Origin of the sequence: Pseudomonas sp. BF-R-24 (assembly GCF_019947335.1) — a bacterium.
Taxonomy (GTDB): domain Bacteria; phylum Pseudomonadota; class Gammaproteobacteria; order Pseudomonadales; family Pseudomonadaceae; genus Aquipseudomonas; species Aquipseudomonas jessenii.
The window spans coordinates 1-56,051 of the sequence record NZ_JAGYGG010000026.1 but is presented as its reverse complement, the minus strand read 5'-3'; the positions used below and the strand labels follow the sequence as shown (position 1 = coordinate 56,051).

At 60.8% G+C, this 56,051-nt stretch carries 56 protein-coding genes (1 of these 56 running past the window's edge); 27 read left to right on the top strand and 29 right to left on the bottom strand.

Features of this window, described 5'->3' with window-relative positions; all coding sequences use genetic code 11:
- The 3 genes from KGA98_RS19955 to KGA98_RS19945 form a co-directional block, all read right to left on the bottom strand.
- Positions 1-200 carry the 5' portion of a Ppx/GppA family phosphatase gene (locus tag KGA98_RS19955; protein ID WP_223503327.1) on the bottom strand. The gene continues 730 nt to the left of window position 1, outside the view, so 200 of the gene's 930 nt are visible here — the first part of the coding sequence; it begins with the start codon at positions 198-200; its stop codon lies beyond the left edge, outside the window.
- 276 nt (positions 201-476) lie between these two features.
- Positions 477-815, bottom strand: a complete 339-nt coding sequence (locus KGA98_RS19950; RefSeq protein WP_057714212.1) for a hypothetical protein — start codon at positions 813-815, stop codon at positions 477-479.
- Positions 816-882: 67 nt separating this feature from the next.
- Positions 883-1,545 (bottom strand): ATPase, encoded by a 663-nt coding sequence (locus tag KGA98_RS19945; RefSeq protein WP_223503324.1) that lies wholly within the window; start codon positions 1,543-1,545, stop codon positions 883-885.
- A 230-nt stretch (positions 1,546-1,775) separates the two neighbouring features.
- On the opposite strand from KGA98_RS19945, the gene KGA98_RS19940 reads away from it, so the two are divergent.
- Positions 1,776-2,093: an NIPSNAP family protein gene (locus KGA98_RS19940; RefSeq protein WP_057714210.1), complete on the top strand. Its 318-nt coding sequence runs from the start codon at positions 1,776-1,778 to the stop codon at positions 2,091-2,093.
- A gap of 1 nt (position 2,094) precedes the next feature.
- Here KGA98_RS19940 and KGA98_RS19935 read toward each other — a convergent pair whose 3' ends face one another.
- From KGA98_RS19935 to speB, 5 genes are all read right to left on the bottom strand, one after another.
- Positions 2,095-2,553, bottom strand: coding sequence for a GNAT family N-acetyltransferase (locus KGA98_RS19935; protein ID WP_223503322.1), 459 nt, complete (start codon positions 2,551-2,553; stop codon positions 2,095-2,097).
- Positions 2,554-2,764: 211 nt separating this feature from the next.
- Entirely contained in the window at positions 2,765-4,453 is a 1,689-nt protein-coding gene (gene betA, locus KGA98_RS19930; protein WP_090457955.1) for a choline dehydrogenase, read from the bottom strand.
- 17 nt (positions 4,454-4,470) lie between these two features.
- The gene (locus tag KGA98_RS19925; protein WP_223503320.1) at positions 4,471-6,045 is read right to left on the bottom strand and encodes a purine-cytosine permease family protein; all 1,575 of its coding nucleotides are present in this window, start codon (positions 6,043-6,045) and stop codon (positions 4,471-4,473) included.
- Between the two features lie 238 nt (positions 6,046-6,283).
- The gene (locus KGA98_RS19920; RefSeq protein ID WP_223503317.1) at positions 6,284-7,795 is read right to left on the bottom strand and encodes an aldehyde dehydrogenase family protein; all 1,512 of its coding nucleotides are present in this window, start codon (positions 7,793-7,795) and stop codon (positions 6,284-6,286) included.
- Between the two features lie 53 nt (positions 7,796-7,848).
- Positions 7,849-8,850: an agmatinase gene (gene speB / locus KGA98_RS19915; RefSeq protein WP_057714206.1), complete on the bottom strand. Its 1,002-nt coding sequence runs from the start codon at positions 8,848-8,850 to the stop codon at positions 7,849-7,851.
- A gap of 151 nt (positions 8,851-9,001) precedes the next feature.
- Here speB and KGA98_RS19910 point away from each other — a divergent pair, with 151 nt between their 5' ends.
- The 7 genes from KGA98_RS19910 (at position 9,002) to KGA98_RS19880 (ending at position 16,195) form a co-directional block, all read left to right on the top strand.
- Positions 9,002-9,916, top strand: a complete 915-nt coding sequence (locus KGA98_RS19910; RefSeq protein WP_090456558.1) for a LysR family transcriptional regulator — start codon at positions 9,002-9,004, stop codon at positions 9,914-9,916.
- Between the two features lie 68 nt (positions 9,917-9,984).
- Positions 9,985-11,493 (top strand): sigma-54-dependent transcriptional regulator, encoded by a 1,509-nt coding sequence (locus KGA98_RS19905; protein WP_150814724.1) that lies wholly within the window; start codon positions 9,985-9,987, stop codon positions 11,491-11,493.
- A 381-nt stretch (positions 11,494-11,874) separates the two neighbouring features.
- Positions 11,875-12,258 carry a glycine cleavage system protein GcvH gene (gcvH, locus tag KGA98_RS19900; RefSeq protein ID WP_057714203.1) on the top strand — a complete coding sequence of 128 codons (384 nt, stop codon included), beginning with the start codon at positions 11,875-11,877 and terminating at the stop codon, positions 12,256-12,258.
- A 41-nt stretch (positions 12,259-12,299) separates the two neighbouring features.
- Positions 12,300-13,556, top strand: a complete 1,257-nt coding sequence (gene glyA / locus KGA98_RS19895; protein ID WP_223503315.1) for a serine hydroxymethyltransferase — start codon at positions 12,300-12,302, stop codon at positions 13,554-13,556.
- Positions 13,557-13,697: 141 nt separating this feature from the next.
- Positions 13,698-14,687 (top strand): lipoyl synthase, encoded by a 990-nt coding sequence (gene lipA / locus KGA98_RS19890; RefSeq protein WP_223503313.1) that lies wholly within the window; start codon positions 13,698-13,700, stop codon positions 14,685-14,687.
- A 33-nt stretch (positions 14,688-14,720) separates the two neighbouring features.
- Positions 14,721-15,479 (top strand): M15 family metallopeptidase, encoded by a 759-nt coding sequence (locus tag KGA98_RS19885; protein WP_223503310.1) that lies wholly within the window; start codon positions 14,721-14,723, stop codon positions 15,477-15,479.
- Complete coding sequence (locus KGA98_RS19880; RefSeq protein WP_223503308.1) at positions 15,476-16,195, top strand: L,D-transpeptidase; 720 nt, start codon at positions 15,476-15,478, stop codon at positions 16,193-16,195. Before KGA98_RS19885 ends, KGA98_RS19880 begins: the two co-directional genes overlap by 4 nt.
- A 145-nt stretch (positions 16,196-16,340) precedes the next feature.
- Here the strand turns inward: KGA98_RS19880 and KGA98_RS19875 are convergent, their stop codons facing one another.
- From KGA98_RS19875 to KGA98_RS19845, 7 genes are all read right to left on the bottom strand, one after another.
- On the bottom strand, positions 16,341-17,729 hold the full coding sequence (locus KGA98_RS19875; protein WP_223503306.1) for a purine-cytosine permease family protein: 1,389 nt from the start codon (positions 17,727-17,729) through the stop codon (positions 16,341-16,343).
- Positions 17,730-17,774: 45 nt separating this feature from the next.
- Positions 17,775-18,515, bottom strand: a complete 741-nt coding sequence (locus KGA98_RS19870; protein WP_223503304.1) for a TorF family putative porin — start codon at positions 18,513-18,515, stop codon at positions 17,775-17,777.
- A gap of 107 nt (positions 18,516-18,622) precedes the next feature.
- Complete coding sequence (locus tag KGA98_RS19865) at positions 18,623-20,362, bottom strand: amidohydrolase (RefSeq protein ID WP_223503302.1); 1,740 nt, start codon at positions 20,360-20,362, stop codon at positions 18,623-18,625.
- Between the two features lie 18 nt (positions 20,363-20,380).
- Positions 20,381-22,231: an amidohydrolase gene (locus KGA98_RS19860; protein WP_263287899.1), complete on the bottom strand. Its 1,851-nt coding sequence runs from the start codon at positions 22,229-22,231 to the stop codon at positions 20,381-20,383.
- A gap of 148 nt (positions 22,232-22,379) precedes the next feature.
- Positions 22,380-23,402 (bottom strand): helix-turn-helix transcriptional regulator, encoded by a 1,023-nt coding sequence (locus KGA98_RS19855; RefSeq protein WP_223503363.1) that lies wholly within the window; start codon positions 23,400-23,402, stop codon positions 22,380-22,382.
- A gap of 100 nt (positions 23,403-23,502) precedes the next feature.
- Positions 23,503-24,330 (bottom strand): nitrilase family protein, encoded by an 828-nt coding sequence (locus tag KGA98_RS19850; protein WP_223503299.1) that lies wholly within the window; start codon positions 24,328-24,330, stop codon positions 23,503-23,505.
- A complete protein-coding gene (locus KGA98_RS19845) occupies positions 24,327-25,826 on the bottom strand; it encodes a purine-cytosine permease family protein (RefSeq protein WP_223503297.1) in 1,500 nt (499 codons plus the stop codon). Before KGA98_RS19845 ends, KGA98_RS19850 begins: the two co-directional genes overlap by 4 nt.
- Positions 25,827-26,025: 199 nt before the next feature.
- Here KGA98_RS19845 and KGA98_RS19840 point away from each other — a divergent pair, with 199 nt between their 5' ends.
- Positions 26,026-26,931 carry a LysR family transcriptional regulator gene (locus KGA98_RS19840; RefSeq protein ID WP_150814734.1) on the top strand — a complete coding sequence of 302 codons (906 nt, stop codon included), beginning with the start codon at positions 26,026-26,028 and terminating at the stop codon, positions 26,929-26,931.
- Between the two features lie 115 nt (positions 26,932-27,046).
- On the opposite strand, the gene KGA98_RS19835 is transcribed toward KGA98_RS19840, so the two are convergent.
- Entirely contained in the window at positions 27,047-27,580 is a 534-nt protein-coding gene (locus tag KGA98_RS19835; protein WP_223503296.1) for a cysteine hydrolase family protein, read from the bottom strand.
- A 69-nt stretch (positions 27,581-27,649) separates the two neighbouring features.
- On the bottom strand, positions 27,650-29,377 hold the full coding sequence (gene ggt, locus KGA98_RS19830) for a gamma-glutamyltransferase (protein ID WP_154947854.1): 1,728 nt from the start codon (positions 29,375-29,377) through the stop codon (positions 27,650-27,652).
- A gap of 136 nt (positions 29,378-29,513) precedes the next feature.
- Between ggt and KGA98_RS19825 the strand changes: the two genes are divergently transcribed.
- Positions 29,514-30,029 carry a methylated-DNA--[protein]-cysteine S-methyltransferase gene (locus tag KGA98_RS19825; RefSeq protein ID WP_223503295.1) on the top strand — a complete coding sequence of 172 codons (516 nt, stop codon included), beginning with the start codon at positions 29,514-29,516 and terminating at the stop codon, positions 30,027-30,029.
- 168 nt (positions 30,030-30,197) lie between these two features.
- On the opposite strand, the gene KGA98_RS19820 is transcribed toward KGA98_RS19825, so the two are convergent.
- Complete coding sequence (locus KGA98_RS19820; protein ID WP_223503293.1) at positions 30,198-30,791, bottom strand: NUDIX domain-containing protein; 594 nt, start codon at positions 30,789-30,791, stop codon at positions 30,198-30,200.
- A gap of 66 nt (positions 30,792-30,857) precedes the next feature.
- Positions 30,858-31,295 (bottom strand): hemerythrin domain-containing protein, encoded by a 438-nt coding sequence (locus KGA98_RS19815; RefSeq protein WP_223503291.1) that lies wholly within the window; start codon positions 31,293-31,295, stop codon positions 30,858-30,860.
- 147 nt (positions 31,296-31,442) lie between these two features.
- Here KGA98_RS19815 and KGA98_RS19810 point away from each other — a divergent pair, with 147 nt between their 5' ends.
- Positions 31,443-31,868: a GNAT family N-acetyltransferase gene (locus KGA98_RS19810; protein WP_150814740.1), complete on the top strand. Its 426-nt coding sequence runs from the start codon at positions 31,443-31,445 to the stop codon at positions 31,866-31,868.
- A 129-nt stretch (positions 31,869-31,997) separates the two neighbouring features.
- On the opposite strand, the gene KGA98_RS19805 is transcribed toward KGA98_RS19810, so the two are convergent.
- Positions 31,998-32,348 (bottom strand): hypothetical protein, encoded by a 351-nt coding sequence (locus KGA98_RS19805; protein WP_090456593.1) that lies wholly within the window; start codon positions 32,346-32,348, stop codon positions 31,998-32,000.
- Positions 32,349-32,496: 148 nt separating this feature from the next.
- On the opposite strand from KGA98_RS19805, the gene KGA98_RS19800 reads away from it, so the two are divergent.
- The 9 genes from KGA98_RS19800 (at position 32,497) to KGA98_RS19760 (ending at position 37,497) form a co-directional block, all read left to right on the top strand.
- Positions 32,497-32,745: a hypothetical protein gene (locus KGA98_RS19800; protein WP_008015571.1), complete on the top strand. Its 249-nt coding sequence runs from the start codon at positions 32,497-32,499 to the stop codon at positions 32,743-32,745.
- Between the two features lie 19 nt (positions 32,746-32,764).
- Positions 32,765-33,094 (top strand): DUF6388 family protein, encoded by a 330-nt coding sequence (locus KGA98_RS19795; RefSeq protein WP_102670523.1) that lies wholly within the window; start codon positions 32,765-32,767, stop codon positions 33,092-33,094.
- A 25-nt stretch (positions 33,095-33,119) separates the two neighbouring features.
- Positions 33,120-33,824, top strand: a complete 705-nt coding sequence (locus KGA98_RS19790; RefSeq protein ID WP_090456597.1) for a YoaK family protein — start codon at positions 33,120-33,122, stop codon at positions 33,822-33,824.
- 200 nt (positions 33,825-34,024) lie between these two features.
- Positions 34,025-34,417 carry a sulfurtransferase complex subunit TusD gene (tusD, locus tag KGA98_RS19785; RefSeq protein ID WP_223503361.1) on the top strand — a complete coding sequence of 131 codons (393 nt, stop codon included), beginning with the start codon at positions 34,025-34,027 and terminating at the stop codon, positions 34,415-34,417.
- A 1-nt stretch (position 34,418) separates the two neighbouring features.
- Positions 34,419-34,781, top strand: a complete 363-nt coding sequence (gene tusC, locus KGA98_RS19780) for a sulfurtransferase complex subunit TusC (RefSeq protein WP_223503289.1) — start codon at positions 34,419-34,421, stop codon at positions 34,779-34,781.
- The gene (gene tusB, locus KGA98_RS19775) at positions 34,781-35,074 is read left to right on the top strand and encodes a sulfurtransferase complex subunit TusB (RefSeq protein ID WP_057714180.1); all 294 of its coding nucleotides are present in this window, start codon (positions 34,781-34,783) and stop codon (positions 35,072-35,074) included. The genes tusC and tusB overlap by 1 nt, the downstream gene beginning before the upstream one ends.
- On the top strand, positions 35,071-35,406 hold the full coding sequence (locus KGA98_RS19770) for a TusE/DsrC/DsvC family sulfur relay protein (protein WP_057714179.1): 336 nt from the start codon (positions 35,071-35,073) through the stop codon (positions 35,404-35,406). Before tusB ends, KGA98_RS19770 begins: the two co-directional genes overlap by 4 nt.
- Positions 35,403-36,404, top strand: a complete 1,002-nt coding sequence (locus KGA98_RS19765) for a glycosyl transferase family protein (protein WP_057714178.1) — start codon at positions 35,403-35,405, stop codon at positions 36,402-36,404. The genes KGA98_RS19770 and KGA98_RS19765 overlap by 4 nt, the downstream gene beginning before the upstream one ends.
- Before the next feature lie 91 nt (positions 36,405-36,495).
- Complete coding sequence (locus KGA98_RS19760; protein ID WP_223503287.1) at positions 36,496-37,497, top strand: glutathione S-transferase family protein; 1,002 nt, start codon at positions 36,496-36,498, stop codon at positions 37,495-37,497.
- Positions 37,498-37,612: 115 nt separating this feature from the next.
- Here KGA98_RS19760 and cysG read toward each other — a convergent pair whose 3' ends face one another.
- From cysG to KGA98_RS19730, 6 genes are all read right to left on the bottom strand, one after another.
- The gene (gene cysG, locus KGA98_RS19755; RefSeq protein ID WP_223503285.1) at positions 37,613-39,007 is read right to left on the bottom strand and encodes a siroheme synthase CysG; all 1,395 of its coding nucleotides are present in this window, start codon (positions 39,005-39,007) and stop codon (positions 37,613-37,615) included.
- Positions 39,008-40,288: a serine--tRNA ligase gene (serS, locus tag KGA98_RS19750; protein ID WP_057714175.1), complete on the bottom strand. Its 1,281-nt coding sequence runs from the start codon at positions 40,286-40,288 to the stop codon at positions 39,008-39,010.
- Positions 40,289-40,304: 16 nt separating this feature from the next.
- Entirely contained in the window at positions 40,305-40,679 is a 375-nt protein-coding gene (crcB, locus tag KGA98_RS19745; protein WP_057714174.1) for a fluoride efflux transporter CrcB, read from the bottom strand.
- On the bottom strand, positions 40,679-42,001 hold the full coding sequence (locus KGA98_RS19740; RefSeq protein WP_090456609.1) for a replication-associated recombination protein A: 1,323 nt from the start codon (positions 41,999-42,001) through the stop codon (positions 40,679-40,681). Before KGA98_RS19740 ends, crcB begins: the two co-directional genes overlap by 1 nt.
- A 149-nt stretch (positions 42,002-42,150) precedes the next feature.
- Complete coding sequence (lolA, locus tag KGA98_RS19735) at positions 42,151-42,774, bottom strand: outer membrane lipoprotein chaperone LolA (protein ID WP_008049385.1); 624 nt, start codon at positions 42,772-42,774, stop codon at positions 42,151-42,153.
- 64 nt (positions 42,775-42,838) lie between these two features.
- The gene (locus KGA98_RS19730; protein ID WP_057714172.1) at positions 42,839-45,250 is read right to left on the bottom strand and encodes a DNA translocase FtsK; all 2,412 of its coding nucleotides are present in this window, start codon (positions 45,248-45,250) and stop codon (positions 42,839-42,841) included.
- 307 nt (positions 45,251-45,557) lie between these two features.
- On the opposite strand from KGA98_RS19730, the gene trxB reads away from it, so the two are divergent.
- From trxB to infA, 4 genes are all read left to right on the top strand, one after another.
- Positions 45,558-46,517, top strand: coding sequence for a thioredoxin-disulfide reductase (gene trxB / locus KGA98_RS19725; protein WP_057714171.1), 960 nt, complete (start codon positions 45,558-45,560; stop codon positions 46,515-46,517).
- A gap of 62 nt (positions 46,518-46,579) precedes the next feature.
- Positions 46,580-47,260: a leucyl/phenylalanyl-tRNA--protein transferase gene (gene aat / locus KGA98_RS19720; RefSeq protein WP_057714170.1), complete on the top strand. Its 681-nt coding sequence runs from the start codon at positions 46,580-46,582 to the stop codon at positions 47,258-47,260.
- A gap of 57 nt (positions 47,261-47,317) precedes the next feature.
- Positions 47,318-48,025: an arginyltransferase gene (locus tag KGA98_RS19715; protein WP_057714169.1), complete on the top strand. Its 708-nt coding sequence runs from the start codon at positions 47,318-47,320 to the stop codon at positions 48,023-48,025.
- Between the two features lie 111 nt (positions 48,026-48,136).
- Positions 48,137-48,355: a translation initiation factor IF-1 gene (gene infA / locus KGA98_RS19710; protein WP_002553999.1), complete on the top strand. Its 219-nt coding sequence runs from the start codon at positions 48,137-48,139 to the stop codon at positions 48,353-48,355.
- Positions 48,356-48,694: 339 nt separating this feature from the next.
- Here infA and clpA read toward each other — a convergent pair whose 3' ends face one another.
- Complete coding sequence (gene clpA / locus KGA98_RS19705) at positions 48,695-50,965, bottom strand: ATP-dependent Clp protease ATP-binding subunit ClpA (protein ID WP_223503284.1); 2,271 nt, start codon at positions 50,963-50,965, stop codon at positions 48,695-48,697.
- 30 nt (positions 50,966-50,995) lie between these two features.
- Positions 50,996-51,379 (bottom strand): ATP-dependent Clp protease adapter ClpS, encoded by a 384-nt coding sequence (clpS, locus tag KGA98_RS19700; RefSeq protein WP_020799529.1) that lies wholly within the window; start codon positions 51,377-51,379, stop codon positions 50,996-50,998.
- 224 nt (positions 51,380-51,603) lie between these two features.
- Between clpS and cspD the strand changes: the two genes are divergently transcribed.
- Positions 51,604-51,870: a cold shock domain-containing protein CspD gene (cspD, locus tag KGA98_RS19695; protein WP_223503282.1), complete on the top strand. Its 267-nt coding sequence runs from the start codon at positions 51,604-51,606 to the stop codon at positions 51,868-51,870.
- 80 nt (positions 51,871-51,950) lie between these two features.
- Here the strand turns inward: cspD and icd are convergent, their stop codons facing one another.
- Positions 51,951-53,207, bottom strand: coding sequence for an NADP-dependent isocitrate dehydrogenase (icd, locus tag KGA98_RS19690; RefSeq protein ID WP_057399856.1), 1,257 nt, complete (start codon positions 53,205-53,207; stop codon positions 51,951-51,953).
- On the opposite strand from icd, the gene KGA98_RS19685 reads away from it, so the two are divergent.
- Complete coding sequence (locus tag KGA98_RS19685) at positions 53,206-53,373, top strand: hypothetical protein (RefSeq protein ID WP_167362871.1); 168 nt, start codon at positions 53,206-53,208, stop codon at positions 53,371-53,373. The genes icd and KGA98_RS19685 overlap by 2 nt on opposite strands.
- A gap of 327 nt (positions 53,374-53,700) precedes the next feature.
- On the top strand, positions 53,701-55,926 hold the full coding sequence (locus KGA98_RS19680) for an NADP-dependent isocitrate dehydrogenase (protein ID WP_223503280.1): 2,226 nt from the start codon (positions 53,701-53,703) through the stop codon (positions 55,924-55,926).
- The last annotated feature ends 125 nt before the right edge of the window (positions 55,927-56,051 follow it).

Genomic DNA, 56,051 nt, shown 5'->3' with positions numbered 1-56,051 from the left:
GCCAGCGCCTGCCAGCCACGGTCCAGCGCCAATTCATCGAGCGCCCCGCCCTGCAGGCCCTCGGCCAGACGCACCGGTTCACGCAGGGTTTTCACTTCCTGGATGACCATCTGCTGGTTCCGTCTCACCGACTGGCCAATCATCAGGCGAAACGCATTGGAGCCCAGGTCGATGGCGGCAAACAGCGGGGCGTCTTTCATACGGGGTTCCTTGCACATTCATCTGCCGGCGGACTGACGGCCGCCGGTCACTCAAGACGGATTGCGAGGATCTTGCCATTGCTTTGATGACACCCGGATGACAGGCCTGGAGTTCTGAGCCACACCACAACAGTGGCAGGATTTTCGGCATCCTGATGGATGGCCATGAAGCTGTCATCGAATCGTCATGGACCGAGCGCCATACTCAGTCCATCCAATGCGTGCTTTAACTTTCCGCTGCCAGTCCCGGCAGCTTTTTTTTGCCTGAAATTGCCCTTACAAACACTCCTGCGCCGCACGCTCGAACGTCGACGGCACGAAGGTCGACGCCAGCAGCTTGCGCTCGTACAGGAATACCTTGCCGCCGTTCGAGGCTTTATAGGTTTCAAGCACGTTGTCCGCCGACACTTTGCTTGATACGACGATCCGGTAGCTGCGCTGGGTCTGCGACACCGTTGGGTTGAGCGCATCGTGCTGCAACTTCGGCACCACGCAATGGGTGTACTCCTCCGGTGACTTGCTGGTCTGCAAGGTCATGGTCGGATCGTTCGGCGTGGCACAACCGGCCAGCAGCAGCGAAGCGAAGGCCAGGGTCGGGGCAAAAACAGTGCGCATGAATCAGGTCCTGAATAGAAATCCACGGTGGATCGGGTTGCCCGCCGCTCAATGGACGTCGGGCTTTTTAGTTTGTTGTTGCGGTCAATCCGGCGGTTACCAGCGCCTTCAACGACGCATCGAACTGTTTCAGCGCGGTCAGTTGCAGGTCGCGTTGCCGTTCGATTTGCGCGGCAATCTCGGGCGCGGTCTTGTCATGCACCCACACCGACGGCAGTTGTTTTTCCACCGCACCTTCGGCCTTGCCGATGTACTGCAGGCTGGCGTCGTAGAACCGCGCGGCGAAACGCGCCTCGACCCGGTCGTTACGCTGGGTCAGCAACTGATTGTGGGTATCGAGCATCACCACCACATCGGGATGGGCCTGCACCAGGGCATCGAGATTTTCGTAGACCGTCACCGACAGAAAAGTGTGGTGCAACGAACCCATCAGCCAGTCGATGGCCAGGGCCGGATCGGAGCTGTTGACGAACGCCTGGCGAATCCGCGTATCCAGTGCGTTTTTCGCACCGTTGACGGCCACCGAGTGGTATTGCTCAAGGTATTGCAGGTTTTCCACAGTGTTGTCGCTGTAGAGCACCCCGACCGTCTGACCGTATTGCAGCCCGCTGTGACCGCCGGTGATCGGCGGCAGATGGCAGGCGCGTGCATCTTCGGCAAAGGCCGATGCGGTGGACGCAACGCTGCCCAGCAACAGGGCAATCACAGCCAGTCGGGTCAAGATTTTCATCGCGCAGGTTCCTTGAGCAGCGTGTTCAATGCAGGCAATTTTCCGCCTTTGCGCAAAAAACAGAACTTGCGATTCTTGATGGTGACTATTGACTGAACCAATAGTGCTGCGGCGCCAGCACCTGCCTTTGGCGCAAAACTACCGGTCAATGTCGAACAAGCGGCTGTGCCGCACGCTCACTGTTCATTACAGTGGCGACTGCCCTCAAAACCTGATCAAGGAACGAAAAAATGGTCACTTGCTACTTGAAATACGTGCTCGATCCCTACCAGCTCGAAGCGTTCGAGCACTACGGCAAGTTGTGGATTCCCCTGGTGGAAAAGTTCGGCGGCCAGCACCACGGTTACTTTTTGCCATCGGAGGGTGCCAACAACATCGCCCTGGCGCTGTTCACCTTCCCCAGCCTGGCGGCGTACGAGCATTACCGGCAGCAGTCGATGAACGATCCAGAGTGCATCGCAGCCTTCAAGTACGCCGAGGAGAAGAAATTCATCCTCAGCTACGAGCGATCGTTCATGCGGCCGGTGTTTGGCGAGCAGGCGCGCTGAGTCAGCCTTTTTGCAGATCCAGGCAATAGGTGTAATAACCGGGATCGCGCACCCAGCCCAGGGATTCATACAGGCGCTGGGCGGTGACGTTGTCGGTGGCGGTTTCCAGGGTCATGCCTTTGCCACCGGCCAGCTTCGCAAAATCCCGGGCGGTGTTCATCAGTAAGGTGCCGACGCCTTTGCCCCGGGCGGCGGTCGTGGTGAACAGGTCACCGAGCAGCCAGGTGCGATGAGCGTCGATCGAGGAAAAGGTCGGGAACAGCTGGACGAAGCCGAGGTTTTCACCATCGCTGTCCCGGGCAAGAAAAATCACCGATTCATCCCGGGCGAGGCGCTCGGCGATAAAGGCGCGCGATTGCGAAAGATTCGACGGCTGCTGGTAGAACATCCGGTAGGCGTCAAACAAAGGGGCGATCTGGTCGATGTGCGATGCGTCGGCGCGCAGGGCCTGAATAGCCATGAGGGTGCTCCATTGCGGTCTCAAGGAATTACAGACTAGCAATGGCGAAGCAACAGCGACGTAAAATCTTCTGAAAGCACCGCCGCCTACTGTGGGAGCGGGCTTGCTCGCGAAGAGGCCGTGTCAGTCGACATGAATGTTGAATGACACTCCGCTTTCGCGAGCAAGCCCGCTCCCACATTAGGCTCCCACATTGGATTGCAGGTTGCGTTCAGACCCGCACATTACGCCCCGGCAGCGAAGTACGCTGGCTGCTTTCCCAGCCCTCGACCAGCCCCACCGGCACATCCGCCGATGGCAACATCTGCACGCCACGCACCAGGTCGGATGCCCGTTCGGCGAGCATGATGGTCGGCGCATTGAGGTTGCCGTTCGGCTCGGTCGGGAACACCGATGAATCGATCACCCGCAGACCGGCGATGCCACGCACGCGCAATTCGGAATCGACCACCGCCATGTCGTCCTCGCCCATGCGGCACGAACCGCACGGATGGTAGGTGCTTTCCAGGTTGTCACGCACGAAGGCGTCGAGGTCTTCATCGCTGGTCACTTGCGCGCCCGGGGCGATTTCGCCGTCGCGGAAGCGGTCCATGGCTTTCTGGCCGATGATCTCGCGGGTCAGGCGAATGCAGCGGCGGAAACCTTCACGGTCCTCTTCCCGCTCCAGATAGTTGAAGCGGATTTCCGGATGCTCGTACGGATCGGCCGAGCGCACGCGCACATAACCACGGCTTTTCGGTTTGTTAGGCCCGGTCAGCACCATGAAGCCATGGCCCTTGATCGGCTTGTTGCCGTCGTAGCGCATCGCCGCCGGCAGGAAGTGGAACTGGATGTCCGGCCAGCGCAGGCCCTTCTCGGAGCGAATGAAACCACCGGCCTCGAAATGGTTGGTGGCGCCCAGGCCGTCCTTGAACAGCAGCCAGCGCAGACCGATCATCAGCTTGCTCAGCGGGTCCATCTTGCTGTTGAGGGTCACCGGCTCCTTGCAACCGAACTGGATGTACACCTCGGCGTGATCCTGCAGGTTCTCCCCTACCCCCGGCAGGTCATGACGTACGCCGATCCCGGCCTTGCGCAGGACGTCCGCCGGGCCGATGCCCGAGCGTTGCAGCAAGTGCGGCGAACCGATCGGCCCGGACGAGATCAGCACTTCGCGGTTGCAATACACCTGGTGGGTCTGGCCGCCGTGGTCATACATGACCCCCACCGCACGCTTGCCTTCGAGGATGACCTGGCGCGTCATCGCATGGGTGATCACCGTCAGGTTCGGACGGCCCATGGCCGGGCGCAGATAGGCGTTGGCCGTGGAGCAGCGCACGCCATTCTTCACAGTCATGTGCATGGCGCCGAAACCTTCCTGCATGTAGCCGTTGCAGTCTTCGGTCTTGATGTAGCCCGCTTCCGCGCCGGCTTCGACCCAGGCACCGTACAGCGGGTTTTTCATATGGTTGCCGTTGGTGGTGTGCAGCGGCCCGGTTTGCCCGCGATAGCTATCACCACCCGACTCGTAGCTCTCGGCGCGCTTGAAGTACGGCAGGCAGTTGCGATAGCCCCAGCCTTCGGCACCCAGGGATTCCCACTCGTCAAAGTCCAGTGCATGGCCACGGATGTACACAAGACCATTGATCGACGAAGAGCCGCCCAGCACCTTGCCCCGTGGGCAGTGAATGCGCCGGCCGTTGAGGTGGGTCTCCGGCTCGGTTTCGTAGCGCCAGTTGTACTTCTTGGTGTTCATCGGGATCGAGAATGCGCTCGGCATCTGGATCACTACGCTCTTGTCACTGCCGCCGAATTCCAGGACCAGCACCGAGGTGGCCGGGTCTTCGCTCAGGCGGTTGGCCAACACACAACCTGCCGAGCCTGCGCCAATGATGATGTAGTCGTATTTTTGCGTAGCCATTTTTTGCGTGGTCATGACTATCTCCCGACCGTCGATTCAGTGAATACCGGCAGTGGCTGCTGTTTGTGGGTCAGCGTGTCGCCGGTGGTGTATTGCGGGGAGTTTTTCTCAATCTGCTGGATCACCGCTTCTTCGCGCTTGAGGTCGATCGAGCGGCTCAGCCAGTAGTACGCCAGGCCCGATACGATCAGCCCGACCAGCCAGGCGATGTCGATGCTGCCCAGCGCCTTGGCGAGCGGACCGACATACACCTCGCGCTGTTCAACGCCGTCGAAGATGTAGAAGAACGGGATCATCGAGATAAAACCGATGGCATAGGCGGCGATGCCGCGCAGCCCCCAGTTGCCGTAAATGTTGCCGTGGGGCATGAAGAAGTGCGGGATGGCGTAGCGGCCCTTGCGCACGAAGAAGTAGTCGGTGAGGTTGACCGAGGTCCAGGGCACCAGGAAGTACAGCATCACCACCAGGTAGATCCCCAGTACCGACAGGCCTTTGCCGGAACTCTGGATGCTCAGGGCCACGCCCAGTTGCAGCAGGATCACGAAGCCAATGGCCAGGATGCGCGCCTTGCGGGTTGGCTCGATGTGCTTGATCGAGTCGACGCAGGTCAGCGTGGTCAGCTTGGCGCTGTAGATGTTCATCGCGATCACCGGCAGGAACGCCAGGATGGTGACGACCACCACCGCCGTGCCCACCAGCGGCGACACGGTGTTGCCGACTTGCCCGAGGGCCACCAGCACGTCAGTGGAGTGCAGGTGATCGGCCAGCCAGCCACCCACGGAAATCATCCACGCACCGGACAGCGACGCCCCAAGGAACACCACGGCGATCAGCTTGCCGCTGGAAGTATTCTTCGGCAGGTAGCGCGAGTAGTCCGACACATAAGGCGCATAGGCGATGTTGTAGCTGGCGGCCGCCGCAAACTGCGCGATGAAACCGGTCCAGTTGAAACCCAGCGGCTCCCGGGCCACTTCGCCCGCCGCCAGCGCCGGCATTACCGCGTCCGGCACCCAACCCATCAACACCGCCACAGTGACAAGGCCATACAGCGGCAGAGACAGGAACAACGCCCATTTGAAGCTGCGGTGCATCCAGTCATGGCCGAGAATCGCCAGCACCGCCGCCGGTATGGTCACCGCCACCGCGATCACCGCGGGGTTGAAGCCGAACAGCGTGTGCAGCCCCTGCATCATCAGCACCAGGTTGACGATGTTGAAACCGGCGAACACGAACAGCGTCGCCAACAGCACCAGGATCACCCCGCGATAACCGAACTGCGCACGGGACTGGATCATCTGCGGCAGGCCAAGGTGCGGGCCTTGCGAACCGTGGAACGCCATGAACAGCGTGCCGAACATGATGCCCAGCGTGCCGGCGAGCGTGGTCCAGAGCGCGGTCAGGCCGACGCTCGGGCCAACGAAGCCGATGGTCATGGTGAAGAAGGTGAAATTGCCGAGGAACCAGAACGGGCCCTGGCTCGACAGTTTGTCGGTGCGCTCGTTCTCGGGGATGAAGTCGATCGAATGCCCCTCGACGACGGATTTTTCGTCGAGGGCGGACACGCTCGTGGCGGACTTGGCGTTAGTGTTCATGACGGACTCTTATTGTTGGAAGATCATGACGAGATAACCGCGTTCTTTCGGGTGAACGACGCCCGGGCGCTTCCTTGCCGTTCCCGTTTTTTTCAAAGGCACCGATGGCGCAGATGGCGCAAACCTGTAGGAGCGAGCTTGCTCGCGATGGTCGTCAACGATAACGCTGGCAACCTGACACCCCGCGGTGTTCCTGGGTTCATCGCGAGCGAGCTCGCTCCTACACAGAGGACAATCGTCAGCCTGGCAGCGTGATCCACACTGCCTTGGTTTCGAGCAGGTAGTCGAGCTGCTCGGCGCCCAGGTCCTTGCCGAATCCGGACTGCTTGTAGCCACCGAACGGCATCGACGGATCGAGGGTGCCGTGGGCGTTGACGTAGACCGAACCGGCCTTGAGGCGCGGGATCAGGCTGTGCACTTTCCCGAGGTCGTTGGAATACAGTGCCGCCGCCAGGCCATAAGGCGAGTCGTTGGCCAGGGCCAGCGCTTCTTCCTCGTCGTCGAACGGTGCGGTGACCAGTACCGGGCCGAAGATCTCTTCCTGGACAATGCGCATGTCGTTGCGGCAATTAGCGAAAATGGTCGGCTCGACGAAGAAGCCAGGGCCATCGACCGGTTGACCGCCGTAGACCAGTTCGGCGCCTTCGGCCTTGCCGGTTTCGATGTACTCGGTCACGCGCTGCTTTTGCAGCGCCGAGACCAGCGGGCCGATGAAGCAGTCCGGGTCCAGGCCCGGGGCCATTTTCAGGGTGCGCGTGTAGGCGATCAGCTCACGCAGGAATTCGTCGTAGACACTGCTATGAATATAGGCCCGCGTACCGGCGTCGCATACCTGCCCGGAGTTGAAAAATACGCCGTTGGCGACCGCTTGGGCGGCGGCCGGGATGTCGGCGTCGGCACAGACGATGACCGGTGATTTACCACCGAGTTCAAGGGTCAGCCGCTTCATGTCATCCAGCGCTGCGCGGCCGACAGTCTGGCCGACCGGGGTCGATCCGGTGAAGGTCAGTTTGTCGATGCCGGGATGGGTGGCCATGGCCGCGCCGACCACGCTGCCGCGCCCGGTGACGATGTTGATCACGCCGTCAGGGATGCCCGCTTCCTGCACCAGTTCAGCGAAACGCAGGGCCGACAACGAAGTCAGTTCTGCGGGCTTGACCACCACGGTGCAACCGGTCGCCAGCGCCGCGCCGAGCTTCCAGGCCATGGTTTGCAGCGGGAAATTCCACGGCACGATGGCGCCGACCACACCTACCGCTTCCTTGCGGGTATAGGCCAGGTAGTTGCCCGGCAGCGAAGGTTCGACAGTACGGCCGTGCAGCTTGGTGGCCCAGCCGGCGAAGTAGCGCAGGGTATCCACGGTGCCCTGGATGTCCACGTCCTTGGCGAAGGCAACCGATTTGCCCATGTCGATGGATTCGATTTGCGCCAGTTCATCAGCGTTCTGCTCGATCAGGTCGGCCAGGCGCTGCATCATGCGCTCGCGTTCCGCGGGTTTGGCCTGGCGCCAGGCGCCGCCGTCGAACTGGGCGCGGGCGGCTTGCACGGCGCGGTCCAGGTCATCGGTGGTGCCCATGGGAATGCGGGTGATCAGGCCTTCGGTCGAGGGTTCGATCACATCGGAAGTCTGGCCGTCGCTGGCCTCGACCCAGGCGCCGCCGATGAACATTTTCTGGACCTTGCCAAGGAAGGTCTGGGTGGCTTCGCTGACGCCGAATTTTTGAAGGTAACTTTTGACGATCGTGTCCATTTTTGTTCTCTCTGCCCGGCAGTCAGGGCCTGCCGGGTCACTGGTTTCGATGATCAGGCTGATGCGGTTTCGCTTTCGGCGGCCGCCCGCACCTTGCCTCGCTCGTGGAAGATGAAACCGATGCTGTTGAGCAGCAGTTGCGCGGCGAGGATCGAGGTCATGCCGGTCGGGTCGTAGACCGGAGCCACTTCCACCAGGTCCATGCCGACGATGTTGCCCTTGCTGCGCTTGGCCAGGGCCTGGATGATTTCCAGCACTTCGTAGTAGAGGAAGCCACCGTGGCTCGGGGTGCCGGTGCCGGGGGCGATGGACGGGTCGAAACCGTCGATGTCGATGGTGATGTAGTAGTTGATGTTCTGCGGGATCAGCGCCAGCACGCCTTCGACGCCGAGACGACGCACGTCGCGCACCGAGAGGATTTTCGAGCCGGCTTCGTGGGCCGCTTCATAGTCATCACGGTTGGACGACGACACGTTGCGAATGCCCATTTGGGTCATGCCGACAATGTGGTTCATTTCCGAGGCGCGGCGCAGCGGGTTGCCGTGGCCATAGCGAACACCGTGGCGCTCGTCGACGAAATCCAGGTGCGCATCGAAGTGAATGATGTGGATCGGGCCGCGGCCTTCGAAGGCCTTGATCACTGGTGCGTGCACCGAATGGTCGCCGCCGAGAACAACCGGCATGACACCAGCGTCGAGGATCTTGCGCACGGCGTACTCGGTGTTCTTGTTGCTGGTAGCCATGTCGGTGTGGACGATGTCGGCATCACCGACGTCAACCATGCGCACGTCCGATGCGGTGAGGTACATCACGTCATCTTCATGATCGTAGGCGCCGGCGTGGCCGAAGGAAAACAGCGTCGATGCTTCGCGAATCCCGCGTGGTCCGAAGCGTGCGCCGGAGCGCCACTGGGTGCCCATGTCGTTGGGCACGCCGAGCACCGCGACGTCGGCATCCAGTGCATCCCAATCGGTGCACACCGGGGATTTGCCAAAGGTGCAATGACCCACGAATGGCAGGTTCAGGCGACCGGATTCATAACCGTTGTTCGACATTTCTAGCCTCTCCACTTCTTGTTATCGGCTTGACGGACTGCAAGGCGACCGCCGTTGGAAAGACTATGGGCGCAGGTTTTCGTGGAAAAAATGCTAAACATCAGATACTCATATCGGCATTCCCGATGCATCCACATGCCGGAGGTCCAAGATGATCCAGCTGCACGACGTCGACCTGAAACTGCTCAGGGTGTTTGCCACGATTGTGCGCTGCGGTGGCTTCTCGGCCGCGCAGGCGGCGTTGAATGCCGGGCAGTCGACCATCAGCGAACAGATGACCCACCTGGAAACCCGTCTTGGGGTGAAACTCTGCCAGCGTGGGCGCAGCGGCTTTCGCCTGACCGAACAAGGGGTGGCGATTCATGAAGCCACCCAGCGCCTGCTGTCGGCGGTGGAAAACTTCTGCATGGACGCCGACGTGCTCAAACAACACATCAGCGGCAAGCTCAACCTGGGGATCATCGACACCACGATTACCGACCCCGACTCGCCGATTCCGCGCACCACACAGCGCTTCGTCTCCCGCGGGCATGACGTGCACCTGAACGTGTACGTCGGCACCCCGGCGGAGCTCGAAGAACGGGTGCTCGACGGTCGCCTGCACCTGGCCATCGGGCACTTCCCGATCCATGTGCCGGGCCTGCTGCAATCACCGCTGTACCAGGAAGCCCTGGGCTTGTATTGCGGGCGGCGTCACCCGTTGTACGGCAGCCTCGCCGAAGGTGAGGAGCTGCTCGAAGAAGTCGCTGCGGGGCGCATCGTCGTGCGCGGCTACATGCAGCAATACGACCTCGAACACCTGGGCGTCAGCAAGGCGGCCGCCACCGTGGACAACATCGAAGCCACGGCGATCCTGATCATTTCCGGCGCCTACCTGGGTTTTCTGCCTGAGCACTTCGCCGCCCAATGGGTCAAGAGCGGCGAGATGCACCAACTGGCACCCGCGAGCCTGCGCCTGAAATCACCGTTCGACGTGATCACCCGTCGCGGCACGGCACCGCCACCGATCCTCCAGGCGTTCCTCGAGGACCTGGCCGCCAGCACCCGTAAAACCGGCAAGCCGTGAGGTGACACTCGCCAAATTCAAATTTTGCCGGGCATACTGATTCGGTTCGCCAACCTTGCAGGCCCGTCATGCGCATCCACGTCACCTTCATCGACCGCGTCGGAATCACCCAGGAAGTGCTGGCCCTGCTCGGTGGACGCAGTTTCAATCTGGACGCCGTGGAGATGGTGCCGCCGAACGTCTACATCGATGCGCCAACCCTCGGCGCCGAGGTGCTGGAGGAGTTGCGCGAGGCGCTTTTCGGTGTGCGCGGCGTGCAAGCGGTGACCATGGTCGACATCCTTCCGGGGCAACGCCGGCGCCTGCAACTGGACGCGTTGCTGGCAGCCAGTTCCGACCCGGTGCTGGCGGTGGATGACCGAGGTCATGTGCTGCTGGCCAACCCGGCGCTGATCGCCCTGTGCGGCCGCGAACCGGCTGGTGAATCGCTGACCGCGCTGTTCGACGATGCCGATCTGCAACGCACCTTGATCGCTCACCATTTCCGCCTGCCGATGCACGAGGTCAGCCTCGGTGGCCAGACCTTGCTCCTCGACGCGATGCCGATCACCGACGCCGGCGCCCTGCTCACCCTGTATCAACCCAATCGCATCGGCGAACGCCTGTCGGCGCTGCACCATGACCATGCCGAAGGCTTCGATGCACTGCTGGGCGAATCACCGCCGATTCGCGCGCTCAAGGCGCGTGCCCAACGGGTGGCGGCCCTCGATGCGCCGCTGTTGATCCAGGGTGAAACCGGCACCGGCAAGGAGCTGGTGGCCCGCGCCTGCCACGCCATCAGCCCACGGCACGATGCGCCGTTTCTGGCCCTGAACTGCGCGGCACTGCCGGAGAGCCTGGCCGAGAGCGAGCTGTTCGGCTACGCCCCCGGCGCCTTCACCGGTGCGCAAAGGGGCGGCAAGCTCGGCCTGCTGGAACTGGCCGACCAGGGCACGGTGTTCCTCGATGAAGTCGGGGAAATGTCGCCCTACCTGCAAGCCAAGTTGCTGCGTTTTTTGAGCGATGGCTGCTTCCGTCGGGTCGGTGGCGATAAAGAGGTCCGGGTTAATGTGCGGGTGCTCAGCGCGACCCACCGCGACCTGGAAAAAATGGTCGCCGAAGGGCGTTTTCGCGAAGACCTGTTCTACCGCCTCAACGTGCTCAACCTGCAAGTGCCACCACTGCGCGAGCGCGGTCACGACATCCTGCTGATGGCCAATCACTTCATGCAACAGGCCTGCGCGCAGATCCAGCGACCGGCGTGTCGTCTGGCACCAAGCACCTTCAGCGCCCTGCTCGGCAACCGCTGGCCGGGCAATGTGCGGCAATTGCAGAACGTGATCTTCCGTGCAGCGGCGATTTGCGAAAATCCGCTGGTGGACATCGACGACCTCGACATCGCCCGCACCGCCGTTGAACGGCAAAACGACGGCGAAGTCGGCAGCCTGGAAGAGGCTGTGGGTGATTTTGAAAAGAACCTGCTGGAACAGCTTTATCGCAGCTATCCGTCCAGCCGGTTGCTGGCGGCGCGGTTGCAGACGTCCCATAGCGCCATCGCGATTCGCCTGCGCAAGTACGGGATTCCTAATAAACCCTGAACCTGGCTCGGTCAAAAATGTGGGAGCGGGCTTGCTCGCGAAAGCAGTCGGTCAGACAACATCGATATTGGCTGCGATGACGCCTTCGCGAGCAAGCCCGCTCCCACAGGGGCTCAGTGTTGTTGCCGAGCTCTCCGTCTTCAAATCGGTACAGCGTAGCGAAATCAAGACAAAACCTTTCCCTCCCACAATTACGGCGTCCGCACCCACAGCCCGGTTTTCCTGTATTCATTTCAATACAGCCGAAATCTCCAACGCCTTACATAATCACTTCAAGCCATTGATTTAAAACAAATAAAAAACATTGGCACCACCCTTGCTATCACTCCTCCAACCCCGCTCGTCGCCCCGCCACGAGCCTTAAAACAATAAGGAGTTGAGATGAGCGAATTGCGTTTTACCGTCGATCACGAATGGCTGCGCCTTGAGAGCAATGGCCTGGTCACCGTCGGCATCACGGCGTTTGCCCAGCAGGCGCTGGGGGATGTGGTATTCGTTCAGGTGCCTGAGCTGGGCGCCTTCGATGCAGGCGCTGAAGTGTCGGTGCTGGAATCGGTGAAAGCCGCCAGCAGTATCGGCATGCCGCTGGACGGTGAAGTGGTCGAGATCAACGCGACACTGGAGAACACCCCGGAACTGGTCAACGAAGACCCATTGGGCGAAGGCTGGTTCTTTCGCTTCAAACCGGTCGATGTCCAGGCGTTGAGCGATCTACTGGATCAAGACGCCTATGAACGCCTGACCGCAGAACACGCCGACGCTTGAAGCCCCCTACGCATTTCCCGAATCCGAAAAAGGACCACACCATGTTCAGCAAGCACGACCAGATCAAAGGCTATGACGACGAACTGCTGGCGGCGATGAACGCCGAGGATGCGCGGCAGGAACACCATATCGAACTGATCGCCTCGGAGAACTACACCAGCCAGCGGGTGATGCAAGCCCAGGGCAGCGGCCTGACCAACAAGTACGCCGAAGGCTATCCGGGCAAGCGCTATTACGGCGGTTGCGAGCACGTCGATGTGGTAGAGCAACTGGCCATCGACCGCGCCAGGCAGCTGTTCGGCGCCGATTATGCCAACGTCCAGCCGCACTCCGGCAGCCAGGCCAACGCGGCGGTTTATCTGGCCCTGCTGCAAGCCGGCGACACCGTGCTCGGCATGAGCCTGGCCCACGGCGGTCACCTGACCCACGGCGCCAAGGTTAGCTTTTCCGGCAAGCTGTACAACGCCGTGCAATACGGCATCGACACCACCACGGGCCTGATCGATTACGACGAAGTCGAGCGCCTGGCGGTCGAACACAAGCCGAAGATGATCATCGCCGGGTTCTCGGCTTATTCGAAGACCCTGGACTTCCCGCGCTTCCGTCAGATCGCGGACAAGGTCGGCGCGTACTTTTTCGTCGACATGGCCCACGTCGCCGGCCTGGTGGCGACCGGTCTGTACCCCAATCCCCTGCCCTACGCCGACGTGGTCACCACCACCACCCACAAGACCCTGCGCGGCCCCCGTGGTGGTCTGATTCTGGCCAAGGCCAATCCGGAACTGGAGAAGAAGCTCAACGCCGCGGTGTTCCCGGGTGGTCAGGGTGGCCCGCTGATGCACGTGATCGCCGCCAAGGCCGTGTGCTTCAAGGAAGCGCTGGAGCCGGCATTCAAGACCTATCAGTCGCAGGTGATCCGCAACGCCCAGGCCATGGCGCAGGTGTTTATCGAGCGTGGTTATGACGTGGTGTCCGGCGGCACCGACAACCATCTGTTCCTGGTCAGCCTGATCCGCCAGGGCCTGACCGGCAAGGACGCCGACGCCGCCCTCGGTCGCGCCGGCATCACCGTGAACAAGAACGCCGTGCCCAACGATCCGCAATCGCCGTTCGTGACCTCCGGCCTGCGCATCGGTACCCCGGCGATCACCAGCCGTGGCTTCAAGGAGGCGCAGAGCATTGCCCTGGCCGGCTGGATCTGCGACATCCTCGATCACCTTAGCGATGCCGATATCGAGGCCAATGTCGCACGGCAGGCTGCCGCCCTGTGCGCGGACTTCCCGGTCTATCGCGACTGACCACACAACACACCCCCCTGTAGGAGCGAGCTTGCTCGCGAAGAACCCAAAGGCACCGCGTTAACCCTGAATGCGCGCGTAATCGTTGGCGACCATCGCGAGCAAGCTCGCTCCTACAGGTCTGTGCAAAAGGAAAGCATCATGAACGCCATTGTCGAGTCGACCGGCAACAGCCCGGCCAAAGTAGAGGTCGGCACCAAACTGCGCGGTGCGCAAAAGGTTGCGCGGATTCCGGTGAAGATCATTCCCACGGATGAATTCCCGCGCAAACCCGACTGGATTCGCGTGCGCATGCCGATCTCTCCCGAGGTCGACCGCATCAAGCAACTGTTGCGCAAACACAAGCTGCACAGCGTCTGCGAAGAGGCGTCCTGCCCGAACCTGGGCGAGTGCTTCTCCGGTGGCACGGCGACCTTCATGATCATGGGCGACATCTGCACCCGTCGCTGTCCGTTCTGCGATGTCGGCCATGGCCGGCCCAAGCCGCTGGACGCCAACGAGCCGATGAACCTGGCCGTGGCCATCGCCGAGCTGCGCCTGAAGTACGTGGTGATCACCTCGGTGGACCGCGACGATTTGCGCGATGGCGGCGCCCAACACTTTGTCGATTGCCTGCGCGAGATCCGCAAGCTGTCGCCCGGCATTCAACTGGAAACCCTGGTGCCGGATTATCGCGGACGCATGGACGTGGCCCTGGCGATCACCGCCCATGAGCCGCCGGATGTGTTCAACCACAACCTGGAAACGGTACCGCGCCTGTACAAGGCCGCGCGACCGGGTTCGGACTTCGAGTGGTCACTGGACCTGCTGCAGAAATTCAAGCTAGCGGTGCCCCACGTACCGACCAAATCCGGCCTGATGCTGGGCCTTGGCGAAACCGACGAGGAAGTCATCGAGGTCATGCAGCGCATGCGCGAGCACGATATCGACATGCTGACCCTCGGCCAATACCTGCAACCCTCGCGCAGTCACTTGCCGGTGCAGCGCTTCGTGCACCCGGACACCTTTGCCTGGTTCGCCGAAGAAGGCGCGCGCATGGGCTTCAAGAACGTGGCGTCCGGGCCGCTGGTGCGTTCGTCCTATCACGCCGATCAACAACTCCATGGAGGTACGGACGGTTTCAAGCCATGATGGAATGACTGGTCATGCATGGAGCCGTTTCCGATGTCGCGTTCACCCTGTCTGTTGTTGCTGTGCCTGAGCCTTGCCACGCCATGCATGGCCGACGAGTCGAAACCCGGGCACATGGTGTATGTGCGCAGCGTCGACCCGGGCATCGCGCAGGACATCCGCTACGCCAGCGCGCACAACTTCACCGGGCACCCGCTCGACGGCTACCAGGCGGCGGAGTGCCTGCTGTCGCAGGACGCGGCGAAGGCGTTAGCCCGAGTGCAAAACTCACTGAAAGCCGAAGGCTACGGCTTGAAGGTATTCGACTGCTATCGCCCGACCCGCGCGGTGGCGGACATGGGACGCTTCGCCAGCGAACCCGGCGACCCGCTCAAGACCGAGTTCTATCCACGGGTCGACAAGCAGGACTTCTGGCGCCTGGGTTATGTGGCCCGGGTGTCCAATCACTCCCGAGGCAACACCGTCGACCTGACCCTGACCGGCCCCGACGCCCTGCCCGCCGACACCTGGACACCTTCGGCGATACCGGCGGATTGCACCGCCCCCTACGGCGAGCGCTGGCACGACGGCGCGCTCGACATGGGCACCGGTTTCGATTGCTTCGATGAGCGGGCGCACACCGACTCGGCGCTGATCAACGCCACGGCCAAGGCCAATCGCCAGCGGCTGACCAGTGCCATGGCCAAGGAAGGCTTTGTGGGTTATTCGGCCGAGTGGTGGCACTTCACGTACAGCGGGAATCCGCCGAAGCCGGACGTCATGAACTTCCCCATCACGCCGCTCGCACCATGAACATTCTCTTCAAGACCCTGTTGGTGGCGTTTTTTCCGCTGGCCGCCATGGCCCAGGGACTCGACAGCAGTGACCAACTGATCGTAGTCACCAGTAAAGGCTGGGATGACATCCAGGGTACTGCCCAGCGCTATGAACGGCACGGGCAGACCTTGCAGAAATTCGAAGCGCCCTTTGCAGTGGTGCTCGGCAAGAATGGCATGGGCTGGGGCAAGGGCCAACTCAACCCCGGGCGGCCTGAAGGGCCGATCAAAAAGGAAGGCGACGGCAAGGCGCCGGCCGGGATGTTCAGCCTGGGCACGGCGTTTGGCTACGAGCCTTCGGCCAATACCCGCCTGCCCTACCTGGCGCTGACAGCGACCATCGAATGCGTGGACGACAGCCAGTCGGCTCGCTACAACGAGCTAGTCGACAGCTCGGTCATTGCAAGAGACTGGAACAGTTCCGAACGCATGCGCCGCAGCGATGACTTGTATCGCCAGGGCATTTTCATCCGGCACAACACCCTGGCCACTCCCGCTGCCGGATCATGCATTTTCTTCCACATCTGGCGCGGCCCCACGGCGCCGACCCGTGGCTGTACGGCCATGGACCCGGCGGATATCGCGCGGTTGTTCAACTGGCTGGACCCGGGAAAATCCCCGATGCTGGTGCAACTGCCCGAAGCGCAGTACGAACAGTTGCGCCAGCGCTGGGAGCTTCCCGAACGCGAGTAAACGCTGAACCCTGTGGCGAGGGGGCTTGTCGGAACGCCGCATCGCCCCGTTGGGGCACGAAGTGCACCCAAAAAAGGGACTGCTGCGCAGTCCAACGGGGGCAAGCCCCCTCGCCACAAAAGCCCCCTCGCCACAAATGCGGGAATTAACCCCGCTCAACCACTACGCCACTCATCGACGGCTTGGCCAGCGCGTAATAAATCACACCCGGCACCAGCAGCCCGACGATCCAGGAGATGTCCACGCCGCCCAGTTGTGCAACCATCGGCCCGGAGTAGAAATGGGTGTCGACAAATGGCAACTGGATCAATACGCCGATCACGTACACGCTGATCCCCAGCACGTTCCAGCGACCGTAGCGCCCTGCCGGGTCGGACAGTGCCGGGATGTCGTAACGTTCCTTGTTGATGAAGTAGTAATCCACCAGGTTGATCGCGCTCCAGGGGGTGAAGAACTTCAGCAAGAACAGGATGAAGTACTTGAACGAGTTGAGGAACGAGTACTGCCCCAGCAATGCCAGCGCGGTGGACGCCGCGACGATCAGCAGCACAAACAGCATGCGCTGGCGGGCGGTGATTTCCAGGCGACGACGAAAGCCGCTGATGATGGTGGCGATGCACATGAAACTGCCATAGGCGTTGAGGCTGGACACTGTGACCTTACCGAACACAATGCTCAGGTACAGCAAGGACGCGATCACACCGCTACTGCCCAGGCCGACAATGGTCGCCACTTCGTGCCCACGGAAATTCGCCCCGGCCAGTGCGGCGGCGAACACCCCCAGCACCATCGAAGTCTGAGCCCCCAGCACGGTGCCGAGGCCCACGGCGGCGAAGGTTTTCCACGATGAGGTCTTGCTCGGCAGGTAACGTGAGTAGTCCGCCACGTAGGGGCCGAAGGCGATCTGCCAGGATGCCGAGAGCGAAACCGCCAGCAGGAAAGTGCTCCAGCCGAAATGCCGGTTGTCGAGCAGCAGGCCGATGTCGTTGAGGGTCATCAACCGGGTGAACAGGTAGGCGAACGCGATGATGCCCAGCACGCTGGCCACCCGCCCGACCAGGTGAATCACCCGATAACCGAAGATCGTCAGGAACGCGATGCTCGCCGCGAAAATCAGGATGCCGGTGCTGTCGCTGACACTGATCAACTGCGCGATCGCCTGCCCCGACAGCACCGCGCCGGTGGCGCTGAACCCCAGGTACATCAGGCATACCAGGACAATCGGGATCGCCGCGCCATACACCCCGAACTGCACTCGGCTGGAGATCATCTGCGGCAGCCCGAGCTTCGGCCCCTGCGCCGCGTGCAGCGCCACCACGGCACCGCCCAACACTTGCCCGATCAACAGGCCGATCAGCGACCAGAACACATCGCCGCCCAGCACCACGGCCAGGGCGCCGGTGACGATGGCGGTGATCTGCAGGTTGGCGCCGAGCCACAGGGTGAACTGGCTATAGAGGCTGCCGTGTCGCTCAGCCTCGGGAATGAAATCGATCGAGCGGGTCTCGATCAGGGGACTGCGTTGCGCACTCATGAGGGTGTTTCCTTTGAGGAACTGTTTTTGTTGTCGGGGCTGAACTTAGAAGGTCTTGGTGGCACTGGCAACGACCGTGGCCGAGCACAGGTCGTCATAGCCGTACCAACTGGCGCACTCGCTTTTCGACAAGTCCGTGTCGATATAGCTCAGGCCCCAGGTGACACCGACGAAGTCGCGGGTCAGCTTGGCTTCCCACTCGTAGTAAGACTCACGGCTATCGCCATTGGCGGACCAGAACGCGGGGTCATTCACATCGTTGCGCCCAAAGCGCAGGTCCAGGCCGACTTCGGCCGGCAAATCGATTTTGTAGCCCAGGTAGGTGTAAAGGGTGTCCTGGTCCTCGCCGAAGAAGTTCGGCGTGTCCTTGGAGTAATAGGCACCCAGCTTCACGCCGTACAGGTCGAGGACGGCGTAGACCTCGCTGAGGTTGAAGTCGGAATTTTTCGGGTAGTCGTACTTGATGTAGCCCAGATCCAGGCTGATGGCATCCGTCGCCTGCCAGTAATAACCGGCGTAGTACTCAAGCTCCTGGCGGGTATCGAAGCCGCCGCCGAAATCGACGTTGGAGGTCCAGGCTCCGATGTACAGGCCGCTGCTGTGCAACAGCGTTGCGCCGCCCTGCACTGCCGGATCGCCCAAGGTTTGCGAGATGCCCCGGGTACGGTAGTCGCTGACGACGCCCAGGGTCATGGCCAGGCTGAAATCATCGTTGAGGGTCAGGGCCTGGCTGCTCAGGGGGATCAATGCCAGTGTCGCGAGGGTCAATGCTGAAAGTGCGTTCATACAGTTCTCTTGTTGTTATGGCGTACGGGAATTTCAGGCATGGCGATGCCAGGCCCCTCGCGCTACGAGGGGCTGGCGGTTTTTTGCGTGTGCTGGGTGTACGCAGGTCAGGACGCGGGGGCGTAGACCTGCTTGCCGGCGAAGAAGGTGTTCAGGACTTTGGTTTCGAACAGTTCGTCATCGCTGACCTTGAACACGTCACGGTCGAGGATGATCAGGTCGGCCTGCTTGCCCGGAACCAGCGAACCGATCTGCTGATCCAGGCGCAGGGTTTTCGCCGCGTTGATGGTGTAGGCGTAGAACATGGTCTGGCGGTCGATGCTTTCCTTGGCATTGAGTACACCCAACGGCCCCTTGCGCGTGCTGGCCTGGGCAATGGCGTTGAACGGATTGGCGCTCGACACCGGCCAGTCGCTGCCACCGGCAATCGTCGCGCCGGCGTTATGCAAGGACCGCGCGGGATACTGGTAACCGTAGGCAAAGGCGCTGATGTAAGGTTTGACCAGTTCGACGGTGTAGGACTCGCCGGTGGCCCACAGCAGTTGCATCGAGGCAATCACGCCCAGTTGCTTGAAGCGCGCAAACTCCTTGGGGTTGACCAGTTGCAGGTGCGCGATGCTGTGGGGCACGGGTGTCGGGCTGAGTTTGCGCGCATACGCCACGCCATTGAGCGCTTCACGCACCGCGCGGTCGCCGACGGCATGCATGTGCACGATCCAGCCGCGTTTTTCCGCTGCCACCACCAGTTCGCCAAAGTGCGCCGGGTCGGTCAGCAGCTGACCGTCCTTGTGGCTGTTCTTGTACGGCACGACGACCGCCGCTGTTTGCCCCGGGAATTCGAGAATGCCGTCGACAAACACCTTGACGCCGGGGAACGTCAGGTTAGGCACGCCCTCGAACTGTTTCATTACCGTGGCGATCACCTCCAGGTCGGCAGGTTTGCTCTTCGGATTGGTGACCATCAGCGCGGCGACGTGGGCACTGAGTTCGCCGTTCTGCGCCAGTTCCTTGTACAGCGGCAGCACGCCGACACTTTCGGCGGTGGCATGGAAATCGAACAGCGAATCTTCACTGCCGCCGTTCGCCGCCGCGTCCATCCAGGCGGTGACGCCGAATTGATTGTTGATCTTCACCGCCTCGCGAGCGGCCTTGAGCATGGCCTCCGGGCTGGGCGCCGGAATCCCGTTGCGCACCACGTCCCAGCGGGATTCGGCAAAGTAGCCGTTAGGAGTGAAGTCCGCTTCATGGCCGATGTAACCGCGTTCCTTTTCCGGCAGGCTCTTGACCAGCGCCGCGTCGATGTCCAGGCGTTTGAGCATCGCGTTGTTGGCCCAACCGGTGTGCCCGTCGATGCCACTGAAGACAATCGGTTGATCCGCCCAGCGTCCCTGGTTGAACACCTTGCCCAGTTCACGGCTTTTCTCCCAGTAAGCCGAACTGACCCCGGCCACGCTGATCACATCACCGGCGCGTGCGCGTCCAGCCTTGTCTTCCTCGATCAACCATTGCTCCAGTTCCGGCAAGGGTTTGACCTCGTCCAGCAGGTTGGCTTTCATGCTGTCGAAAGCGCCCACCACCGGGTGGCTGTGGGTGTCGATCATGCCCGGCATCAACACTTTGCCCGCCAAGTCGATGCGCTGGGTCTTGGTATCGGCCAGGGCATTGATTTCGGCATCGCTGCCCACTTTCAGAATCTTGCCGTCTTGCACCGCAACAGCCTGCACCAGCGCCTGGCCGGGTTCGGCGGTAAAGACCTTGCCGTTGAACAACACCAGGTCAGCGGCGGCCATCGCCTGCACCGACGACAAGGCCAGCGCGGCGGCCAACAGGTTTGGAATAAATCGCATCGGAACGCTCTCTAGTTTTTATTGGACGGATCGAGAAGTGACAACTTGGGAAACAACCTGTGGCGCCAGTCCCAGGAACGGCGCCTTGGCCCACACGACCTTGCCGCCGACCAGCGTCAGCAGCACGTCATTACGGCCCAGCTCCTCCTCGGGCACCTGCATGAAGTTCTTGTCGAGCACGATCAGGTCAGCGAACTTGCCGACTTCGACCGAGCCCAGCACCGCGTCCAGCTTCAGTTGTTCGGCGGAACTGAGGGTGATGCTGCGCAGCACCTCGGCTCGCGACAGCGCCGGATCGGCGTTGAGTCGCCCGGCATACTTGGGCCCATAGCTGTGCGGATTGGTCGGATCGCCGGAACGGGTGACACCGACTTTCAGCGCCAGGAATTCATCCAGCGGATCGACCGGCCAATCGCTGCCAAAGGCCACTCGGCCGCCGGCATGGGCGATGCTGCCGGAAGGCTCCATGCGCTCGAATCGCTCGGCACCGAGGTGATCGCTGGTACCGTCGACCGTGGACGGTGCCTGCTGTGCCCACTGGAACGACATGGTGGCGGTGACGTCCAGTGCCTTGAAGCGTGCGTAGTCGGCAGGGTCGACTGACTCGGCGTGAGCGATGGCCGGGCGGAAGTCTTGACCGGGCAGTTCCTTGCGCACGTAGGCGACGCTGTCCAGTGCATCGCGCACCGCACGCTCGCCGGTGGCGTGCAGGTGCGGATCGAGACCGGCCTTGACCGCTTGCAGCACCAGCGGATTGAGCACCTGCGGCGGGAAGTACAGCTCGCCCAGGTTCTTGCCCGGCGTCCACTTCGGTGCCTTGTCGGTGCCGCTGTTGTGCAGGTACGGGGTCAACATGGCGCCGGTGTCCGCCGGGGCATTGATGATGCCGTCCATGAACAGTTTGACGTGGCGCATGCTCACGCCCGGCGCGACCTTCACGTCGCCCTGGTCGTAGGTGCTGGCCAGGGCCTTGGCCTCGGCGATGGTTTTCACCGGGTCGGCGGCCGCGGCGGCCGGGTCCAGCTTGATCGCCAGCAAGGCCCGGGCGGTCAGCTCGCCGGACTGTTGCAGGCGGGTGAAGGCCTTGCCGTTTTCCGGCCCTGCCAGCGCATCGAAGAAACTGGTGATGCCTTGCTGGCGCATGGCGTCGAGGGCCGCTCGCATCTGATTGAGTTTTTCCGTGTCGGTCGCCGGCGGCACCACGGCGGCCAACGATTCAGCGGCGCCGTCTTCACAAATACCGTTCGGGTTGCCGGCGCTGTCGCGTCGGTATTTGCCGTCTTCGGGGTCGGCGGTGTTCTTGTTGATCCCGGCCAGTTCCAGGCCGCGGGAGTTGGTCAGCACGGTGTGGAAGTCGGTGGAGCGCACCTGGATCGGACGCTGGGTCTTGAGCGCGTCCAGGGTCGATTTGTCGGCGTCGCCGTCGAGCCCGGTCATGCCCATGCGGTCCCAGCTGCCTACTTCCAGCCAGACGTCCGGGCCCTTGTCCTTTTCGGCATCGAGGCAGGCCTGGATGCTTGCCTGAAACTGCGCGCGGGTCATGGTCTGGTATTTCAGGTCGCACAAGATCATGGCGCGACCACCATCCCCGGGGTGCATGTGTGCATCGACGAAGCCCGGCATCAGCATGCGTCCGGCCAGGTCGATCAGTTGTGTCTGCTTGCCGATGTAGCCGTCGACCCCGGCATCGCTGCCGACGTAGACGATCTTGCCACCTGAAATGGCGATGGCCTGCTGCACGGAATTCTGGCCATCGACGGTGTAGACGTAGCCATTGCGCATGACCGTGTCGGCGGGCGTCGCGCCCAACGCCACGCAGGAAAACGCCGTTGTCGATGCAACGGCGATGAACAACCTGGAAAGTCTCAAATGCCTCACCCCTGTTCTTATTGTTTTGAAGCGGCCCGAAGCGACTGCGCAAGCCCTTGTATAGACAGGACCTACCCTATAGGGCGCGGCGCGCGAATGGACCTCTGCAAATGAGGAGGGGTCAGGCAAATAATTGAAACGGCGGGGATCAGTCCCGGCGCACGGACTCCGCCAGCGCGCCCGGCGAACGCAGGACGGAGCCCAGCTCCACCTTGCTTTTCACACCGAGTTGCAAGTAGCAATTGCGCAGGTAGGTGCGCACGGTCGACGGGCTCAAGGCGAGCATTCTGGCGATTTCCTTGTAGGAGTGGCCCGCGGCGAACAGCATCGCCGCCGTGCGCTCCCGAGGTGCCAGGCCGTCCCCGCCCGACGGTGCTTCGAGGGACAGGATGACGTGTTCGGCGTTGGGGCTCAGGGTCAGGGCGCAGCGGCCCAGACGGATCACGCAGGGGGCTTTGGACAATTGCGCGATCACCTCCGGTGGCAGCGTGGAACCGCTCCAGCCGGGCAGTTCGCGCTGGATGGCGACGCACAACCTGGCCCCCACATAGAGCAGACTGCCGTCCATGCGCGCGACGCCAAAATCACTCGCGCCGTTTTCGCTGTCGAAGCGAATCATGTCCTGCACCTGAAACCGCCACAGCTGGAACAGGTGATCGCAGAACGCCGAAAACAGCTCGGCTTCGTTCTCCTCGAACGCCTGTTCATCCTGCCCCCGGTAGAGGCAGACGAAAAACATCAGGCCGCTTTCGGGCAATTCGTAGGTGATGCTCATCAAGTGATAGAGATCGAAGCGCCGGGCGAAATCATTGACCGCCTCGCAAGGGTCGTTGAAACCCGTGTCGCATACCACCTCACCGGGACGATTGAGCGTGGCGTAGGAGAATTGATCGTTGGCCGCCACCGGATGCCATTCGGCGGCAAAGGATTCAGGAAGATTGATGCTGCCATGCATCCAGCTTTGCATGGGCACCTCAGGACCTGGTGCAGACATTTCGCCCCACCAGGCAGATGCGAAGGGCACCAGCTGACCGAATGCCTGCAGGCCATCGGCGATGAACCGCGACGCCCCGCTCTCCCGCGCCAGCCGCCCCAGGTGCAATACGCAATGATTGAACGCCTTCAGCGTGGCCAACGCCCCGTCGTCGCCGACCTTGTTCCCCTCCTCCATCATGGCGATCCCGTTCACTGCATGGTCTGTTGCCGGGACGATGCCATAGCGCCGGGAATGGCGTCCAGTTCGCCGTGACATCAGCAGTTACAACAACCGCTCAGCCGTACAACTGCGGCCGCCGGTCCCGATGCAGGTCATTGCGCGCACTGATGCGCTTGTTGCGCGCCTCGGCGAGGTTCAGCGTGGCCAGCAACATCTGCTCGCCACCCTGCTCCGCCGGCCCGGCCAACGGGTAGCCGTCGGCATCGACGATGACCGAGCCCTGGACCCAACCGACTCCACGCTCATGGCCATAGCGATCACAGGCGGCGATGAACATGCGGTTGACCGAGGCATTGGCCTGCACCCGCAGCACTTCGGCCGGGCGCTCGGTTGGCGGCCGCGGACCGTCGGGCCAATTGACCGGCGCGCACAACAGTTCGGCCCCGGCCAGCGCCGGAAGACGCACCCACTCGGGGAATTCCAGGTCGTAGCAAATCAGCATGCCGAGCCGTCCATGCAGCGTTTCGACCACCGGCGGTGGCGCATCGCCGGCCGTGAAGATGTCCTTCTCTGCATCCCACAGATGCGCCTTGCGGTACACCGCGCGCAGGCCGTTGGCGTCGATCATCGCCGCGCTGTTGGCCAATTCATCAGCGGGCAGGCGCTCGCAGAAGCCGCCGACGATCACCAGGTTCAGCTCACGGGCCAGGGCCTGCCACAGTTGCAAGGTCGGACCATCAACGGTTTCCGCCAGGCCCAGCGCCTCAAAGCGGTCGGCAAACAGATAGCCGCTCTGCACCAGTTCGGGCAGCACGACGACTTGCGCGCCCTGAAAGGCTGCCTGGCGAATCGCGCGTTCGGTGAGCGTGCGGTTGTAGGCCAGGTCGCCTATTTTCGGTGCCAGTTGGCAGCAGGCGACCACTGTGTTTTTAGCGTTGTTCAACGCACTGTCTCCGCAGATGAATGGGTCATGGCGACGATGTCGCTTTCGCTCAGCGCGTCGATCACCCGGCGTTCGGCGGCCAGATCAATCGAGCGACTGAGCAGGTAGTAGGTCAGCCCCGACACCACAAGCCCCACCAGCCAGGCGATGTCCACGCCTTCAAGCATCCGCGCCAGCGGACCAACGAACACTTCCTTGTTGGCCGCTGCGTTGAAGATGTAGAAGAACGGCACCATCGCGGCGAAGCCGATCAGGTACGAAACGATGCCGCGAAATTGCCAGGCGCCGTAGATGCCTTTTGGCGTGAAGAAATGCGGGATCGCATAACGGCCCTTGCGCACGAAGAAGTAGTCCACCAGGTTGACGGCGGTCCACGGCACGAGGAAGTACAGCAGCAACACCAGGAAGGTGTTCAGCAGAGCGATGCCGTCACCTTTGATCGACAGCACGCAGGTCAACAGGATGACGCTGATCACACTGATCGACAGCACACGGGCGCGGGGTGTCGGGGTGATTTTTTTGATCGAGTCGACGCCGGTCAGCAGCGTCAGCATGGCGCTGTAGGTGTTGAGCGCGATGATCGGCAGGAAACCCGCCACCGAAACGATCACCAGCAGATTGCCCAGCCCCGGAATCATCGACGAGCCGACCTGATTCAACGCCACCAGCGCATCCGCCGCTTTCAATTGCTGCGCCAGCCAGGCACCGAGGCCGATCATCCAGCTGCCCGACAACGAGGCGCCGATGAACACCGCCGCAATCAGTTTCGTCCGGCTGGTGTTTTTCGGCAGGTAACGGGAATAGTCGGACACGTAGGGCGCATAGGAAATGTTGTAGCTGGCACCGATGGCGAACAACGTGGCGAAGGCCACCCAGTTGAAGCCCAGATCGGTCGCCGGCGTGACGCCTTCCTGACCGGCACCGAACATCAGGGCGATGGTCACCAGTGCGTACAGCGGCAAGGTCGCCAGCAAGGCCCACTTGAAGGCCTTGTGCATCAGGTCGTGGCCGTAGATCGACAACAGCGCGCCGATCAGCACCACGGCCACGGCGACGATGGTCGGGTCGATGCCGAACACATGTTCAAGGCCGTTCATGATCAGCGAGATGTTCACCACGTTGAAACCGACGAACACAAACATCGTCGCCATCAACGCCAGGATCACCCCGCGATAACCGAACTGCGCACGGGACTGGATCATCTGCGGCAGGCCCATTTCCGGGCCCTGGGAGCCGTGGAACGCCATGAAAATGGTGCCGAACATGATGCCCAGGGCACCGGCGAGCATGGTCCACAGCGCCGACAAGCCGAGGCTCGGGCCGACAAAGCCGATGGAGATGGTGAAGAAGTGGAAATTGCCGAGGAACCAGAATGGGCCCTGGCTGCTGAGTTTGGCGTGACGTTCGTTTTCCGGAATGTAATCGATGGAGTGGCCTTCGATGGCCAACCCGCCGCTCGCCTCGGTGGCGTGCGCAGACACTGGGGAACCTGACATACGATTGTTCCTATGCTGTTGTTTGTTGTTTTTGTGGGTACAGCGCTCGCTACGACGTCCAGTTCAGGTGAAACTCCAGAAAAAGCTGACGATGACGCTGGTTTCACGGCAATGTAGGGCGTGAGTTCTGGCAGTAAAATATCGCAGGCACACTGTTCACATAGATCAGCATCTATGTAAGCGAGAATCGGGAGCCCCCATGCTGGGAACTGTAACGGAGCTGGATCTGCGTCTGATCCGGGTATTTCTGACCGTCGTCGAAGCGGGCGGCATCTCGGCGGCACAAACCGCTCTCAACACCACGCAACCCACGATCAGCGCGCAACTGGCAACGCTGGAAGCGCGGGTCGGTTTCCGCCTGTGCGAGCGTGGGCGCGGCGGGTTTTCCGTGACGCCCAAAGGTACTCAATTCATCGAGGCGGCCCGACGCCTGCTGGCGGCGGCCGAGGGTTTCCGGGTGGAAGTGCAACACATCAACCGCAAAGTCTCGGGCAGCATCAACATCGGTTTGCTAGGGCAAATCGACCCGGTGGCGAACAGGAAAATCGGCCAGGCCATTGCCCGTTTGCGGGCGCGGCACGAGGGGCTGTACTTCCACTTCACCGAGCTGTCGTCGTCGCTGCTGGAAGAAAAAATCATCAATGGCCATATCGACCTGGCCATCGGTTACTTCTGGCACCGTTTGCCCAGCATCGATTATTTCCCGCTGTTCCCGGAAACCCAGATTGCCTACTGCGCGCCCTCGCATCCACTGTTCGACCAGGTTGGCGCGCTGACCCGGGAAGATGTCAGCGGGTTTGACTGGGTCTGGCCGAGCCATCCGCTACCGGAAATGCCGGCCCCCACCTCCATCGAACGCCTGACCGTGCTCACCGACAGCATGGACGGCGCGGCCCTGCTGATTCTGTCCGGCCAGCACCTGGGGTTTCTGCCGCAGCACTACGCGACCCGGCATGAACAGCTGGGGCAGTTGCACCCGCTGAACCCGGATCTGCTGCGCTATGAGGTGAGCTTTCATGCGGCGGTGCGGCATTCGGCGCGGCAGCGGGATCTGGTGAGTGCGTTCCTGAACGAGCTGATCGAGATTTTCGGTTCACCCTTGTAGGAGCGAGCCGGCTCGCGATGGACTTCCGGGCACCGCTGGGTATCTGGCCCCCCGCGTTATCGTTAACGTCCATCGCGAGCCGGCTCGCTCCTACAAGGGGGGCGCAATGGTGTTATCAGAAGCGGATTTCAGCAGCCGGGACCACATCGATCCGGGCCACCGAGCCGCTCAGATCTGCCCAATCCTTGTTGTGTTGGGCAATGATGTCCTCGGCAGTGACATTGCCATTGTCGACGGTGGAGTGCGCGTCGGCGGCCAACACCACGTCATAGCCCAATTGATGCGCCTGACGCAGGGTTGCATTCACGCAGTAATCGGTTTGCAGGCCGCTGATGACCAGCCTTTCGAAGTCTTCTACCGGCAACAACCGTTGCAGGTTGGTCTGATAGAACGAATCACCAGTGGTTTTGCGTACGCGATGATCTTCGGGCGATGTTTGCAGCCCTTCGGCCAATTGCCAGCCCGGGACACCGTGTTTCAACAGACCATCCTCTTCTTCATGCTGGATCAGCACCACCGGAACGCCGGCCTTGCGCGCCCGGGCAGACAGGTCATTGATGGTGTCGATGACCCGTCCAATCTCGAAGCACTCGTACTCCCCGGAACACAAAGCCTGTTGGACGTCGATGATTAACAACGCAGTGGTCATGATTTCCTTCCTTGATATGTCGAGGGATCAGGGGACGAACATAAGCCCGTCCCCCTCCGGACACAACCCTCAATAACCCAGAGACAACCCGGTGTTACGCCGTGGGTCGTTCGCCCCGTAGAAACGGTTATTGCCTACCGGTTTGCCACCCAGGGATGGCGCGCCGACCAGGATCGCCGCCAGGTGGTTGGCATCCTGGGGACCGGCGAACTTGTGGCCCCAGCTCTCGAGGATTTTCACCGTGTCCGGGCTGGTGGTGAAGGCTTCCAGGTTGGTTTCCTCCGGCAGCCACTGCTGGTGGAAACGCGGTGCATCCACCGCCTCCTGGATGTTCATGCCGTAGTCGATCACGTTGAGCATGGTCAGCAATGTCGCGGTGATGATGCGGCTGCCGCCCGGAGTGCCGACCACCATCACCACTTTGCCGTCCTTGGTGACGATGGTCGGGCTCATGGATGACAGCGGCGCTTTGCCGGGCGCGATGGCGTTGGCCTCGCCCTGCACCAGGCCGTACATGTTCGGTACGCCGATCTTCGAGGTGAAGTCGTCCATTTCATCGTTGAGGATGACCCCGGTCTTGCTCGCCATCACGCCGGCTCCGAACCAATCGTTGAGGGTGTAGGTCACCGACACTGCGTTGCCCCACTTGTCGACGATGGAGTAATGGGTGGTGTTGCTGCCTTCATGGGGCGCTACGCCGGGCTTGAGTTCACTGGACACCGCTGCTTTTTGTGGTTTGATCGCCTCGCGCAGCTTGGTCGCGTAGTTTTTATCCAGCAGGTGGGCAATCGGGTTCTTCACGAAATCCGGGTCGCCCAGGTAGCTGTTGCGATCCACATAGGCGTGGCGCATCGCCTCGATCTGATAGTGCATGCCCTGGGCCGAGTGGTAGCCCAGTTCCTTCATCGGGTAGCCTTCGAGGATGTTCATGATCTCGCAGATCACCACGCCGCCGGAGCTCGGTGGCGGTGCGGAAACCACGTGGTAACCACGGTAGTCGCACTCGATGGGCGCCAGTTCACGGGTCTTGTATTTGTCGAGGTCGGCCTGGGTGATAATGCCCTTGTTGGCCTGGCTGGAGGTGACGATGGCATCGGCCACCCAGCCTTTATAGAAACCGTCGGCGCCTTTGTCGGAGATCTCCCGCAAGGTCTTGCTCAGGTCCTTTTGCACCAGTTTCTGGCCGACCTGCATCGGCTCGCCGTTGCTCAAGAAGATCGAGCCGGAATCCTTGATGTCCTTCTTGAACATGTCGGTGGCGTAGTCCAGCAGATCGACATCCCCCTGCTCCAGCACGAAACCGTCTTCGGCCAGTTTGATGGCCGGGGCGATGATTTCCTTGCGCGGCTTGGTGCCGTACTTGGACAGCGCCAGTTCCATGCCCGATACCGTGCCCGGCACACCCACGGCCAGGTGGCCACGGGTACTCAGATCGGGGACGACATTACCCTCCTTGTCCAGGTACATGTTGGCGGTTGCGGCGAGAGGGGCTTTTTCACGGAAGTCGAGGAAGGTCTTGCGCCCGTCCGCCAGTTGAATGGTCATGAAACCACCGCCGCCGAGGTTGCCTGCCGCGGGGTACACCACTGCCAGCGCATAGCCGACCGCGACCGCCGCATCCACGGCATTGCCGCCGTTCTTGAGCACATCCACGCCCACATGGCTGGCCAGGTGCTGGGCCGTGACCACCATGCCGTTTTCCCCGGTAGCCGGGGCCACGGAGGCGGCATGGGCGGTCAGGCAGCTGAGCGCCAAGGAGGTCGCAATCAGCGATTTGGCAAAAGGTTCGTACTTCATGAGTCGGTCTCTTCTTGTTATTAAACAGGGGAACGTTTCGAAAGCAGTAGCCAAGTATGGTCGGGATTACGTATTGCGCCTCCCCGCCGAGGCAGTATCCTTAACGCCTGTTCAGCAATTTTGCGCGAGCCCTTGCATGACCTATACCTGCACCACCGTGGCTTCCCCCGTGGGCCAGTTGAAGCTGGTCGCGAACGGCTCACGACTGGCGGCCATCCTCTGGGAAAACGACAAACCCGGGCGGGTGCGCCTGGGACCGATGAGCGAAGCGCCGGACAATCCGATCCTGATGCGCACGGCTGCGCAGCTACGCGAATATTTTTCCGGCACCCGCGATCGCTTCGAACTGGATCTGGATTTTGCCGGCACGGAATTTCAGAAGAAGGTCTGGGCGGCGCTGCTGACCATCCCGTTCGGCGAGACGCGCAGCTACAGCCAGATCGCCGAACAGATCGGTAACCCGGCAGCGGTCAGGGCGGTGGGTGCGGCGAATGGCAAGAACCCGATTTCGATCGTGGCGCCCTGTCATCGGGTGGTTGGCGCGTCGGGCAAGCTCACCGGGTTTGCCGGTGGGCTTGAGGCGAAGGCGTTGTTGCTGACCCTGGAGGGCTGCGAGTGGTCAGGCGCCAGTCGCATGGATGATTTGTTTTAGGGACGCACTGCATCTTTGTGGCGAGGGGGCTTGCCCCCGTTGGACTGCGCAGCGGTCCCAAAAGCATTTGTACTTTTATTCTGGACGTTCGCACGCTCCGCGATGACGACTGCTTCGCAGCCGAACGGGGGCAAGCCCCCTCGCCAAAAAAGCCCTTCCGCCACAGGGTCAGGTTGGGGCGAAGAGGTTTTTCATCGCCGCATACTGCAACAGCATGATGGTCTTGGCATCGCAGATTTCGCCACGGTAAAACGCTTCGAGCGCGTCCTCGAACGTCCACTCCAGCACTTCCAGCTCTTCGGTTTCCGCCTCCAGTCCGCCACCGTCACTGACTTTCGACTTCGCGTCGTATTCGGCAATGAAAAAGTGCAGTTTTTCCGTCACCGAACCGGGGCTCATGTACGCCTCGAACACCTTCTGCACATTGTGCACGCGGTAACCCGTTTCCTCCTCCGCTTCATCGCGGATGCGGTCTTCAGGTGCCGCGCCTTCCAGCAGCCCCGCCGCCACTTCGATCAACAGCCCATCGTGACCGTTGACGAATACCGGCAGGCGAAATTGCCGGGTCAGTACCACGGTTTTCTTTTCGCGGTTGTACAGGAGAATCGCCGCGCCATTGCCACGGTCGTAGACCTCCCGGACCTGGCGTTGCCACTCGCCGTTGTTGCGTTGGTAATCGAAGGTGATTTTCTTGAGCAGGTACCAGTCGTGGGACAACACCTGAGACTCAAGGATATTGACCCGCTCGGCTGTGTTCGACATGACAACGCGTCCTGTGATTTGTCTGAGGGTCCACATGTTAAGTGAAAACGCACAGCCTTTGCCCCCTCAAGCAAGCTGCGCCTTGTACTCCTTCTCGTATTGTCCGGCCAATGACTTTTTCTGTTTGTCGTTGAGCAGCTTGCCAGCCATCTGGAAGAACTTCTGTTCTTCTTCCTCGAGGTGATGATGCACTTTCTCCGAGAGTTTCTTCGCGGTCACCAGCCACGCCGGGCTGGACATCTCGGTGTCGTCCAGTTCCTCCATCATTTCGTCCATTTCGTGATGTTCGGCGATGCCATGACGGCTGAGGTCGATACCGTTGTCGACCTCCATCAACGGGATGTAGAAATGCCGCTCTTCGGCCGTGGCGTGTGCCTGCAATTCAGACTTGAGTTGCTTGTACGCCTCGACCCGCTCAGGCGTATCGCCGCTGGTATGGATCAGCGCCTTTGCATAGGTCCGTTGGCGTTCGTGGCTTTCACGCAAGGCTTCAAAAATGTTCACGGGGTGGTTGTCCTCATCAGCTGCGTTCTGGAGTGACGCGTCTTAAGGAATGACAGCTGCGCATTGGCCACGGTTCAACTTTTCCGGGGATGGAACAATCGCGACAACCGGGATAGGCTGCGGTTTCACTGCCATAAGGATATAGCCATGAACCTGCGTATCGAACGCAAGCACAACCCCAGCACCGAAGAGCGCGAGGCGATCCTCGTGCCGTTACGCGCCTACAACTCCTCGAAGTCTGCAAGCCCGCCACCGGAACATATCGCGTTGCTGATACGCGACGACAACGACGAAATCGTCGGCGGCGTTTACGCCCGGTTGTTCTATCAGTGGTTGTTCATAGACTTGCTGGCGGTGCCGGAACAGGCCCGGGGACAAGGCATGGGCACCCGGTTGATGCAGATGGCCGAAGACCTTGCACGGGAAAAGGAATGCGTCGGTCTGTGGCTGGAAACCTTCGAGTTCCAGGCGCCGGAGTTCTACAAGAAATGCGGCTACAGCGAGATCGGCCACATTGCCGATTACCCGCCGGGCCACAAGCACTTCTTCTTCCAGAAGCGCCTGAATTACTGACCACACACAAAACAACTGTGGGAGCGGGCTTGCTCGCGAAAGCGGTCTATCAACCAACATTGATAGCGACTGACACTAATGTCTTCGCGAGCAAGCCCGCTCCCACAAGTTACTGCGCAAGCCTTCGAATCACAGGCAAGTCGCCAACGCCGCCAACCGGCGCTTGGCCACGAAATCATCCTTCTGAGCGTAGTAGCTCAACACCGTGCCCGAGGCATCGGTGGTCACGTCGACGAAAGACTCCGCCGAACGGGTGTAAACCGTCGTGCCGCCCTTCTCCCCCGGTTGCAGATAGGCAGCGGCATCGACGCCGAACACGGCCTCGTCCTGCCAGGAAAACTGCACGCACTGGGCGACGTCTTTTCCCGGTTTTTCCGAGTTCAGGGTCTTGTACGGGGCCTTGGTGCGGGCGTCGTTCATCGCCGAGCCGGCGCATCCGGCCAGCAACGTCACGGCCAGCGCTACCATCAGAATTCGCATTGCATTCACTCATCAGGAAAAAGCGGACTTTATCACCCCGGCGGGCCGTATCGTTCTGCTTTACTGCATTTATACCGCGACAGCGCGCAACGATTCGCGCACCCTGTCGCGCCAATAACGCCCCATCGCACCCATGACTGGAACCCTGATGACACCTAATGCCGAGTTCTACAAACCGAGCACTGAATATGCCGACAAGCTGATCAGCCAGATCGGTCAGACGCCTTCCTGGATTGCCAAGCGAATCGGCGTCACCGACAAGCGGATTCGTTACATCCTCGACGGCGAAAGAACCGTCAAAGGCGAAACCACGCCGATCCAGATGACCTACACCGAACAGTTTGCCCTCGAATGCCTGGCGGCAGCGGCCAAGGCCAGTAAGAAGCAGTCTTCGTAATCCCATCCAAGGAGCGACCATGGCGGCAACCGAGCAGCAACATGAGCAGGCACTGAAGCGGTTTCTCGATGCGCGCCCCGAGTTGCGCGAAGAACTCGACCACCTCAACCCGCTGTTGGCTCAGGCCAAGGGTGAAACGGCGGCACAGTATCGCGAAGAACGGCTGCACGAAGCGTTTGAAGCTGAAGCTGAACGCCAGCAGTTGTTCGCCTGGGAACTGACGTTGCAGTTAACTGCCGCCACGCCCCGGGACTACGAAGCGCAGCGCCTTGAGGTGCACCGGGAAGTGGCGGAAATGGCCGGCATGGACTGGCTGGAATATTGCGAGTTGAATGGGATAAAACCGTAAACACTGTTCATGGAGGCCATCGCCGATGCTGCCCAACACCGCCAGGACCCACGCCAGCCCAGGTCATTTGCACACACAGAAATGGCGCGGGCGCATAGGCTTGAGCCTGGTGGCCATGCTCTCGGTACTCGCCGGCATGACCGACGCCATCGGTTTCATGGCCAGCGGCGACTTCGTCTCGTTCATGAGCGGTAATACCACCCGGATGGCGGTCGCCATCAGTACTGGTGACCTTGGGTTGACCCTGCGCCTGGTGATCCTCATCGCCACCTTCATCGTCGGCAACGCGCTGGGCATTATCGTCAGCCGCCTGGGCAGACGCCGGACCCTGCCCTTGTTACTGTGCATTGCCGCCCTGCTGTGCGCCGCCGCGGCCTGGTCGTATGACGAGCAACTGCCAGCCCTGCTGGCGGCGATCATCGCCATGGGCATGCTCAACGCCGCGGTGGAAGAAGTGAATGGCCTGCCGGTGGGCCTGACCTACGTTACCGGTGCCCTGTCGCGTTTCGGCCGCGGACTGGGCCGCTGGATGCTCGGTGAACGCCGTAGCGGCTGGCGGGTGCAGTTGATCCCCTGGACCGGCATGTTCGCCGGCGCGGTACTCGGTGCCGTGCTGGAACACCACCTGGGGCTCAAGGCGTTGTTTGCCAGTGGCCTGCTGGCTGCCGGGCTCGGGGTGCTGTCGTTGAAGATCCCGCGGCGTTGGCAGTTGGGGTATATGCCGCGCTGAGTCTGGTGTTGACTGGGCGGGCCTCATCGCGAGCAAGCTCGCTCCCACAGTGGACCTGTGGTGGTTGCTGATTTTGTGTCCGACGCAAATCCCTTGTGGGAGCGGGCTTGCTCGCGATGAGGCCCACCCAGACAACATCACTTTAGCCGCCCCGCCGATAAAGCATTATCATGGCGGCAGTTTCGCTGATCGAGTCCGTCATGAAGTTCGCCATCGCCGTATTTTCCGCCGCCCATGCGCCCTCCTCGCGCCGCGCCCTGCTGTTCGCCCAGGCCGCGCTGGCCGGCGGGCACGAGATTGTCCGGCTGTTTTTCTATCAGGACGGCGTCTACAACGCGTCCGCCAGCGTGGTCACGCCCCAGGATAAACCGGACTTGCCCAAGCAATGGCGTGCCTTTGTCAGCGACCATCAACTCGATGGCGTGGTGTGCATCGCCGCCGCGCTGCGTCGTGGCGTGTTGAACGAGGAAGAAGCCAGGCGCTATCAGCGTGAGGCTGTAGCCGTCGGCGCACCGTGGGAATTGTCCGGCCTCGGCCAATTGCATGACGCCGCGCAGGATGCCGACCGTCTGATCTGTTTCGGAGGCGCATGACATGGCCAAATCCATATTGATCATCAGCCGCCAGTCGCCATGGTCCGGCCCAGGCGCGCGGGAAGCGCTGGATATCGTGCTGGCCGGGGGCGCTTTCGATCTGCCGATCGGCCTGTTGTTTCTCGATGACGGCGTGTTCCAGCTGGCCGCCGGTCAGAACGCCAAGGCCCTGCAACAGAAAGACCTGAGCGCCAACCTGCAAGCCCTGCCGATGTTCGGTGTCGAGGAACTGTTTGCCTGTGGCGACAGCATCACCCAGCGTGGCCTGGACCCCAGCAGCCTGTCGCTGGAAGAAGCCCAGGTATTGGCCGCCCACGAAATCACCGCCCTCATTGACCGTTACGACCAGGTGATCACCCTCTGATGTCGACTTTGCATGTGTTGTCTCATTCCCCGTTCGGCGACGAACGCCTGACCAGTTGCCTACGCGTGATCGGCGCCAACGACGGGTTGCTGTTGTCCGGTGATGCCGCCTATGCGTTGCAACCAGGCACCGCGCCGTTCACTGCGCTCAGCGCACGTGGCCTGAAGCTGTTCGTGCTGGCCGAAGATGCCCAGGCCCGTGCGCTTGCGGTTCCAGACTGGGCCAGTGCCATCGATTACCCGGCCTTCGTCGAGCTGTCGATTCACTACGACAAGGTCAACAGTTGGCTATGAAGGCATTGACGGTCGGCCCCCGCGCCATCGAACTGGACAAGGACGGTTTCCTGGTCGAACTGAGTGACTGGTCCGCCGATGTGGCCAGTGCCCTGGCGGCGGCCGAAGACATCGAGTTGACGCCCGAACACTGGGAAGTCCTCGAACTGCTGCGCAGTTTCTACGCCGAATTCCAGCTGTCACCGGCCACCCGCCCGTTGATCAAGTACACCGCCCTGAAACTCGGCCCGGAAAAAGGCAACAGCCTGCACCTGAACCGACTGTTCAAAGGCACTCCCGCCAAACTCGCCGCGAAACTGGCGGGCCTGCCCAAACCGACGAATTGCTTATGACCGATTACCCAGCACTGACACTCGAAACGCCCGCCGAGCATCCGTTCGCCCAGTTCGTACGGATCCTTGGCAAAGGCAAGCGCGGCGCCCGTGACCTGACCCGGGTCGAGGCCCGGGAAGCCATGGGCATGGTGCTCGATGAAAAGGTCGAGGAAACCCAGCTCGGCGCCTTCCTGATGCTGTTGCGGCACAAGGAAGAAAGCTTCGAGGAGATGGCGGGTTTCACCGAGGCATTGCGCGAACGCCTGAATCCTCCGGCAATGGCAGTGGATCTGGATTGGCCGACCTATGCCGGCAAGAAGCGGCACTTGCCGTGGTATCTGCTGGCGGCCAAGTGCCTGGCGCAAAACGGCGTGCGGATTTTCATGCACGGCGGCGGCGCCCACACGGCCGGACGCTTGTACAGCGAGCAACTGCTGGGCGAATTGAACATCCCGTTGTGCCGTAACTGGCAACAGGTGGGTTCGGCGCTGGATAACGGCGGCCTGGCCTTCATGCCATTGATGGACTGGGCGCCACAGCTGCAACGCATGATCGATCTGCGCAACACCCTGGGCCTGCGCTCGCCGATCCACTCGCTGGCGCGGATCCTCAACCCACTGGGCGCCCGTTGTGGCCTGCAGAGCATTTTCCACCCGGGTTATCAGGCCGTGCATCGCGACGCCAGTGGATTGCTCGGTGATACCGCCATTGTGATCAAGGGCGATGGCGGCGAGATCGAGATCAACCCGGACGCCGACAGTCACCTGTACGGCACCACCGGGGGCGAGAGCTGGGACGAGGAATGGCCGCAGTTGTCGGCGCAGCGTCACGTCAAACCTGCCTCGCTTGATCCTGAGCATTTGAAAGCGGTCTGGCGTGGCGACGTGGTCGACAGCTACCCGCAAATGGCCCTGATCTCGACCATGGCCTTGGCCCTGCGTGGCCTCGGCCAGACCCGCGAACAGGCCTTCGAAACCGCTGAAAAATACTGGGCTGCGCGGGACAAATCGATTTAATCGATCATTCGCGCCCGATCTTTGCGCTTTTTGTTCGAACTCATCGGAATAGACTCAACTCCATCGATTATGGGTTTCGGGAGTCTTGAACATGGGTTTGTTAGTGGATGGCCGCTGGCAGGACAAGTGGTACGAGAGCAGCAAGGACGGCGCGTTCCAGCGCGAACAGGCACAGCGTCGCAACTGGTTGACCGCTGACGGCAAGCCGGGACCGACCGGCGTCGGCGGTTTCGCGGCTGAGCCCGGGCGCTATCACCTGTACGTGTCCCTGGCCTGTCCATGGGCCCATCGCACACTGATCCTGCGCAAACTCAAAGGCCTCGAAAACCTGATCGACGTTTCGGTGGTCAGTTGGTTGATGCTGGAAAACGGCTGGACCTTCGACCAGCACCTGGGGTCGACCGGCGACAAACTCGACCATTTCGAATTCATGCACCAGCGCTACACCGCCGACACCGCCGACTACACCGGTCGCGTCACCGTGCCGGTGCTGTGGGACAAACAGCAAAAGCGCATCGTCAACAATGAATCATCGGAAATCATCCGCATGTTCAATGGCGCCTTCGACGATCTGACCGGTAACGACCTGGACTTCTACCCGGCGCCGCTGCGGGGAGAAATCGATGCGTTGAACGAGCGGATTTACCCGGCGGTGAACAATGGCGTGTACCGCGCCGGGTTTGCTACCTCGCAACAGGCTTATGAACAAGCCTTCGATGAGGTGTTTGCCGAGCTGGACCGACTGGAGCTGCTACTGGGTGCCAACCGCTATCTGGCGGGCGAGTACCTGACCGAAGCGGACATCCGCCTGTTCACCACGCTGATTCGCTTCGACGCGGTGTACTACGGGCACTTCAAGTGCAACCTGCGGCGGATTGCGGATTATCCGAACCTGTCGAACTGGCTGCGGGAGATTTACCAGTGGCCGGGGATCGCCGAGACAGTGGATTTTGAACACATCAAGAATCACTACTACGCCAGCCACCGCACCATCAACCCGACGGGTGTGGTGCCGAAAGGCCCAGCCCAGGACTTCACCGCGCCCCATGATCGGGAGCGGTTGAGTGGGAAAGGGGTTTGGCGCAAGGCTTGAGATTTTTGGAGGACTTGAAGGCCTCATCGCGAGCAAGCTCGCTCCCACAATTGATTTGTGTCGTTCACAAATCCCCTGTGGGAGCGAGCTTGCTCGCGATGGGGGCAACTCGGTCTCAGACCTGCCCCTGAGCCCCTTCGAACCACGCCAGTTTCTCGCGCAGTTGCACCACTTCACCCACGATCACCAAGGTCGGCGCATGCACTTCATGCTCTGCCACCAGTCGTGGCAGGTCCGCCAGGGTGCCGGTAAACACCCGCTGGTTGACCGTGGTGCCCTGCTGGATCAGTGCCGCCGGGGTATCGGCGGCGCGACCATGCTTGATCAACTGTTCGCAGATGATCGGCAAGCCCACCAGCCCCATGTAGAACACCAGGGTTTGCGCCGGGGCGACCAGATCGGCCCATGGCAAATCGCTGGAGCCGTCCTTGAGGTGGCCGGTGATGAAACGCACCGACTGCGCATAATCGCGGTGGGTCAGCGGAATCCCGGCATAGGCCGCGCAACCGCTGGCTGCCGTGATCCCCGGCACGACCTGGAACGGGATGCCATGGGCCGCCAGTTCTTCGATCTCCTCGCCACCACGACCGAAGATGAACGGATCGCCGCCCTTCAATCGCACCACACGCTTGCCTTGCATGGCCAGATCCACCAATTGCTGGTTGATCTGATCCTGCGGCACCGCGTGATCGGATCGGCGCTTGCCGACGTAAACCCGCTCGGCGTCGCGACGGCACAGTTCGAGAATCGCCGGTGCCACCAAACGATCGTACAGCACCACGTCGGCTTGCTGCATCAGACGCAATGCCTTGAACGTCAGCAGGTCGGGATCACCTGGCCCTGCACCCACCAGATAGACTTCACCGGTCGCCACTGGCGCCTCACCATCGATTTTCGCCTGGAGCAACCGCTCGGCTTCACCGCCCTGCCCGGCCAGTTGGCGATCGGCAACCGGGCCCTGGAAAACATCTTCCCAGAACGCCCGACGCTGCTGCACATCCGGAAACAGGCCTTTGACCTGATGACGGAATCGCGCAGCCAGCCCGGCCAATTGACCGTAGGTGGAAGGAATCCAGGTTTCGATCTTGGCGCGAATCAAGCGTGCCAGCACCGGCGCATCGCCGCCGCTGGACACTGCAATGATCAAGGGAGAACGGTCGACGATGGCCGGGAAGATCACGCTGCACAGGGCCGGCGCGTCCACCACGTTGACCGGCACGCAACGCCGATGGGCATCGGCGGAAACTTGTGCGTTCAGCGTTTCGTCGTCGGTGGCGGCAATGATCAGCCCGCAACCGTCCAGATCCGCCTCGGCGTAGCCACGCAACAGGCACTCGCCACCGCTGCCGGCAACCAGTTCACGCAATTGCGCTTCGATTTCAGGTGCAACCACCCGCAGCAGCGCACCGGCATCGGCCAGCAGGCGGGATTTGCGCAAGGCAATCTCCCCCCCGCCGACGACCAACACACGACTGCCGCGAAGGTTGTGAAACAGCGGCAGATAGTTCATTTAGCCGATGACCTCAAGGCCACCCATGTAGGGCTTGAGGACTTCAGGCACACGGATGGAACCGTCAGCCTGCTGATAGTTCTCGAGCACCGCGACCAGGGTACGGCCCACCGCCAGGCCGGAGCCGTTCAGGGTGTGTACCAGTTCCGGCTTGCCGGTTTCCGGGTTGCGGAAACGCGCTTGCATGCGGCGGGCCTGGAAGTCGCCGCAGTTGGAGCACGACGAGATTTCGCGGTACTTGTCCTGGCTCGGGATCCATACTTCCAGGTCGTAGGTCTTGACCGCGCTGAAACCCATGTCGCCGGTGCACAGCGCCAGAGTGCGGTAAGGCAGTTCCAGCAGTTGCAGGACTTTCTCGGCGTTGGCGGTCAGGCCTTCCAGCGCTTCCATGGATTTCGATGGCTCGACGATCTGCACCATTTCCACCTTGTCGAACTGGTGCTGGCGGATCATGCCGCGGGTGTCACGACCCGATGCACCGGCTTCGCTGCGGAAGCACGGCGTGTGGGCGACGAACTTGATCGGCAGCAGTTTCGAATCGACGATTTCGCCGGCGACGATGTTGGTCAGCGACACTTCGGCGGTCGGGATCAGGTACAGGTCGGCTTCGCCTTCGCGTGCGATCTTGAACAGGTCTTCTTCGAACTTCGGCAGCTGGCCGGTGCCTTGCAGCGCCGGGGCCTGGACCAGATAAGGCGTGTAGGCCTCTTCGTAGCCGTGCTCGGTGACGTGCAGGTTGATCATGAACTGCGCCAAGGCGCGGTGCAGACGGGCAATCGGGCCGCGCAGCAGGGCGAAACGGGCGCCGGACAGCTTGGCGGCGGTTTCGAAGTCCAGCCAGCCGAACTTCTCGCCCAGGGCGACGTGGTCCTGAACCGGGAAATCGAAGGCAGTCGGGGTGCCCCAGCGGCGCACTTCGACGTTGCCGTCTTCGTCTTCGCCGACCGGCACCGATTCGTGCGGCAGGTTGGGGATACCCAGCAGGATCGAGTCCAGATCGGTCTGGATCGCGTCCAGTTCGACTTTACCCGCGCTCAATTCGCCCGCCATGCGCTCGACGTCCGCCATCAGCGGCGCGATGTCTTCGCCGCGCTGCTTGGCCTGACCGATGGATTTGGAGCGCGCATTACGTTCAGCCTGCAGTGCTTCGGTGCGGGTCTGGACGGTCTTGCGCTGTTCTTCCAGCGCTTCGATGCGCGCAACATCCAGGGTATAGCCACGGGATGCCAGGCGGTCCGCTACGTCCTGAAGGTTGCTACGTAACAGTTTGGAATCGAGCATGTCGGTTTCTCGTTTATCAAAGTTTGGTCAAGGACAGGCCGGCCCAGGTGGCAAGCAGCCCGCCGAATACGCTGAGCGCCGCATAGCCCAGGGCTAGCGGCACTTGCCCGCTTTCCAGCAGGCGCACCGTATCCAGTGAAAAGGATGAAAAAGTCGTCAGCCCCCCGAGGAAGCCAACGATCAACCCGGCACGCACCTCGATGGGCACCTCCGGGCGTATCAAAAACAGACCGTATAGAACGCCGATCAGCAAACAGCCCACGATATTAACGGCCAGCGTCGCGGTATAGAAGTGCCGAGGCCAATTCGCGTTGATCCAGTTGCCCGTGACGAAGCGCAACAACGTGCCGGCCATCCCGCCGACGGAAACCGCAACGATCAAGGGAAGCACTATTTTCTCCGCTGCCTTGGGCTTAAACGGTCGAGTTTCGCCAGGTGATTGAGTTTTTCGCCGATCTTCAACTCCAGGCCACGGGGCACGGGCTGATAGAACGGGATCGGGTCGAGTTCTTCCGGGAAATAGTCTTCGCCAGCGGCATAGGCGTCCGGCTCATCGTGGGCATAACGGTATTCATCGCCGTAGCCCAATTGTTTCATAAGCTTGGTCGGCGCGTTGCGCAGGTGCAGCGGCACTTCCAGCGAGCCGTGCTCGGCGGCGGCGCGCAATGCCGTCTTGAAGCCCATGTACACCGCGTTGCTCTTTGGCGCGCAGGCCAGATAGGTGATGGCCTGGGCCACCGCCAGCTCGCCTTCGGGGCTGCCGAGGCGCTCCTGCACCTCCCAGGCCGCCAGGCACAGGCTCAGGGCGCGGGGATCGGCATTGCCAATGTCTTCGCTGGCCATGCGCACCACGCGCCGGGCCAGGTACAAGGGGTCGCAACCGCCGTCGATCATCCGTGCGAACCAGTACAAGGCGCCGTCGGGGTTGGAGCCGCGCACCGATTTATGCAGCGCGGAAATCTGGTCGTAGAACGCTTCGCCGCCCTTGTCGAACCGCCGGCGGGTATCACCGAGCAGGCTTTGCAGCAGGTCGGTGCCGATTTCGCCGTTGTCTTCCGCCAGGTCCGAGGCGTTTTCCAGCAGGTTGAGCAGGCGCCGACCATCGCCATCGGCGGCCGACAGCAGCATCTGGAAGCCTTCGTCGCTGAGGGTCAGGTTACGTTTGCCCAGACCACGCTCTTCGGTCAGCGCGCGGTGCACCAGTTTGCGCAGGGCCGCTTCGTCGAGGCTTTTCAGCACATAGACACGCGCCCGCGACAGCAAGGCGTTGTTGAGTTCGAACGAGGGATTTTCCGTGGTTGCGCCGATGAAAATCAGCGTACCGTCTTCGACATAGGGCAGGAACGCATCCTGCTGGGACTTGTTGAATCGATGCACTTCGTCGACGAACAGAATGGTGCGGCGGCCGTACTGCGCGGCCTGCTGCTTGGCGATTTCCACCGCCTGACGGATCTCCTTGACCCCGGCCAGCACTGCCGAGACCGTTTCGAAGTGCGCGTCCGAGACTTCCGCGAGCAATCGCGCCAGGGTGGTTTTGCCCACGCCCGGCGGCCCCCAGAAAATCATCGAATGCAGGGCACCCTGCTCCAGCGCCTCGCGCAGGGGCTTGCCGCGAGCGAGCACGTGTTCCTGACCGACGTACTCGTCCAGATTGGCCGCACGCAGGCGGGCGGCCAAGGGTTGGGCGATGGGGGTGCTGCGAAACAGATCCATGGCGTACGTTTAAAACCTCACTGGTTCTCTATTCCCTGTAGGAGCGAGCCTGCTCGCGATGGACGTCAACGATAACGCTGGCAGCCTGACACCCTGCGGTGTCTTTGCGTTCATCGCGAGCGAGCTCGCTCCTACAGAGGTTTTGCGTTTTATTCCTGGATCACATCCGCTCCCTTGGGGATGTCGAACTTGAACTTGGACGCAGGGATCGGCTCGTTCGCCTTCACCCCGGTGAACAGGATATTGGTGCGCTGGCCGACGCTGTCGATCAGTTGCATATCATTGACCAGGCCATTGCGGAACGACAGGCGCAGGCTGTCGAACAGGGTGTCCTTGGTTTTCGGCTTCAGGGTGAAGTCAATCACGCCGCCGGCTTCCTTGGCACTGATGTCGAAGCTCTGGCTGATCTTCGACACGTCACCGGACAACAGCAAGGCCGGGGTCTGGGTCAGGCGCTGGTCGAGGTTCTTGATGGTGGCCTGCTCCAGGTCCGGGTCCCACAAGGTGACTTTCTTGCCATCGGAGATCATGGTCTGTTCGGCCGGCGCATCGGTGTGCCAGTAGAACAGGCCCGGACGCTGCAGGGACATCTCGCCGGCGGTTTCCTGCAATTGGGTGCCTGTGCCATCAAGGGTCAGTTGCGAGAAACGTGCGGTCAGGGTCTGGGATTTTTCCAGCAGTTGGGTCAGGCGCGCCACGTCCTTGTCATCGGCGTTAGCCTGGAGCGTGGTCAAGGCCAGTACCGGCAGCAACAGCATGCGGATCAGACGCATGGGAGTCCTCATAACATTCGTGGGAGTGCGGGAGGCGCAAAGGCGCCCCCCTTTCATACTCGGGTCAGTCGCGCACCGGCCCCGGGGCCAGGACTTCTCGCGAACCGTTGGTGTTCATGGACGTCACGACCCCGGCCATTTCCATGGCTTCGATCATGCGCGCAGCGCGGTTGTAGCCGATCTTCAGCTTGCGCTGAACCGCGGAAATGGAGGCACGACGGCTTTCCAGCACAAACTGGACCGCTTCGTCGTACAGCGCGTCGGCCTCGGGATCGTCACCGTCGCCGCCACCGCTGCTGCCTTCAAAGCCGCTGCCCGCCTCTTCGACGCCATTGAGGATGTCGTCGTTGTATTCCGGCGCACCCCGCAACTTCCAGGCTTCCACCACACGGTGAACCTCATCGTCGGACACGAAAGCACCGTGAACACGAATCGGCAGGCTGGTACCCGGCGGCATGTAGAGCATGTCACCGTGGCCCAGCAGTTGTTCGGCGCCGCCCTGGTCGATGATGGTCCGCGAGTCGATCTTGCTCGATACCTGGAACGCCATGCGGGTCGGGATGTTGGCCTTGATCAGACCGGTGATCACATCCACCGACGGACGCTGGGTCGCAAGGATCAAGTGGATACCGGCCGCACGAGCCTTTTGCGCGATACGGGCGATCAGTTCTTCAACCTTCTTGCCGACGATCATCATCATGTCGGCGAATTCGTCGACTACGACCACGATGGTCGGCAGCTTCTGCAGCAGTGGCGCTTCGTCGTGGATGCTTTCGCGCTTGTACAGCGGATCACTCAACGGCTCGCCGGCGTCCTGGGCTTCCTTGACCTTGGCGTTGAAGCCCGACAGGTTTCGCACCCCCATCTTGGCCATCAACTTGTAGCGTCGCTCCATCTCGGCAACGCTCCAGCGCAGGGCGTTGGCGGCGTCCTTCATGTCGGTGACGACCGGGCACAGCAGGTGCGGAATGCCTTCGTAGATCGACAGTTCCAGCATTTTCGGGTCGATCATGATCAGCTTGGCGTCTTCCGGGCCAGACTTGAACAGGATCGACAGGATCATCGCGTTCACACCCACCGACTTACCGGAACCGGTGGTACCGGCGACCAGCAAGTGCGGCATTTTCGCAAGGTCGGTGATGACCGGCTTGCCGCCGATGTCATGGCCCAGGGCCAAGGTGACCGGGGATTTGAAGTTGTCGTACTCCGGAGTCGACAACACCTCGGAGAAACGCACGATCTGCCGATCTTCGTTGGGAATCTCGATACCGACAGTGGTCTTGCCCGGAATCACTTCCACCACGCGCACGCTGGTCACGGCCAGGGAACGGGCCAGGTCTTTGGCCAGGTTGGAGATTCGGCTGACTTTTACCCCGGCCGCCGGCTGGATTTCGTAACGGGTGATCACCGGGCCCGGGTGGATCGAATCCACTGCGACTTCAACGCCGAATTCCTTGAGCTTGATTTCCAGCAAATGGCCAACCGCAGCCAGGGATTCAGGCGAGTAATTGAGTTGTTTCTTTTCCGCCGGATCGAGAATCGAAATCGGCGGCAAGGTGCCTTCCACGGCGCTGTCGACGAACAGCGGCGCCTGCTTCTCTTTCTCGACGCGTTTGCTCGGTGCGGCGGGCTTTGGCGGCGCGGGCGCAATCACCGGCGGCACCTGCTTCTCGCGCTCGGACATGTGCTTGCTCAGGGCTTGCTCACGTTCGATCAGGCGTTCCTTGACCTTGGCCTGCTCGCGCTTGTCGGTGACGGTCGGCGCAACCACTTCATCCATACGGTCGTCGACTTCACGCAACTGGGCAACCAGCTGTTTGCGCTCGGTACGGGCCGCCCACCAGCGATTGGCGGCGCCCTGGAACAGTTCGAACAGGTCGAGGGTGATCTTGCCGGTGATGTCCATCACCTTGAACCACGACAGGTCGGTAAACACAGTCAGGCCGAACAGGAATAACGCAATGAACAACAGCGTGCTGCCCTGGATATTCAAGGCGTTCCTGGCCAGTTCGCCGAGGCTTTCCCCCAGCGCACCGCCCGCACCGGCCGGCAGACCGGTCGCGGCATGAAAATGGATATGGGCCAGAGCGGCGCCCGACAGCACCAGGAACACCAGGCCGATCAGGCGCCAGGAGAACAGCCACCCGCTCCACTGCCACGGCTCGTGACGCTGGCGGAAGATCTGGTACGCCTTGATGGCCAGCAGCAACGGGAAGATGTAGGCGAAGTAACCCAGCACCATGAACAGGATATCGGCGCTGTAGGAGCCCGCTGGTCCGCCGAAGTTCTGCACGTCGTCGATCTTGCTGTTATGGCTCCAGCCCGGATCATCCTTGCCATAGGTCAACAAGGCCATCATCAGGAACAGGCACAAGGCACCGATGGCGATCAGCGCACCTTCCTTGAGTCGGTAGTGCAAGTGCTGGCGCCAGAGCGGCACGACGGCTGGTTTGGGTGCTGCGGTGGATTTCTTCAAAACGCTTCTTTTCCTGCGCCAATGGCGCGTCCATCTGGTGAATGTCTATAAAAACCGCGAAAAAACTGCCCAATCCAGGCAGGTAATAAAGTTAACACGTGTAACCGGGACTACTTTTAACACTGCACCCCTGTTTCTATAAACACGGCGCACACTGAATATATGTAACACGCAGGGCATTGTACGGGTTTGTACGCACGACGCCATGCTTGAGACCCTTGGATGCAGCATAGTCAACAGCACATGACATGCCATTCAATTTGAGCATGCATTCTCTTTGGTGACAAAGGCTTATGAGGTGTTTTTTATGAGCGAAGCGAAGCATTCCCGCCTGATTATCCTGGGCTCCGGCCCTGCCGGTTACAGCGCGGCAGTTTATGCCGCCCGCGCCAACCTCAAGCCGGTTGTCATTACCGGCATCCAGGCAGGCGGCCAGCTCACCACCACCGTCGAAGTGGATAACTGGCCAGGCGACGTTGAAGGCCTGACCGGACCGGTGCTGATGGATCGCATGCAAAAACACGCCGAACGCTTTGCCACCGAGATCGTTTACGACCACATCCATACCGCCAAGTTGCAACAACGACCGTTCGAGCTGATCGGCGATGGCGGCACCTACACCTGCGACGCCTTGATAATTGCCACCGGCGCCTCCGCGCAATACCTGGGCCTGCCGTCGGAAGAAGCGTTCGCCGGCAAAGGGGTTTCGGCGTGCGCGACCTGTGATGGATTTTTCTATCGCAATCAAGTGGTTGCTGTGGTCGGCGGCGGCAACACGGCGGTCGAGGAAGCCTTGTACCTGTCGAACATCGCCAAAGAAGTGCACCTGATCCATCGGCGCGACAAACTGCGCTCAGAGAAAATCCTCCAGGACAAACTCTTTGAAAAGGCCGCCAACGGCAATGTTCGCCTGCACTGGAACCAAAACCTGGACGAAGTGCTCGGCGATGCCAGCGGCGTGACCGGTGCCCGCCTGCGGGACAGTCACACGGGTGAAACCCGGGAGCTGCCGCTGGCCGGGGTGTTTATCGCCATCGGCCATAAACCCAACACCGACCTGTTCACAGGCCAACTGGAAATGCGCGACGGGTATCTGCTGGTCAAGGGTGGCAGCGAAGGCGATGCCACCGCTACGGCGATTGCAGGTGTGTTTGCCGCCGGTGACGTGGCCGACCACGTTTATCGCCAGGCCGTTACATCTGCCGGTGCCGGTTGCATGGCGGCGCTGGACGCTGAAAAATACCTGGACGACATTCCAACCGTTTGAAGGCAAACTTTATGGCGGGCCAACACCCGCCACTGCCCTCCCCTTCTGCAAGCCCGGATGCCATGCTGACTTGGTTACAACGCAATACCTTGCATTTCCCTCCACTGGAAAAGGCCATGCGCGACCCCAACGGGCTGCTGGCTGCCGGTGGTGATCTGTCCGCCGATCGGCTGATCTCGGCCTATCGCCACGGCTGCTTCCCTTGGTTTTCCGAGGGCCAGCCAATCCTCTGGTGGTCTCCGGACCCGCGTACGGTGCTGTTTCCCGACGAATTGCACGTCTCGCGCAGCCTGAACAAACTGCTACGCCAGCAACGCTATCAAGTGACCTTTGACCAGGACTTCGCCGCCGTCATCCGCGCCTGTGCCGCGCCCCGGGATTACGCCGACGGCACCTGGATCACCGAGGCCATGCAGGACGCCTACATCGAACTGCACAGGCGTGGCCACGCGCACTCGGTGGAAGTGTGGGACGGGGACGAACTGGTGGGCGGGCTCTACGGCCTGGCGATGGGCCAGCTGTTTTTCGGCGAGTCCATGTTCAGCCTCGCTGACAACGCCTCGAAATTCGGCTTTGCCACACTGGTGCGGCATCTGAAAGACTCGGGTTTTGTACTGATCGATTGCCAGATGCCCACCGATCACCTGCACAGTCTCGGAGCCCGGGCGATACCCCGCCATGAATTTGCCAACTATCTGGCCAGGCATCTGGACCAGCCCAATCGCGCTAGCTGGGTTTGCTGAGCGACTTTTGCGCAGGTGGCTTACACTTATTCAAAAGCATTATCCCGAGGGTTGATCATGACCGAGTTGGCGCGATTGAAGTTCTATGCCACTCAGCCGCACTCTTGCAGTTATCTGCCGGAGGAGCAGGCCACAACCCTGTTCCTCGACCCTAGCCAGCCCATGGATGTGCATGTCTATGCAGACCTGTCGGAGATGGGGTTTCGTCGCAGTGGCGATCATCTCTATCGGCCGCATTGCCAGAATTGCAATGCCTGCGTTCCGGCGCGCATTCCCGTGGGACAGTTCACGCCCAACCGGCAACAGAAACGCATCTTCAAGCGCAACGTGGATTTGCAGGTACGTCCAGCCAAGCCCGGCTTCAACGAAGAATACTTCGACCTCTACCAGCGCTATATCGAACAGCGTCACGCCGATGGCGACATGTACCCGCCGAGTCGCGACCAGTTTTCGACATTCCTGGTGCGGGACCTGCCGTTTTCAAGATTTTATGAATTTCGCCTGAATGGCCGGCTGCTGGCCGTCGCCGTCACCGATTTACTGCCGAACGGTCTTTCGGCGGTCTACACCTTCTACGAACCCTCCGAAGAGCGTCGCAGCCTTGGGCGCTATGCGATCCTGTGGCAAATCGCCGAGGCCAGGCGGCTGGGGCTGGATGCGGTCTACCTCGGCTACTGGATCAAAAACTGCAAAAAAATGAACTACAAGACTCAATATCGCCCTATTGAGTTGCTGATTAATCAGCGCTGGGTGGTTCTAAACTAGAGCAGCCCCTAAACCCCTTGGCTTAAACCCCATTTTTCGGGCACAATGCACGCCGCTTTTGCCTGGCGCAGTTGCACCGGGCCATTCATTGGACACCGAGGGCTTTACTGCATGTCGAAAGAAGACAGCTTCGAAATGGAAGGCACTGTCGTCGACACCCTGCCCAACACCATGTTTCGTGTGGAGTTGGAAAATGGGCACGTCGTAACCGCGCACATCTCCGGCAAGATGCGCAAGAACTACATCCGTATTCTTACCGGCGACAAAGTGCGCGTAGAGCTGACTCCTTATGACTTGAGCAAAGGGCGCATCACTTACCGCGCTCGATAAGGTTGGAGCGAGCTTGCTCGCGATAAACCTGACGGTACCGCGTCAAGTCAGAGTCCCCGCATCATCATTGACGAACATCGCGAGCAAGCTCGCTCCTACAGAGATAGGGCTCACTCGCTAAGCAAGTCAATACAAAACGCCCGGCTTATGCCGGGCGTTTTTGTTTGTGTGGGAGCGGTGGTGCGGCAACCCGACTTGCTCGCGAATGCGCTGTGACAATCGACATCTTCTTCTCTGACCCATCGCTTTCGCGAGCAAGCCCGCTCCCACATTTGAATTGTGTACGACCGATACAGCAAAAAGGCGCCTTTCGGCGCCTTTTTGTTTTGCTTTTGAACGTCAGGCCATCTCGGCTGTGGTCTCGAACTCGAAGGTCAGCTCTCCGTCCTTGATGTCGATGTGTACCACACCGCCATGTTCGGCCAGTTCGCCAAAGAGAATCTCCTCCGCCAGCGGACGCTTGATCTTGTCCTGGATCAGGCGAGCCATTGGGCGAGCACCCATCGCCGCGTCGTAGCCACCTTCGGCCAGCCAGTTGCGGGCTGCTTCGGTGACCTCCAGCAACACACGCTTGTCTTCCAGTTGCGCCTGAAGCTCGGTAAGGAACTTGTCCACCACGCTCTTGATAACCTCATGACTGAGGCGACCAAACTGGATGATGGTGTCCAGACGGTTGCGGAATTCCGGCGTGAAGCTCTTCTTGATCACTTCCATCGCATCGGAGGAGTGATCCTGATAGGTGAAACCGATCGAAGCGCGGGCTGCAGTCTCGGCACCGGCGTTGGTCGTCATGATGACGATCACGTTACGGAAATCCGCCTTGCGCCCGTTGTTATCGGTCAACGTACCGTGGTCCATGACCTGCAACAGCAGGTTGAAGACTTCCGGATGCGCCTTCTCGATTTCATCGAGCAACAACACGCAGTGTGGCTGCTTGGTAATGGCTTCGGTGAGCAGACCGCCCTGATCGAATCCGACATAACCAGGAGGCGCACCGATCAGACGCGATACGGTGTGGCGCTCCATGTACTCGGACATGTCGAAACGAATCAACTCGACACCCAAGGCCTTGGCCAACTGACGCGCCGCTTCGGTTTTACCGACACCGGTAGGCCCTGCGAACAGGAACGAACCGACAGGCTTGTCAGGGGATTTGAGGCCGGCACGGGACAGCTTGATCGCGGTTGCCAGCGAATCGATCGCTGCATCCTGACCGAACACGGTCAACTTCAGGTCACGCTCCAGGTTACGCAGCAGCTCCTTGTCGGAACTGGTGACGTGTTTTGGCGGAATGCGCGCGATTTTCGCGACGATGTCCTCGACTTGCGGCACTTCGATGCGCTTCACACGCTTCTCGACCGGTTGCAGGCGCTGATAGGCACCCGCCTCGTCGATGACATCGATGGCCTTGTCCGGCATATGACGGTCGTTGATGTAACGCGAGGCCAGTTCGGCAGCCGCGCGCAGGGCCTCATCACTGTATTCGATATTGTGATGGCTTTCGAAACGCCCTTTCAGGCCCCGCAGAATACCAATGGTGTCTTCCACCGAAGGCTCCGACACATCGACCTTCTGGAAGCGCCGGGCCAAAGCACGGTCCTTCTCGAAGATGCCGCGAAATTCCTGGAAGGTGGTTGAACCGATGCAACGGATATCACCCGAGGACAGCAGCGGCTTGAGCAGGTTCGAGGCATCCATGACGCCACCGGACGCGGCACCCGCACCAATGATGGTGTGGATCTCGTCGATGAACAGGATCGCCTGCGGACGTTTTTTCAGCTCATTGAGCAACGCCTTGAAGCGCTTCTCGAAATCGCCACGGTATTTGGTCCCGGCCAGCAACGCGCCGAGATCAAGAGAGTAAACCACGCTGTTGGCCAGCAGGTCCGGTACCTGGTCGTCGACAATGCGCTTGGCCAGGCCTTCGGCAATCGCGGTTTTACCCACGCCCGCCTCGCCCACCAGAAGCGGATTGTTTTTGCGCCGACGCGCCAGGATCTGCGCAACGCGCTCGACTTCCAGCTCACGCCCCACCAGCGGATCGATGCGACCCTGGCGCGCGAGTTCGTTGAGGTTGCTGGCATAAGCATCCAGGGGATTGCCTGAGGAAGAAGACTCACCGCCCTCGTCGTCCTGCATATCTTGCTCACCTTCAGAGTGATCGCCATGCCCCGGCACTTTGGAAATGCCATGGGCGATGTAGTTGACGACATCTATACGGGCAACGCTCTGCTGTTTCAGCAGGAACACCGCCTGACTCTCTTGCTCACTGAAGATCGCGACCAGCACGTTGGCGCCAGTCACTTCGCGTTTGCCCGAGCTCTGTACGTGAAACACAGCACGTTGCAGTACACGCTGGAAGCCCAGGGTTGGCTGGGTTTCGCGATCCTCGTCATGCACGGGGATCAATGGCGTGGTGGAGTCGATGAACTCCTGCAGGTCATGCTTGAGTTTGTCGAGGTTTGCGCCGCACGCACGCAGAACGGTGGCGGCAGCCTCATTGTCCAATAGGGCCAGCAAGAGGTGCTCGACGGTCATGAACTCATGACGCTTCGAACGAGCTTCCTTGAAGGCAAGATTGAGGGTGACTTCGAGCTCGCGGTTTAACATAGCTTCACCTCATACCCAAGTGTCCGGCGATTAACCGTCCTTCTCGATTTCACAGAGTAGCGGATGCTGGCTTTCCCTGGCGTACTGGTTGACCTGCATGGCCTTGGTCTCGGCGATGTCGCGGGTAAACACTCCACATACTGCCCGTCCTTCTGTGTGGACGGCCAGCATGACCTTGGTCGCCAGCTCGCGATTCAGGTTAAAAAACACCTCGAGCACTTCGACGACGAAATCCATCGGTGTGTAGTCATCATTGAACAAAACCACCTTGTACATCGGCGGCGCCTGTAAAGCAGGCTTGGCCTCCTGAACAGCAATGCCTGCGGAATCGTCGTCGTGTTCCTCCGGGCGATCCTTCTGGAGAGTCGGGCGATCCTGATTGAATGTTAGTCGAATCTGGCTGATTGCATGCATGGAAAGAAAGGTTCGTCAGTTGTTCAAATACAGTGGTGGGGGCGGCTATCAGCGATTTCAACTCCGACTGCCGGGTCAGCTTGACTATCGGCAAAACGGTGTTACAACCAATAGAGCCCACAGTGGGTAAAAAAGGTCCGCGGAGTCAATCTTATTTACAGATTCGACTGCGGATGTACTGGATGATACTCCAGTGATGGAGTGTGTTGCAGAGGGAGTTGGGTATGTCAGGCGGCAAGGTCAGCGGCAAGGTCAAATGGTTCAACAATGCCAAGGGTTACGGTTTCATCAATGAGGACGGCAAGACAGAAGACCTGTTTGCCCACTACTCCGCCATCCAGATGGAAGGTTATAAAACCCTGAAAGCCGGGCAAGCTGTCGTATTCGACATCATCCAGGGCCCCAAAGGCCTGCACGCGGTCAGTATCAGCAACCCGGTGGATACTTCGAAAGCCACGATATCCACAGCTGAAGAGACCGTTTCGGTTTAACACCGCACCGTCAACCAGTCATAAAAAAACCGCCTGACTCATCTACTTGAATCAGGCGGTTTTTGTGTGCCTGCGTTTTCTTACATGTGCGAGATCAGCGCATCACCGAAGCCGGAAGACGACACCAGCTTGGCGCCTTCCATCAGACGCTCGAAGTCATACGTCACGGTCTTGGCGGAAATCGCGCCGTTGGTGCCCTTGATGATCAGGTCGGCCGCTTCGGTCCAGCCCATGTGGCGCAGCATCATTTCAGCCGACAGGATCAACGACCCCGGGTTGACCTGGTCCTTGCCGGCGTACTTCGGCGCCGTACCGTGGGTGGCCTCGAACATGGCCACGGTGTCGGACAGGTTGGCACCCGGCGCAATACCGATACCGCCCACTTCCGCCGCCAGGGCATCGGAGAGATAGTCGCCGTTCAGGTTCAGGGTCGCGATCACATCGTACTCGGCCGGGCGCAGCAGGATCTGCTGGAGCATGGCGTCGGCGATGGCATCCTTGACGACAACGTTCTTGCCGGTTTTCGGGTTCTTGAACTGCATCCACGGGCCACCGTCGAGCAGGGTCGCGCCGAACTCTTCAGCCGCCACTTCGTAGGCCCATTCCTTGAAGGCACCTTCGGTGAACTTCATGATGTTGCCTTTGTGTACGATGGTCAGCGAATCGCGATCGTTGTCGACCACATATTGCAGGGCCTTGCGCGCCAGACGCTTGGTGCCCTGCAGGGACACCGGCTTGACGCCGATACCGCAGTTCTCGTCAAAACGGATCTTGGTAACGCCCATTTCTTCTTTCAGGAACTTGATGACCTTGGTGGCTTCCGGCGTACCGGCCTTCCACTCGATGCCCGCATAGATGTCTTCGGAGTTCTCGCGGAAGATGGTCATGTCGACATCGCCTGGCTTCTTGACCGGGCTAGGCACGCCTTCGAACCAGCGCACCGGGCGCAGGCAGACGTACAGGTCGAGCTGCTGACGCAGGGCCACGTTCAGGGAACGGATGCCACCACCGACCGGAGTGGTCAGCGGGCCCTTGATGGAAACCACGTAATCCTTGACCGCGTCCAGGGTTTCCTGAGGCAGCCAGGTGTCCTGATCGTAAACCTGAGTCGCTTTCTCCCCGGCGTACACCTCCATCCAGGAAATCTTGCGTTCGCCACCGTAGGCCTTCTTAACAGCAGCATCGACAACCTTGATCATGACCGGGCTGATGTCGACACCAATGCCGTCACCTTCGATGAAGGGGATGATCGGGTTATTAGGAACATTGAGAGAATGGTCTGCATTGACGGTGATTTTGTCGCCGACGGCTGGAACCTGAATCTTCTTGTAACCCATGCTGAACTCCATTGATTGGATTGAACATCTGGCTTGGTTCGAGCGTAACCCAGTTGAATCGGCGCGCAAACCCTATGTTCCATCGATCTGGCGCAAAGCCTTGCAACTCGCGCGCTACAAGCCTGAAAGCAAAGGGAAAAGCGCCAAAACCAAGCACGACGAGTGACCTTGCGCCCTGCTCGCCCCTGCGACCTTTAGACCAATGGACGACATTCGTTGCATATGAACCATCGGCAGATTGCCAGCTACCTATGTATAATGCCGCCCGCTGACCACAGGGTCACGACGGCTGAAGTGCTCTACGATGAGACTTTCCGCCCGGCAAGCCGGCCTGTTATCGCAGTCCGGCTACTTGACGCCCTACTGATGCACCCAACATCACAGCAACGAAACCTCGATATTCGGCTCATGGATGACTTTGAACGAACGCGCTTACCCGGCGCCCTCGAGTTTCTGCGCACGCTTTAGCAAAGAAGAGAGAGTTAATCCGAATATGCCCACCCGCTCGAAGATCATCTATACCTTCACCGACGAAGCTCCTGCCCTCGCCACCTATTCACTGTTGCCTATCGTAGAGGCGTTCACCGCCTCGGCTGATATCGCCGTTGAAACCCGCGATATCTCTCTTGCAGGGCGCATCCTGGCCAGCTTCCCCGAGCAACTGGGTGACAAAGCCGTAGCCGACCACCTCGCCGAACTGGGCGCCCTGGCCGTTACGCCTGAAGCCAACATCATCAAATTGCCGAACATCAGCGCCTCGGTTCCGCAACTGCAAGCCGCGATCAAAGAGCTGCAAGCCCAGGGCTACGCACTGCCGGACTACCCGGAAACCGTGACCTGCGACGCCGACAAGGAAGCCAAGGCGCGTTACGACAAGATCAAGGGCAGCGCCGTGAACCCGGTCCTGCGCGAAGGCAACTCCGACCGCCGCGCGCCGTTGTCGGTCAAGAACTACGCACGCAAGCACCCGCACAAAATGGGCGCGTGGGCCAAGGACTCCAAGTCCCACATCGCGCACATGAGCACCGGCGATTTCTACGGCAGCGAAAAAGCCGCCCTGATCGACGCCGCTGACGCCGTGAAAATCGAACTGATCGCCCAAGACGGCACCGCTACCGTCCTGAAAGAAAAGACCAGCGTACAAGCCGGTGAGATCCTCGATTGCGCGGTACTGAGCAAAAACGCCCTGCGCAGCTTCATCGCGGCTGAAATCGAAGACGCCAAGGCACAAGGCGTGCTGCTGTCGGTTCACTTGAAAGCCACCATGATGAAGGTCTCCGACCCGATCATGTTCGGCCAGATCGTTGCCGAGTTCTATAAAGACGCACTGGCCAAGCACGCTGACGTGCTGGCACAGATCGGCTTCAACCTGAACAACGGCATCGGCGACCTGTACGCGCGCATCAAGGCCCTGCCTGCTGAACAGCAAGCGGCCATCGAAGCTGACATCCAGGCGGTCTACGCCGTTCGCCCTTCCCTGGCGATGGTCAACTCCGACAAAGGCATCACCAACCTGCACGTGCCGAGCGACGTGATCGTCGACGCCTCGATGCCGGCAATGATCCGTGACTCCGGCAAGATGTGGGGCACCGACGGCCAGTTGCACGACACCAAAGCCGTGATCCCGGATCGTTGCTACGCCACCATCTACCAGGCCGTGATCGAAGATTGCAAAGCCAACGGTGCGTTCGATCCGACCACCATGGGCAGCGTGCCGAACGTTGGCCTGATGGCGAAGAAAGCCGAAGAGTACGGCTCTCACGACAAGACTTTCCAGATCAAGGCTGACGGCGTTGTTCGCGTCACCGACAGCAAGGGCAACCTGCTGATGGAACAGGCTGTTGAAGCCGGCGACATCTTCCGCATGTGCCAGACCAAAGACGCGCCGATCCAGGACTGGGTCAAACTGGCCGTCAACCGTGCTCGCGCCAGCAGCACCCCGGCGATCTTCTGGCTGGACCCGATGCGCGCCCACGACGGCGTAGTGATCGAGAAAGTTCAGGCTTACCTGAAGGATCACGACACTGCCGGCCTGGACATCCAGATCATGGCACCGGTCGACGCGATGAAGTCCACCCTGCAGCGCACCCGCGCCGGCAAGGACACCATCTCGGTAACCGGCAACGTACTGCGCGACTACCTGACCGACCTGTTCCCGATCATGGAACTGGGCACCAGCGCCAAGATGCTGTCGATCGTGCCGCTGATGAACGGCGGTGGCCTGTTCGAAACCGGCGCCGGCGGTTCGGCTCCGAAGCACGTTCAGCAACTGCTGGAAGAAAATTTCCTGCGCTGGGATTCGCTGGGTGAATTCCTGGCCCTGGCCGCGTCCCTGGAACACCTGGGCGTGACCTACAACAACCCCAAGGCGCTGGTTCTGGCCAAGACCCTGGACCAGGCCACCGGCCAGTTCCTGGACAACAACAAGTCGCCATCGCGCAAAGTCGGCAATATCGACAACCGCGGCAGCCACTTCTATCTGGCGCTGTACTGGGCTCAGGCCCTGGCTGCCCAGACCGAAGACGCTGCACTGCAAGCGCAGTTCGCGACCCTGGCCAAGACCCTGACCGAGAACGAGGCGACCATCGTTGCCGAACTCAACGCCGTTCAGGGCAAGCCAGTGGACATCGGCGGTTACTACCACGCCGACGCCGAGCTGATCAGCAAGGCCATGCGCCCAAGCGCAACCTTCAACGCGGCTGTCGCTGCGCTGGTTTAAGGTTGTAAGGGAACATCACAAACCCCGGCCCTGTGCCGGGGTTTGTGTTTTCAGACCTTACACACACCCTATGTGGGAGCGGGCTTGCTCGCGAAAGCGGTTTATCATTCAACATCGATGTTGAC

What these genes read in the sequence shown, in the direction of transcription:
- KGA98_RS19950 (WP_057714212.1), bottom strand. Translation starts at nt 815, where the DNA reads ATGCGCACTGTTTTTGCCCCGACCCTGGCCTTCGCTTCGCTGCTGCTG.
- KGA98_RS19945 (WP_223503324.1), bottom strand. Translation starts at nt 1,545, where the DNA reads ATGAAAATCTTGACCCGACTGGCTGTGATTGCCCTGTTGCTGGGCAGC.
- KGA98_RS19940 (WP_057714210.1), top strand. Translation starts at nt 1,776, where the DNA reads ATGGTCACTTGCTACTTGAAATACGTGCTCGATCCCTACCAGCTCGAA.
- KGA98_RS19935 (WP_223503322.1), bottom strand. Translation starts at nt 2,553, where the DNA reads ATGGCTATTCAGGCCCTGCGCGCCGACGCATCGCACATCGACCAGATC.
- betA (WP_090457955.1), bottom strand. Translation starts at nt 4,453, where the DNA reads ATGGCTACGCAAAAATACGACTACATCATCATTGGCGCAGGCTCGGCA.
- KGA98_RS19925 (WP_223503320.1), bottom strand. Translation starts at nt 6,045, where the DNA reads ATGAACACTAACGCCAAGTCCGCCACGAGCGTGTCCGCCCTCGACGAA.
- KGA98_RS19920 (WP_223503317.1), bottom strand. Translation starts at nt 7,795, where the DNA reads ATGGACACGATCGTCAAAAGTTACCTTCAAAAATTCGGCGTCAGCGAA.
- speB (WP_057714206.1), bottom strand. Translation starts at nt 8,850, where the DNA reads ATGTCGAACAACGGTTATGAATCCGGTCGCCTGAACCTGCCATTCGTG.
- KGA98_RS19910 (WP_090456558.1), top strand. Translation starts at nt 9,002, where the DNA reads ATGATCCAGCTGCACGACGTCGACCTGAAACTGCTCAGGGTGTTTGCC.
- KGA98_RS19905 (WP_150814724.1), top strand. Translation starts at nt 9,985, where the DNA reads ATGCGCATCCACGTCACCTTCATCGACCGCGTCGGAATCACCCAGGAA.
- gcvH (WP_057714203.1), top strand. Translation starts at nt 11,875, where the DNA reads ATGAGCGAATTGCGTTTTACCGTCGATCACGAATGGCTGCGCCTTGAG.
- glyA (WP_223503315.1), top strand. Translation starts at nt 12,300, where the DNA reads ATGTTCAGCAAGCACGACCAGATCAAAGGCTATGACGACGAACTGCTG.
- lipA (WP_223503313.1), top strand. Translation starts at nt 13,698, where the DNA reads ATGAACGCCATTGTCGAGTCGACCGGCAACAGCCCGGCCAAAGTAGAG.
- KGA98_RS19885 (WP_223503310.1), top strand. Translation starts at nt 14,721, where the DNA reads ATGTCGCGTTCACCCTGTCTGTTGTTGCTGTGCCTGAGCCTTGCCACG.
- KGA98_RS19880 (WP_223503308.1), top strand. Translation starts at nt 15,476, where the DNA reads ATGAACATTCTCTTCAAGACCCTGTTGGTGGCGTTTTTTCCGCTGGCC.
- KGA98_RS19875 (WP_223503306.1), bottom strand. Translation starts at nt 17,729, where the DNA reads ATGAGTGCGCAACGCAGTCCCCTGATCGAGACCCGCTCGATCGATTTC.
- KGA98_RS19870 (WP_223503304.1), bottom strand. Translation starts at nt 18,515, where the DNA reads ATGAACGCACTTTCAGCATTGACCCTCGCGACACTGGCATTGATCCCC.
- KGA98_RS19865 (WP_223503302.1), bottom strand. Translation starts at nt 20,362, where the DNA reads ATGCGATTTATTCCAAACCTGTTGGCCGCCGCGCTGGCCTTGTCGTCG.
- KGA98_RS19855 (WP_223503363.1), bottom strand. Translation starts at nt 23,402, where the DNA reads ATGGAGGAGGGGAACAAGGTCGGCGACGACGGGGCGTTGGCCACGCTG.
- KGA98_RS19845 (WP_223503297.1), bottom strand. Translation starts at nt 25,826, where the DNA reads ATGTCAGGTTCCCCAGTGTCTGCGCACGCCACCGAGGCGAGCGGCGGG.
- KGA98_RS19840 (WP_150814734.1), top strand. Translation starts at nt 26,026, where the DNA reads ATGCTGGGAACTGTAACGGAGCTGGATCTGCGTCTGATCCGGGTATTT.
- KGA98_RS19835 (WP_223503296.1), bottom strand. Translation starts at nt 27,580, where the DNA reads ATGACCACTGCGTTGTTAATCATCGACGTCCAACAGGCTTTGTGTTCC.
- ggt (WP_154947854.1), bottom strand. Translation starts at nt 29,377, where the DNA reads ATGAAGTACGAACCTTTTGCCAAATCGCTGATTGCGACCTCCTTGGCG.
- KGA98_RS19825 (WP_223503295.1), top strand. Translation starts at nt 29,514, where the DNA reads ATGACCTATACCTGCACCACCGTGGCTTCCCCCGTGGGCCAGTTGAAG.
- KGA98_RS19820 (WP_223503293.1), bottom strand. Translation starts at nt 30,791, where the DNA reads ATGTCGAACACAGCCGAGCGGGTCAATATCCTTGAGTCTCAGGTGTTG.
- KGA98_RS19810 (WP_150814740.1), top strand. Translation starts at nt 31,443, where the DNA reads ATGAACCTGCGTATCGAACGCAAGCACAACCCCAGCACCGAAGAGCGC.
- KGA98_RS19805 (WP_090456593.1), bottom strand. Translation starts at nt 32,348, where the DNA reads ATGCGAATTCTGATGGTAGCGCTGGCCGTGACGTTGCTGGCCGGATGC.
- KGA98_RS19800 (WP_008015571.1), top strand. Translation starts at nt 32,497, where the DNA reads ATGACACCTAATGCCGAGTTCTACAAACCGAGCACTGAATATGCCGAC.
- KGA98_RS19795 (WP_102670523.1), top strand. Translation starts at nt 32,765, where the DNA reads ATGGCGGCAACCGAGCAGCAACATGAGCAGGCACTGAAGCGGTTTCTC.
- KGA98_RS19790 (WP_090456597.1), top strand. Translation starts at nt 33,120, where the DNA reads ATGCTGCCCAACACCGCCAGGACCCACGCCAGCCCAGGTCATTTGCAC.
- tusD (WP_223503361.1), top strand. Translation starts at nt 34,025, where the DNA reads ATGAAGTTCGCCATCGCCGTATTTTCCGCCGCCCATGCGCCCTCCTCG.
- tusC (WP_223503289.1), top strand. Translation starts at nt 34,419, where the DNA reads ATGGCCAAATCCATATTGATCATCAGCCGCCAGTCGCCATGGTCCGGC.
- tusB (WP_057714180.1), top strand. Translation starts at nt 34,781, where the DNA reads ATGTCGACTTTGCATGTGTTGTCTCATTCCCCGTTCGGCGACGAACGC.
- KGA98_RS19770 (WP_057714179.1), top strand. Translation starts at nt 35,071, where the DNA reads ATGAAGGCATTGACGGTCGGCCCCCGCGCCATCGAACTGGACAAGGAC.
- KGA98_RS19765 (WP_057714178.1), top strand. Translation starts at nt 35,403, where the DNA reads ATGACCGATTACCCAGCACTGACACTCGAAACGCCCGCCGAGCATCCG.
- KGA98_RS19760 (WP_223503287.1), top strand. Translation starts at nt 36,496, where the DNA reads ATGGGTTTGTTAGTGGATGGCCGCTGGCAGGACAAGTGGTACGAGAGC.
- cysG (WP_223503285.1), bottom strand. Translation starts at nt 39,007, where the DNA reads ATGAACTATCTGCCGCTGTTTCACAACCTTCGCGGCAGTCGTGTGTTG.
- serS (WP_057714175.1), bottom strand. Translation starts at nt 40,288, where the DNA reads ATGCTCGATTCCAAACTGTTACGTAGCAACCTTCAGGACGTAGCGGAC.
- KGA98_RS19740 (WP_090456609.1), bottom strand. Translation starts at nt 42,001, where the DNA reads ATGGATCTGTTTCGCAGCACCCCCATCGCCCAACCCTTGGCCGCCCGC.
- lolA (WP_008049385.1), bottom strand. Translation starts at nt 42,774, where the DNA reads ATGCGTCTGATCCGCATGCTGTTGCTGCCGGTACTGGCCTTGACCACG.
- trxB (WP_057714171.1), top strand. Translation starts at nt 45,558, where the DNA reads ATGAGCGAAGCGAAGCATTCCCGCCTGATTATCCTGGGCTCCGGCCCT.
- aat (WP_057714170.1), top strand. Translation starts at nt 46,580, where the DNA reads ATGCTGACTTGGTTACAACGCAATACCTTGCATTTCCCTCCACTGGAA.
- KGA98_RS19715 (WP_057714169.1), top strand. Translation starts at nt 47,318, where the DNA reads ATGACCGAGTTGGCGCGATTGAAGTTCTATGCCACTCAGCCGCACTCT.
- infA (WP_002553999.1), top strand. Translation starts at nt 48,137, where the DNA reads ATGTCGAAAGAAGACAGCTTCGAAATGGAAGGCACTGTCGTCGACACC.
- clpA (WP_223503284.1), bottom strand. Translation starts at nt 50,965, where the DNA reads ATGTTAAACCGCGAGCTCGAAGTCACCCTCAATCTTGCCTTCAAGGAA.
- clpS (WP_020799529.1), bottom strand. Translation starts at nt 51,379, where the DNA reads ATGCATGCAATCAGCCAGATTCGACTAACATTCAATCAGGATCGCCCG.
- cspD (WP_223503282.1), top strand. Translation starts at nt 51,604, where the DNA reads ATGTCAGGCGGCAAGGTCAGCGGCAAGGTCAAATGGTTCAACAATGCC.
- KGA98_RS19685 (WP_167362871.1), top strand. Translation starts at nt 53,206, where the DNA reads ATGCTGAACTCCATTGATTGGATTGAACATCTGGCTTGGTTCGAGCGT.
- icd (WP_057399856.1), bottom strand. Translation starts at nt 53,207, where the DNA reads ATGGGTTACAAGAAGATTCAGGTTCCAGCCGTCGGCGACAAAATCACC.
- KGA98_RS19680 (WP_223503280.1), top strand. Translation starts at nt 53,701, where the DNA reads ATGCCCACCCGCTCGAAGATCATCTATACCTTCACCGACGAAGCTCCT.